The 56,074-nt window shown below is 59.4% G+C and carries 50 protein-coding genes, 1 tRNA gene and 1 CRISPR repeat array (2 of these 52 cut by a window edge); of the genes, 30 read left to right on the plus strand and 21 right to left on the minus strand.

The genetic code is table 11. The features are described 5' to 3' along the window. The 6 genes from csy1 to OJHNALOF_RS14805 form a co-directional block, all read left to right on the plus strand. Nucleotides 1-230, plus strand: partial view of a type I-F CRISPR-associated protein Csy1 gene (csy1, locus tag OJHNALOF_RS14780; protein ID WP_165662482.1) — the 3' portion only. 1,060 nt of this gene lie to the left of the window's left edge; 230 of the gene's 1,290 nt are visible here — the last part of the coding sequence; its start codon lies off the left edge, out of view; it ends in the stop codon at nucleotides 228-230. Next, complete coding sequence (gene csy2 / locus OJHNALOF_RS14785; protein ID WP_165662483.1) at nucleotides 223-1,182, plus strand: type I-F CRISPR-associated protein Csy2; 960 nt, start codon at nucleotides 223-225, stop codon at nucleotides 1,180-1,182. The genes csy1 and csy2 overlap by 8 nt, the downstream gene beginning before the upstream one ends. Before the next feature lie 2 nt (nucleotides 1,183-1,184). Beyond that, nucleotides 1,185-2,222, plus strand: coding sequence for a type I-F CRISPR-associated protein Csy3 (csy3, locus tag OJHNALOF_RS14790; protein WP_165662484.1), 1,038 nt, complete (start codon nucleotides 1,185-1,187; stop codon nucleotides 2,220-2,222). Nucleotide 2,223: 1 nt separating this feature from the next. Further along, nucleotides 2,224-2,787 carry a type I-F CRISPR-associated endoribonuclease Cas6/Csy4 gene (gene cas6f, locus OJHNALOF_RS14795; RefSeq protein ID WP_165662485.1) on the plus strand — a complete coding sequence of 188 codons (564 nt, stop codon included), beginning with the start codon at nucleotides 2,224-2,226 and terminating at the stop codon, nucleotides 2,785-2,787. Between the two features lie 129 nt (nucleotides 2,788-2,916). Beyond that, nucleotides 2,917-4,444: direct repeats of the CRISPR family, unit length 28 nt; unit sequence GTTCGCTGCCGCACAGGCAGCTCAGAAA. A 168-nt stretch (nucleotides 4,445-4,612) separates the two neighbouring features. Continuing rightward, a complete protein-coding gene (locus tag OJHNALOF_RS14800) occupies nucleotides 4,613-4,951 on the plus strand; it encodes a DUF4144 domain-containing protein (RefSeq protein WP_240919742.1) in 339 nt (112 codons plus the stop codon). A 19-nt stretch (nucleotides 4,952-4,970) separates the two neighbouring features. Continuing rightward, the gene (locus OJHNALOF_RS14805; RefSeq protein ID WP_165662486.1) at nucleotides 4,971-5,369 is read left to right on the plus strand and encodes a septal ring lytic transglycosylase RlpA family protein; all 399 of its coding nucleotides are present in this window, start codon (nucleotides 4,971-4,973) and stop codon (nucleotides 5,367-5,369) included. Here OJHNALOF_RS14805 and OJHNALOF_RS14810 read toward each other — a convergent pair. From OJHNALOF_RS14810 to cobT, 3 genes are read right to left on the minus strand one after another with little or no spacing between them, the layout of a single operon-like run. Continuing rightward, nucleotides 5,326-5,895, minus strand: a complete 570-nt coding sequence (locus OJHNALOF_RS14810) for a histidine phosphatase family protein (protein ID WP_165662487.1) — start codon at nucleotides 5,893-5,895, stop codon at nucleotides 5,326-5,328. The genes OJHNALOF_RS14805 and OJHNALOF_RS14810 overlap by 44 nt on opposite strands. Continuing rightward, nucleotides 5,892-6,656 carry an adenosylcobinamide-GDP ribazoletransferase gene (gene cobS, locus OJHNALOF_RS14815; protein ID WP_165662488.1) on the minus strand — a complete coding sequence of 255 codons (765 nt, stop codon included), beginning with the start codon at nucleotides 6,654-6,656 and terminating at the stop codon, nucleotides 5,892-5,894. Before cobS ends, OJHNALOF_RS14810 begins: the two co-directional genes overlap by 4 nt. Next, nucleotides 6,653-7,705, minus strand: coding sequence for a nicotinate-nucleotide--dimethylbenzimidazole phosphoribosyltransferase (cobT, locus tag OJHNALOF_RS14820; RefSeq protein WP_165662489.1), 1,053 nt, complete (start codon nucleotides 7,703-7,705; stop codon nucleotides 6,653-6,655). Before cobT ends, cobS begins: the two co-directional genes overlap by 4 nt. An 80-nt stretch (nucleotides 7,706-7,785) precedes the next feature. On the opposite strand from cobT, the gene OJHNALOF_RS14825 reads away from it, so the two are divergent. Then, on the plus strand, nucleotides 7,786-8,811 hold the full coding sequence (locus OJHNALOF_RS14825) for a metal-dependent hydrolase (RefSeq protein ID WP_165662490.1): 1,026 nt from the start codon (nucleotides 7,786-7,788) through the stop codon (nucleotides 8,809-8,811). 55 nt (nucleotides 8,812-8,866) lie between these two features. Here OJHNALOF_RS14825 and OJHNALOF_RS14830 read toward each other — a convergent pair whose 3' ends face one another. Next, a complete protein-coding gene (locus tag OJHNALOF_RS14830) occupies nucleotides 8,867-11,962 on the minus strand; it encodes a transglycosylase domain-containing protein (protein ID WP_165662607.1) in 3,096 nt (1,031 codons plus the stop codon). A gap of 228 nt (nucleotides 11,963-12,190) precedes the next feature. Between OJHNALOF_RS14830 and OJHNALOF_RS14835 the strand changes: the two genes are divergently transcribed. Next, the gene (locus OJHNALOF_RS14835) at nucleotides 12,191-12,763 is read left to right on the plus strand and encodes a peptide-methionine (S)-S-oxide reductase (protein ID WP_165662491.1); all 573 of its coding nucleotides are present in this window, start codon (nucleotides 12,191-12,193) and stop codon (nucleotides 12,761-12,763) included. On the opposite strand, the gene mobB is transcribed toward OJHNALOF_RS14835, so the two are convergent. Continuing rightward, a complete protein-coding gene (mobB, locus tag OJHNALOF_RS14840) occupies nucleotides 12,714-13,256 on the minus strand; it encodes a molybdopterin-guanine dinucleotide biosynthesis protein B (RefSeq protein ID WP_206063719.1) in 543 nt (180 codons plus the stop codon). The genes OJHNALOF_RS14835 and mobB overlap by 50 nt on opposite strands. 127 nt (nucleotides 13,257-13,383) lie before the next feature. Between mobB and OJHNALOF_RS14845 the strand changes: the two genes are divergently transcribed. The 3 genes from OJHNALOF_RS14845 (at nucleotide 13,384) to OJHNALOF_RS14855 (ending at nucleotide 20,774) form a co-directional block, all read left to right on the plus strand. After that, nucleotides 13,384-15,099 carry an autotransporter assembly complex family protein gene (locus OJHNALOF_RS14845; RefSeq protein ID WP_094199150.1) on the plus strand — a complete coding sequence of 572 codons (1,716 nt, stop codon included), beginning with the start codon at nucleotides 13,384-13,386 and terminating at the stop codon, nucleotides 15,097-15,099. Next, entirely contained in the window at nucleotides 15,096-18,788 is a 3,693-nt protein-coding gene (locus OJHNALOF_RS14850) for a translocation/assembly module TamB domain-containing protein (RefSeq protein WP_240919743.1), read from the plus strand. Before OJHNALOF_RS14845 ends, OJHNALOF_RS14850 begins: the two co-directional genes overlap by 4 nt. Before the next feature lie 171 nt (nucleotides 18,789-18,959). Beyond that, a complete protein-coding gene (locus OJHNALOF_RS14855; protein WP_165662492.1) occupies nucleotides 18,960-20,774 on the plus strand; it encodes a PglL family O-oligosaccharyltransferase in 1,815 nt (604 codons plus the stop codon). 108 nt (nucleotides 20,775-20,882) lie between these two features. Here the strand turns inward: OJHNALOF_RS14855 and OJHNALOF_RS14860 are convergent, their stop codons facing one another. Together OJHNALOF_RS14860 and OJHNALOF_RS14865 are read right to left on the minus strand one after the other, a co-directional pair. After that, a complete protein-coding gene (locus tag OJHNALOF_RS14860) occupies nucleotides 20,883-21,275 on the minus strand; it encodes a hypothetical protein (protein WP_094199153.1) in 393 nt (130 codons plus the stop codon). A gap of 233 nt (nucleotides 21,276-21,508) precedes the next feature. After that, a tRNA-Pro gene (locus OJHNALOF_RS14865) sits at nucleotides 21,509-21,585 on the minus strand. Between the two features lie 239 nt (nucleotides 21,586-21,824). Between OJHNALOF_RS14865 and hinT the strand changes: the two genes are divergently transcribed. The 9 genes from hinT (at nucleotide 21,825) to OJHNALOF_RS14910 (ending at nucleotide 30,625) form a co-directional block, all read left to right on the plus strand. After that, nucleotides 21,825-22,175: a purine nucleoside phosphoramidase gene (gene hinT, locus OJHNALOF_RS14870; RefSeq protein WP_094199154.1), complete on the plus strand. Its 351-nt coding sequence runs from the start codon at nucleotides 21,825-21,827 to the stop codon at nucleotides 22,173-22,175. 9 nt (nucleotides 22,176-22,184) lie between these two features. Then, on the plus strand, nucleotides 22,185-22,787 hold the full coding sequence (locus OJHNALOF_RS14875; RefSeq protein ID WP_165662493.1) for a penicillin-binding protein activator LpoB: 603 nt from the start codon (nucleotides 22,185-22,187) through the stop codon (nucleotides 22,785-22,787). Next, nucleotides 22,777-23,586, plus strand: a complete 810-nt coding sequence (locus OJHNALOF_RS14880) for a choline/ethanolamine kinase family protein (protein WP_094199156.1) — start codon at nucleotides 22,777-22,779, stop codon at nucleotides 23,584-23,586. Before OJHNALOF_RS14875 ends, OJHNALOF_RS14880 begins: the two co-directional genes overlap by 11 nt. Before the next feature lie 67 nt (nucleotides 23,587-23,653). Beyond that, nucleotides 23,654-24,664 carry a beta-N-acetylhexosaminidase gene (gene nagZ, locus OJHNALOF_RS14885; RefSeq protein WP_165662494.1) on the plus strand — a complete coding sequence of 337 codons (1,011 nt, stop codon included), beginning with the start codon at nucleotides 23,654-23,656 and terminating at the stop codon, nucleotides 24,662-24,664. A 152-nt stretch (nucleotides 24,665-24,816) separates the two neighbouring features. Next, on the plus strand, nucleotides 24,817-26,109 hold the full coding sequence (locus OJHNALOF_RS14890) for an NAD(P)/FAD-dependent oxidoreductase (RefSeq protein ID WP_165662495.1): 1,293 nt from the start codon (nucleotides 24,817-24,819) through the stop codon (nucleotides 26,107-26,109). A gap of 311 nt (nucleotides 26,110-26,420) precedes the next feature. Then, complete coding sequence (gene alr / locus OJHNALOF_RS14895) at nucleotides 26,421-27,653, plus strand: alanine racemase (RefSeq protein WP_165662496.1); 1,233 nt, start codon at nucleotides 26,421-26,423, stop codon at nucleotides 27,651-27,653. A gap of 107 nt (nucleotides 27,654-27,760) precedes the next feature. Continuing rightward, on the plus strand, nucleotides 27,761-29,314 hold the full coding sequence (locus OJHNALOF_RS14900) for a cobyric acid synthase (protein WP_165662497.1): 1,554 nt from the start codon (nucleotides 27,761-27,763) through the stop codon (nucleotides 29,312-29,314). Further along, a complete protein-coding gene (gene cobO, locus OJHNALOF_RS14905; RefSeq protein WP_165662498.1) occupies nucleotides 29,301-29,921 on the plus strand; it encodes a cob(I)yrinic acid a,c-diamide adenosyltransferase in 621 nt (206 codons plus the stop codon). Before OJHNALOF_RS14900 ends, cobO begins: the two co-directional genes overlap by 14 nt. Before the next feature lie 206 nt (nucleotides 29,922-30,127). Next, nucleotides 30,128-30,625, plus strand: a complete 498-nt coding sequence (locus OJHNALOF_RS14910; RefSeq protein ID WP_094199164.1) for a TIGR00645 family protein — start codon at nucleotides 30,128-30,130, stop codon at nucleotides 30,623-30,625. A 49-nt stretch (nucleotides 30,626-30,674) separates the two neighbouring features. Here the strand turns inward: OJHNALOF_RS14910 and OJHNALOF_RS14915 are convergent, their stop codons facing one another. Then, a complete protein-coding gene (locus tag OJHNALOF_RS14915) occupies nucleotides 30,675-31,544 on the minus strand; it encodes a LysR family transcriptional regulator (protein ID WP_094199165.1) in 870 nt (289 codons plus the stop codon). A gap of 95 nt (nucleotides 31,545-31,639) precedes the next feature. Between OJHNALOF_RS14915 and OJHNALOF_RS14920 the strand changes: the two genes are divergently transcribed. After that, on the plus strand, nucleotides 31,640-32,140 hold the full coding sequence (locus OJHNALOF_RS14920; protein WP_094199166.1) for a lactoylglutathione lyase family protein: 501 nt from the start codon (nucleotides 31,640-31,642) through the stop codon (nucleotides 32,138-32,140). Nucleotides 32,141-32,176: 36 nt separating this feature from the next. Here OJHNALOF_RS14920 and OJHNALOF_RS14925 read toward each other — a convergent pair whose 3' ends face one another. Continuing rightward, nucleotides 32,177-32,779 (minus strand): PepSY domain-containing protein, encoded by a 603-nt coding sequence (locus tag OJHNALOF_RS14925; protein WP_165662499.1) that lies wholly within the window; start codon nucleotides 32,777-32,779, stop codon nucleotides 32,177-32,179. A gap of 95 nt (nucleotides 32,780-32,874) precedes the next feature. Between OJHNALOF_RS14925 and OJHNALOF_RS14930 the strand changes: the two genes are divergently transcribed. The 3 genes from OJHNALOF_RS14930 (at nucleotide 32,875) to OJHNALOF_RS14940 (ending at nucleotide 33,957) form a co-directional block, all read left to right on the plus strand. After that, nucleotides 32,875-33,033: a hypothetical protein gene (locus OJHNALOF_RS14930; RefSeq protein WP_165662500.1), complete on the plus strand. Its 159-nt coding sequence runs from the start codon at nucleotides 32,875-32,877 to the stop codon at nucleotides 33,031-33,033. A 95-nt stretch (nucleotides 33,034-33,128) separates the two neighbouring features. Continuing rightward, the gene (locus OJHNALOF_RS14935) at nucleotides 33,129-33,575 is read left to right on the plus strand and encodes a DUF417 family protein (protein ID WP_094199168.1); all 447 of its coding nucleotides are present in this window, start codon (nucleotides 33,129-33,131) and stop codon (nucleotides 33,573-33,575) included. A gap of 67 nt (nucleotides 33,576-33,642) precedes the next feature. Next, entirely contained in the window at nucleotides 33,643-33,957 is a 315-nt protein-coding gene (locus OJHNALOF_RS14940; protein WP_165662501.1) for an NIPSNAP family protein, read from the plus strand. Between the two features lie 77 nt (nucleotides 33,958-34,034). Here the strand turns inward: OJHNALOF_RS14940 and OJHNALOF_RS14945 are convergent, their stop codons facing one another. Continuing rightward, nucleotides 34,035-34,694: a GntR family transcriptional regulator gene (locus OJHNALOF_RS14945; RefSeq protein ID WP_206063720.1), complete on the minus strand. Its 660-nt coding sequence runs from the start codon at nucleotides 34,692-34,694 to the stop codon at nucleotides 34,035-34,037. A 164-nt stretch (nucleotides 34,695-34,858) separates the two neighbouring features. On the opposite strand from OJHNALOF_RS14945, the gene OJHNALOF_RS14950 reads away from it, so the two are divergent. The 3 genes from OJHNALOF_RS14950 (at nucleotide 34,859) to OJHNALOF_RS14960 (ending at nucleotide 39,139) form a co-directional block, all read left to right on the plus strand. Continuing rightward, the gene (locus OJHNALOF_RS14950) at nucleotides 34,859-36,214 is read left to right on the plus strand and encodes an FAD-dependent oxidoreductase (RefSeq protein ID WP_165662502.1); all 1,356 of its coding nucleotides are present in this window, start codon (nucleotides 34,859-34,861) and stop codon (nucleotides 36,212-36,214) included. 14 nt (nucleotides 36,215-36,228) lie between these two features. After that, a complete protein-coding gene (locus OJHNALOF_RS14955) occupies nucleotides 36,229-37,353 on the plus strand; it encodes a mandelate racemase/muconate lactonizing enzyme family protein (protein WP_094199171.1) in 1,125 nt (374 codons plus the stop codon). Nucleotides 37,354-37,531: 178 nt separating this feature from the next. Then, nucleotides 37,532-39,139, plus strand: a complete 1,608-nt coding sequence (locus tag OJHNALOF_RS14960) for a BCCT family transporter (RefSeq protein ID WP_165662503.1) — start codon at nucleotides 37,532-37,534, stop codon at nucleotides 39,137-39,139. Nucleotides 39,140-39,214: 75 nt separating this feature from the next. On the opposite strand, the gene OJHNALOF_RS14965 is transcribed toward OJHNALOF_RS14960, so the two are convergent. The 3 genes from OJHNALOF_RS14965 to OJHNALOF_RS16960 all read right to left on the minus strand — a co-directional run bounded on the left by OJHNALOF_RS14965 (nucleotide 39,215) and on the right by OJHNALOF_RS16960 (nucleotide 41,320). After that, nucleotides 39,215-40,336, minus strand: a complete 1,122-nt coding sequence (locus tag OJHNALOF_RS14965) for a hypothetical protein (RefSeq protein WP_165662504.1) — start codon at nucleotides 40,334-40,336, stop codon at nucleotides 39,215-39,217. Between the two features lie 133 nt (nucleotides 40,337-40,469). Further along, a complete protein-coding gene (locus OJHNALOF_RS16955) occupies nucleotides 40,470-40,805 on the minus strand; it encodes a hypothetical protein (RefSeq protein WP_370462338.1) in 336 nt (111 codons plus the stop codon). Further along, complete coding sequence (locus OJHNALOF_RS16960) at nucleotides 40,802-41,320, minus strand: GNAT family N-acetyltransferase (RefSeq protein WP_206063721.1); 519 nt, start codon at nucleotides 41,318-41,320, stop codon at nucleotides 40,802-40,804. Before OJHNALOF_RS16960 ends, OJHNALOF_RS16955 begins: the two co-directional genes overlap by 4 nt. Before the next feature lie 239 nt (nucleotides 41,321-41,559). Between OJHNALOF_RS16960 and OJHNALOF_RS14975 the strand changes: the two genes are divergently transcribed. After that, nucleotides 41,560-42,198 carry an START domain-containing protein gene (locus tag OJHNALOF_RS14975; protein ID WP_165662505.1) on the plus strand — a complete coding sequence of 213 codons (639 nt, stop codon included), beginning with the start codon at nucleotides 41,560-41,562 and terminating at the stop codon, nucleotides 42,196-42,198. A 142-nt stretch (nucleotides 42,199-42,340) separates the two neighbouring features. Here the strand turns inward: OJHNALOF_RS14975 and OJHNALOF_RS14980 are convergent, their stop codons facing one another. The 8 genes from OJHNALOF_RS14980 to OJHNALOF_RS15015 all read right to left on the minus strand — a co-directional run bounded on the left by OJHNALOF_RS14980 (nucleotide 42,341) and on the right by OJHNALOF_RS15015 (nucleotide 54,358). Beyond that, nucleotides 42,341-43,057, minus strand: coding sequence for a nuclease-related domain-containing protein (locus tag OJHNALOF_RS14980; protein ID WP_240919744.1), 717 nt, complete (start codon nucleotides 43,055-43,057; stop codon nucleotides 42,341-42,343). Between the two features lie 269 nt (nucleotides 43,058-43,326). Beyond that, nucleotides 43,327-43,713, minus strand: a complete 387-nt coding sequence (locus OJHNALOF_RS14985; RefSeq protein WP_165662507.1) for a tautomerase family protein — start codon at nucleotides 43,711-43,713, stop codon at nucleotides 43,327-43,329. A gap of 71 nt (nucleotides 43,714-43,784) precedes the next feature. Further along, nucleotides 43,785-45,545 carry an ATP-dependent endonuclease gene (locus tag OJHNALOF_RS14990; protein WP_165662508.1) on the minus strand — a complete coding sequence of 587 codons (1,761 nt, stop codon included), beginning with the start codon at nucleotides 45,543-45,545 and terminating at the stop codon, nucleotides 43,785-43,787. Between the two features lie 119 nt (nucleotides 45,546-45,664). After that, on the minus strand, nucleotides 45,665-46,552 hold the full coding sequence (locus OJHNALOF_RS14995; RefSeq protein WP_165662509.1) for a hypothetical protein: 888 nt from the start codon (nucleotides 46,550-46,552) through the stop codon (nucleotides 45,665-45,667). Between the two features lie 700 nt (nucleotides 46,553-47,252). Continuing rightward, complete coding sequence (locus OJHNALOF_RS15000) at nucleotides 47,253-48,497, minus strand: DUF3422 family protein (RefSeq protein ID WP_165662510.1); 1,245 nt, start codon at nucleotides 48,495-48,497, stop codon at nucleotides 47,253-47,255. A 330-nt stretch (nucleotides 48,498-48,827) separates the two neighbouring features. Beyond that, nucleotides 48,828-50,273 (minus strand): FAD-dependent oxidoreductase, encoded by a 1,446-nt coding sequence (locus OJHNALOF_RS15005; protein ID WP_165662511.1) that lies wholly within the window; start codon nucleotides 50,271-50,273, stop codon nucleotides 48,828-48,830. Nucleotides 50,274-50,351: 78 nt separating this feature from the next. Further along, entirely contained in the window at nucleotides 50,352-53,789 is a 3,438-nt protein-coding gene (mfd, locus tag OJHNALOF_RS15010; RefSeq protein ID WP_165662512.1) for a transcription-repair coupling factor, read from the minus strand. Then, complete coding sequence (locus OJHNALOF_RS15015; RefSeq protein ID WP_165662513.1) at nucleotides 53,786-54,358, minus strand: PilZ domain-containing protein; 573 nt, start codon at nucleotides 54,356-54,358, stop codon at nucleotides 53,786-53,788. The genes mfd and OJHNALOF_RS15015 overlap by 4 nt, the downstream gene beginning before the upstream one ends. Nucleotides 54,359-54,450: 92 nt before the next feature. Between OJHNALOF_RS15015 and OJHNALOF_RS15020 the strand changes: the two genes are divergently transcribed. Beyond that, complete coding sequence (locus OJHNALOF_RS15020; RefSeq protein WP_165662514.1) at nucleotides 54,451-55,662, plus strand: lipoprotein-releasing ABC transporter permease subunit; 1,212 nt, start codon at nucleotides 54,451-54,453, stop codon at nucleotides 55,660-55,662. Further along, on the plus strand, nucleotides 55,655-56,074 hold the 5' portion of the coding sequence (gene lolD / locus OJHNALOF_RS15025) for a lipoprotein-releasing ABC transporter ATP-binding protein LolD (RefSeq protein WP_094199182.1). It continues 261 nt past the right edge of the window; the window shows 420 of its 681 coding nt (coding positions 1-420); the start codon lies at nucleotides 55,655-55,657; its stop codon lies beyond the right edge, outside the window. The genes OJHNALOF_RS15020 and lolD overlap by 8 nt, the downstream gene beginning before the upstream one ends.

The raw sequence follows: 56,074 nt of genomic DNA on the forward strand, positions 1-56,074 counted from the left end.
AGCTGGTGGAGGCCGAGCAACTCTGGCTTGACCCCATGCGTGCCGAACAGGATGAAGACTTTGCCGCTCGCCGAATGGCGGGGGAGTGGGTAAAAGAGGTACAGCATCGTTTTGCCAACCAGGTAAACAAGGCGCTGGGAAAATTGCCGGTAGGGGATGGTGAGCACAGCGAGTGGATGAGCCGTGTTAATAAAAAACTGAATGCACTGCGGGAGGTGCTTGATGACTGAACCAAATACCCTGCTTATTTTGCCGCGGTTGCGCATTCAAAATGCCAATGCCATTTCCGGCAACCTGACTTGGGGCTTTCCGGCCATGACGGCCTTTGCTGGTCTGAGCCATGCGCTTGAACGCAAATGTGCTGACGCCGGCCTGAAAGTAGCTTTTCCAGGCATTGGCGTGGTGTGCCATCACCATGAAGCGCAAGTTACTCAGGGAGGGTATCAGCGGGCGTTTCACCTTACGCGCAACCCTGTAGACAAAACCGGCAAAACCGCCGCCATTGTAGAGGAAGGGCGTATTCATCTGGAGATTAGCTTGATCCTGGAAGTGGATCTGCAGGATGAACCGATAAATGACCAAGCGGCGTTTGCTCAACAAGTGGCAGACTTGGTTGCAACCCTGCGTGTGGCCGGTGGCACAGTGCAACCAGCCTTGCCTGGCCAAAGGGTACATCAGCCCTGGCTGATTAACGTGGATGAAGCCGCAGACGTTCGTAAAAAGCAGCTGCGCCGTTTAACACGACAGCTGTTGCCCGGCTTTGCCCTGGTACTGCGGGATGATCTGTTACAGCAGCATCTTGAACTGAGGCAACAGCAGGATCCCAGTGCCGACTTGCTTGACGCCTGGCTGGATTTGTCTCGCCTGAATCATGAATACCGGCAAGTAGACGACAGTGTTGAATGGAGTATTCGGCGGGATCATCCGGGTTGGCTGGTGCCCATTCCCATCGGGTTTGCAGCATTATCGGAGCTGTATAACGCCGGACAAGTGGAAGCCGCCCGGGATCAGACTACCCCTTTCCGGTTTGTGGAAGGGCTGTACTCCATCGGGCAATGGCTCAGCCCTCATCGTTTTGAGCGCTTTAACGATTATCTCTGGTATGTGGACAATGGTCTTGATACCGGCACTTACCGTTTGAATAACGATTATTCTCTGAACCTGCAAGACAAGGAGTTTTGAACATGGCCAAGCAAGATACTTTGAAAACTGCATCCGTACTGGCGTTTGAGCGCAAGCTGGATGTGTCCGATGCGCTGATGTTTGCGGGCAACTGGGAAGAGCGACAGCAGGCGAACGACTGGCAGCCGGTGGAAGTACGTGAAAAGTCCGTACGCGGCACCATTTCCAACCGCTTGAAGACCAAAGATCAGGATCCGGCCAAGCTGGATGCGGCCATTGAAAACCCCAACCTTCAGACCGTGGATGTGGCGACTCTGCCCGCAAATGCTGACACCCTGATGGTGAAATTCACGCTGCGTGTATTGGCGGGAGCCGGTATTCCATCCGCCTGTAACAATGCAGATTATCAGCACAAGCTGACCGAGGTGATTAAGGAGTATGTGCAGCAACATGGTTTTGCGCCGCTGGCACAACGTTACGCCTGCAACCTCGCTAATGGCCGGTTTCTGTGGCGTAACCGGGTTGGAGCAGAACAGGTAGAAGTGCAAGTCGCCAGACTTAAACAGGGTAAGCATGAGCAGGTATGGAATTTTGATGCTCACAGTTACTCTCTGCGCAACTTTGATGAAGCAGGCAATAACCCCGCTGGTTTACAGCAGCTGGCGCAGCAGATTGAGCTGGGTCTGGCCAATGAGCAACATGTATTACTGGAAGTGACCGCTTTTTCCCGTCTGGGTGCCGGCCAGGAAGTGTTTCCGTCCCAGGAGCTGATCCTTGATAAAGGCAAGAGTGACAAAAGTCGTACTCTTTATCAGGTGCAAAGTATTGCCGGTATTCATTCCCAGAAAATCGGCAATGCGTTGCGTACCATCGACACCTGGTATCCGCAGGATGAAAATGTGCTGCTGGGCCCTATTGCCGTTGAACCTTATGGCTCGGTTACCACTCAAGGCAAAGCCTATCGTCAGCCCAAGGCCAAAGCCGACTTTTATAACCTGCTGGATAACTGGGTGCTGAAGGACAAGGTACCGGCAGAAGGTGATCAGCACTTTGTCATGGCCACTCTTATCCGTGGCGGGGTGTTCGGGGAGGCGGGTTAACATGGATACCTATCTTGAAATCAGGTTGCTGCCGGATCCTGAGTTTTCGCAGTATTTTTTGATGGGTGCCCTGTTTGGAAAGTTGCACCGTGCGTTGGCTGAACTGAAAGCCGATAACATCGGCCTCAGTTTTCCGGATTACAGTCTTGCTCCCCGAGGTCTGGGGGAGCGACTTCGGTTGCATGGTACAAAGCAGGCGCTGTCAGTTCTGATGGAGCAGCACTGGCTGAAAGGCATGAGCGATCATGTGCAATGCACGAAGATGTTACCTGTGCCGAATAATGCTCAGTTCCGAACCGTGTCACGGCGGCAGTTTAAAACCAGCAGTGAGCGTTTGCGCCGTCGCCGAATGAAACGCAAAGGTGAAACTTATGAGCAAGCAGCTGAGGCTATTCCCCGTCATGTAGAACGTTCACCGGAGCTACCTTATGTGCAATTGCGCAGCCAGAGTACCGGACAGAACTTTCACTTGTTTATTGAGCAGGGAAAGTTGTTGGCTCAGCCTCAAAAAGCAACCTTCAGCAGCTATGGGTTAAGCTCTAAGGCAACCGTGCCCTGGTTCTGACCCTTTTTTCTGGCTAAAAAACTAACTTAACTAAATCAATCACTTACTTTGCCCCAGAATAAAAGGGGCAAAGGGTGATTTATAGACCTTGTTCTTTAACAATCAGGACGTTACAGTTTTTAGTGTCTAGTTCGCTGCCGCACAGGCAGCTCAGAAAACCAGATCGTTAAAGCCGCCAGCGCGGTACTTGTTCGCTGCCGCACAGGCAGCTCAGAAAATTCCGGGTGATACTGCGGCAGCAATCAGCTCGTTCGCTGCCGCACAGGCAGCTCAGAAAGATAACCCGGCGTGGATTTTTTACGATCTGGTGTTCGCTGCCGCACAGGCAGCTCAGAAAACTTGTCCCGGATTCTGGCCCGGCGCATAACCGTTCGCTGCCGCACAGGCAGCTCAGAAAGGTGCCCAGCTGCTGCAGAACGCCGGTCGCGCGTTCGCTGCCGCACAGGCAGCTCAGAAACGCTCAATGTTGCGTAGGTACAGATCGGCGTCGTTCGCTGCCGCACAGGCAGCTCAGAAATGGTAATAGCAGATGCGTTCCAGCATGCGAGTGTTCGCTGCCGCACAGGCAGCTCAGAAATTGAAGTCGGTGCGGGTACGGCGCTCGGTGCCGTTCGCTGCCGCACAGGCAGCTCAGAAAAAGAAAGGAAAGCAGAAGCGGCTGACGGCCCTGTTCGCTGCCGCACAGGCAGCTCAGAAAAAGGCACTGCATATCCTGAGCACGAACAAAACGTTCGCTGCCGCACAGGCAGCTCAGAAAGTAGCAGTGACGGCAGCAACGACGCTCGATGCGTTCGCTGCCGCACAGGCAGCTCAGAAAGATACAGAGCTTTCTTCGCGTTCACCTTTCCAGTTCGCTGCCGCACAGGCAGCTCAGAAAACGGGCCGGGGAACCGGCCCCCAATGAAGGAAGTTCGCTGCCGCACAGGCAGCTCAGAAACGGAGCAGCCGGCGCCGGCCTATCGCATCACCGTTCGCTGCCGCACAGGCAGCTCAGAAATCACCGGAAAAGTCGTTGTCACGGGTCGATACGTTCGCTGCCGCACAGGCAGCTCAGAAATTGCCCCCGTGAACGATACTTGGCGACCCGCAGTTCGCTGCCGCACAGGCAGCTCAGAAATCGTTGGGGCGCTTGCCAGGGCAGCTCCACTTGTTCGCTGCCGCACAGGCAGCTCAGAAATTAACCCTAGTGCGATCACGAACATGCTTGTCGTTCGCTGCCGCACAGGCAGCTCAGAAATTGCCGTTCACCGGTACGGCCACCACGCCGAAGTTCGCTGCCGCACAGGCAGCTCAGAAATGACTGGTGAGGGCGCCGGTGTCGTCGTCTTCGTTCGCTGCCGCACAGGCAGCTCAGAAATTGCTCTTTTCGCCCTGTTCGGCGCCGTTGGTGTTCGCTGCCGCACAGGCAGCTCAGAAATGGTCACCCAGAAAGGCGCGGGGCCAGATGTCGTTCGCTGCCGCACAGGCAGCTCAGAAATATCGCGCCACCGGCGATCAACGCTACCTGGAGTTCGCTGCCGCACAGGCAGCTCAGAAAAACGTGGTGGGCGGTAAGTTCCGCTACCAGTCGTTCGCTGCCGCACAGGCAGCTCAGAAAAAGCCGGTGGGCGAAGGATTTCTCTTTGGTCTGTTCGCTGCCGCACAGCTAGTTTGTTGTGCTTAGCTCCAAGGGGTACAGTGAAGCCAGCCATGCCATAATTATTTAAGTTCGGTCGTCGTAATCGCTTACGAGCCCTTCGCTATTTAGCGATGATGAAGTCAAGCGGGGAGTGCGTCCACGTGGCCTGCCTTTTTCTGCACTTTCCTGCCTGATATAGTGTTTCTTTTGCTGCGTATCCTGCCCATGAACTGCTACTTTCCCGCCATTGCTCACTGCTCCGATACCCATGATTTTATTCACATTGCGGACGAAGGGGAGCTCGGTGAACATCACTGGCATGCCGGTGACCGGCTGATTGACGGCACCGGCCGAGTGCACGTTTTGTCGCAGGGCGAAGGTGAAGGGCTGTACTGGCGGCCGCTGCCAGGGCTAGTATGCCTGCCGGAACTCAACGCCAGCCTGCGCCACTTTGCCGCCGGGCTGGGTATTTGCTGCATTCCCAAACTGACGGTGCGCTCCGCCGAAGAGGCAGTGGCGCTGATCGCCTGGTTGGAAATGCAATAATCAACGTGGCGGAGTGGTCATGAGTGCATTAATGCGCTATTGCTGTTTTTTTGTCTTGTTTGGGCTATCGGCCTGTGGCTCGCGGCCCGATGTGAGTGTGCTGCCGGCACCGGAGCGGGAGACGGTGTTTCTGAACGAGGGGCAGGCGTCTTATTACGGCGCGCGGCATCACGGCCGGAAAACCGCCAGTGGCGAGCGTTTTAACAAGAACGCCCTGACCGCCGCCCACAAAACCCTGCCGTTCGGCTCCAAGGTGCGGGTCACCAACCTGCGCAACCAGCGCTCCGTGGTGGTGCGCATCAATGATCGCGGGCCTTATGCCAAGCGCCGGGTGATCGATCTGTCCGAGCAGGCGGCCCGGGAGATTGGCATGATCAGATCCGGCGTGGCGCCGGTTCGGCTGGAGCTGCTGAAATAACCACCCGCTGCCGGTAGCGCACCGCCGGTGGCCAGTCTTCGGCCTGAGTGGGCATGCCCCGGCCAGAGGCCAGCAGGCGCGCCGCGTTAATCCAGCCGGCGTGTCCCACCGCCAGCACCGGCTCCTCGGGCAGGGCGTTAAGCCACCTGTTTATCCGGGCAAAGAACGCCTGCAGGCTTTCGCCGCCGCCCGGGGCATAGCCGGTAAAGTCGGCGCACCAGGCGTCCATTTCTTCCCGGTCTATGCTTGCCCAGGGGCGACCGTCCCAGTGGCCAAAATCCATCTCCTGCAATTCGGCCACCACGCGCCATTGCCAGCCCCGTTTCGCCAGCAGCCGGCCCACTTCGGCCGAGCGTTGTAGCGGACTGGTGTGAATGACCTTTGGCAGCCGATGGCAACGGGCAAAGCCCTGAATCTGGTTGGCCAGCCGGCGCAGTTTGCGTGCATCCACCGGGGCATCGGTACGGCCCAGGCAAATGCCCTGCACCTTTATCGGTTTGGGATGGCGCCAGATGTAAAGGCTCATAACCGGGCCGCCAGCCCGGCATAAATGGCAATTTCTGCCAGCTGCTGGGTGGCGCCCAGGCCGTCACCGGTATACCCCTCCAGCCGGCGCTTCAGCAGCCGGTACATATGCCAGCTGGCCAGCCCCGCCAGCACCACGGCAAGCAGCCAGTGTCCGGGGCTGAACAGCGGCCACAGCAGCGCCACCGCTGGCAGCAACCACAGGCCGGCCAGCCACCACTGGCGGTGAGTAAGGCGCTGGGCCATGGGCTTGGCCTTGGCGTGTTCAATATCACCGCCATAGGGCAGCAGGGCGATCAGGCTGATGCAGGCCAGTCGCGAGCCACCGTGGGCCAGCACCAGCGCCGCCATGGCCGCCGCTGTGTCCAGGCTGGCCAGCAGGGAAATTTTCAGCAGCAGCGCCAGCGCCAGTCCCAGGGTGCCAAAGGTGCCCAGGCGTGAGTCTTTCATGATGGTCAGCGCCCGTTCTCTGCTCATGCCGCCGCCCAGGCCGTCACAGGTGTCGGCCAGGCCGTCTTCATGAAAGGCGCCGGTAATGTAAACGCCCAGCATTGTGGCCAGCACCGCCGCCGTCAGCGGACCAAAGGCGAGTTCACCCAGGCCAAAGGCAAGGGCGCACAGGCCACCCACCAGCAGCCCCACCGCGGGAAAGTGGCGGCTGCTCTGATGCAGCCAGTCCGGATCAAAGTGGCGCAGTGCTGGCAACGGCAAGCGGGTCAGAAACTGGGTGGCCACCAGCAGCAGGGTCAGCTCGTGCTTCATGCGCTGGCTCCGCTGACGCCGGCGTCGGCGAAGCTGGCCATCTCGCTGATGAAGGCGCAGGCCGACTGCAACAGCGGATAGGCCAGGGCCGCACCGCTGCCTTCACCCAGGCGCAGGTTCAGATCGAGCAGGGGGGCGGCGTCGAGCAGCCGCAGCAGGTGGCGGTGGCCGGGCTCGGCCGAGGCATGGCCAAACACCCCATACTCCCGAGTGCCCGGCGCCAGCCGCTCTGCCACCAGCAGGGCCACGCCGGCAATAAAGCCGTCCATCAGCAGAATGCGCCGTTCGCTGGCTCCCTGTATCAGGGCGCCGGCCATCATGGCAATTTCCAGCCCGCCCAGTGCCGCCAGGACGTCGAGCGGCGTTTGTGCATCGGCGTGGCGAGCCAGCACCGCCTGCAGCACGCGCGTCTTATGACTCAGGCCGTTGTCATCCAGCCCGGTGCCGCGGCCGGTGCACTCGGCCACCGGCAGTTCACCCAGCCGGGCCAGCAGCAGGCTGGCGGCGGAGGTGTTGCCAATGCCCATTTCCCCCAGCAGCAGCAGGTTGCCGGGCAATTCACGTACCAGCGCCATGCCCGCCTGCAGCGCTTGCTGGCATTCGGCCGGGGTCATGGCCGGCTCATGCAGGGCGTTGCGGGTACCCTTGCGCACCTTGCGGTCAATCAGGCTGGGGTGCGGGGTAAAATCGGCGTTCACGCCGGCGTCCACTACCCGCAGCGACAGGTTATGCTGGCGGGCAAACACATTGATGGCGGCGCCGCCTTGCAGAAAGTTGTGCACCATCTGGGGCGTGACTTCGGCGGGAAAGGCCGACACTCCTTCCGCCAGCAGGCCGTGATCGGCGGCAAATACCAGCACCTGAGGCTGGCTGATGCACGGTGTGGGGCTTTGCAGTATCAGCCCCAGTCGAATGGCGAGGGTTTCCAGTGCCCCCAGGGCGCCGGGGGGTTTGGTTTTGTTGTCCACCCGGTGTTGCAACTGCCGTTCAAGTTCGGGGTTGGCCAGGGGCGCAATGGCAGGCACTATTAAGCGGTTAATGGGTTGCATGGCGGTGAGGGCTGAAAAATCAAGGACTCACATGCTATCAGACTGTATGGTTATTGCTGAATTTTTTACCGTGAGGTGGCATGGACTCAGTTTCTCAACTGGCATTGGGGGCCGCTGTAGGGGTGGCGGTGATGGGGCGGCGGGTCGGCATTGTCAGGGCGGCGCTGGCCGGTGCGGTGTTTGGCACCCTGCCGGATCTGGATGTGATCATCGACTATGGCGATCCGATCAGCAACATGACCAAACACAGGGGGGCCAGTCATGGCCTGCTTTATCTCACGCTGTTTGCTCCTCTATTTGGCTGGCTGCTGGGGCGGCAGGCGCACTGGCGCCGCTGGACACTGGCCATCTGGTTGATTTTCATGACCCATGTGGGCATCGATTTCATGACCATCTACGGCACCCAGCTGGGCCAGCCCCTGACCGAATACCCCTTTGGGGTGGGCAGTGTGTTTATTATCGATCCGCTTTATACCCTGCCGCTGCTGATGGGGCTTTGGCTGGCGCTGCGGCGACGGGGAGAGCGCGGCATCAGGGCCAATCGGCTGGGGTTGTGGGTGAGTACCCTGTATCTGGGCTGGAGCCTGGTAGCCCAGTGGCAGGCGGGACTACGCGCGGAGCAGTTGCTGGTGCAGCAGGGCATTCACGCCGAGCGGTTGCTGGTGACCCCGGCGCCCCTCAATACCCTGTTATGGCGGGTGCTGGCGATCACGCCGAACGGCTATGTGGAAGGGCATTTGTCGCTGCTGGATCGGGAGCCCACGCCCTTCACGCGGCACGACGGCGGCCGTGCGCTGTACCGGCAATGGCAGGATCACCCTCATGTAGCGCGCATGGCCTGGTTTACCAAGGGGTTTTTCAGGATGCGCGAGCAAGGTAGTGAGCTGGTGATAACCGACCTGCGCATGGGCCAGGAGCCGGGCTATGTGTTCAACTTTGTGGTGGCGAAACGAGATGGGCAGGGCGAGTGGCAGCCCCTGGCGGTGCCGCGTCAGTTCAGTGAAGGCCATAACCGGGCGCAGTTTGGCTGGTTGTGGCGTCGCACCCTGGGCCAGCCGGTGATGCCACCGAACACGCCTTCGGGGGCGGCCGGCGGCAAGTCCTAAACATTTACGCCTTATACGCTTTACGTTTTACATCTAACCTCTGGCGTGTCAGCTATCACCCATCCTCCCGCACCGGCTCGGGTCGAGCGGCAAACTGCTGCTGGCAACGGCTGTGGCCGCCGGGTTGCAGGTAGGGGCGCAGCAGCGGCTCCATGCCTTTCAGCACCTGCACCGGCAGCGCCGAGGTAAAGCTGAAATGGTCAGACTGCTTGCCGGGCACATAGGCGGTGAGGGTGCCAAAGTGTCGCTCACCCAGAAAGAACACAAAGGTGGCGGTGCGGTTGCGGGCCTGCGATTTGATCACATGACCATAACGGGTCACGGTTTCAATACGGTTGTCGCCGGTGCCGGTTTTGCCCCCCAGCACCAGGGGGGTGCCGTCGGGCAGGGCAAAGCTGCCCTGCAGCCGGCGGGCGGTGCCGCCATCCACCACCTGTGACAGGGCTTCCCGAAGGGCCGCCGCCACTTCCTTCTCCATCACTCGCTGGGCCCGGCTGGCATTGCGCCCCAGGCGCACCTCATAGGGAGTCTGGCTGGCAAAGTGCAGTTGATCGATACGTACCACCGGCAGGCGGACTCCTTCGTTGAGAATAATGCCCACCAGCTCTGCCAGGGCGGCGGGCTGATCGCCCGAGCTGCCGATGGCGGTGGCCAGCGACGGCACCAGGTGGCCAAAGGGAAAGCCCAGTTGCTGCCAGCGCTGGTGCAGATCCGAGAACGCCTCCACTTCCAGCATGATGCGCAGCCGGTTGTCCCGAGCGCTGCGGTGGCGGGTTTTGAACAACCAGCCATACACTTCCTGGCGTTCGGCGGTGCTGGCATCGGCCACCTCGCCAAAACTGGCCTCGGGATGTTGGCGCAGGTAACCCAGCAGCCACAGTTCCAGCGGATGTACCCGCGCAATATAACCCTGATCTGGCAGGCTCCAGGCCCCCGGACCGTGCTGGTCATAAAGCGAGGCGATACGCTTGTTGCTCAGGCCACCGTCCAGAAACAGTCGGGTACGCAAAAACCGCGCAAACTCGTCGAGGCTGGCCTCGGGCAGCAGATAGCGGTGCGCCGCCGCCAGCCGACTGCGCATCGGGCGCAGGCCATCAAAGAAGGTGTTCAGCCGCGCTTCGTTGCTCATGCCCTGATACTTGCGCCAGAAGCGCAGTAAAAATACGCGGCCTTCCCGGTCGGCAAAGCGGCTCAGATATTCCCGGCGGCGCGGATCGTTGTCGTCGGCCAGCAGTTGAGCCCGGTTTTCGTTCTGGTAAATGCTGTAGCGCACCAGATCCTGCATCAGGCGAATAAAGGGCAGATTGATCGACTCCCGCAATGCCTCGGTGAGGGTGGGGCGACGGCCGTTGTCTTCCTTGCGAAAGTTGGCAAAGGTGTGCAGGCCGCTGCCGGTATAAAAGCGCTCATGGGGGCTGGCGGAATAGCGCCGATCCAGCGCCGCCCGCAACATGGTGGCCAGGCTGCGGTCCGGGCTCAGCATCAGGTGGTCAATGGCCCAGCGGCTCAGGGGATCGTTGCGCTCCGGGGTGAGCTGGCGCAACGCCTCGAGGGACATGCCGCCGTAGCGGTTGTGCAGTTCGGCCACCACCTCCAGGTAGGTGGCCAGTACCCGCAGCTTGGCGGTGGAGCCAAGCTCCAGCTTGCTGCTTTCGTTAATGTCAAAGGGCTGGCCGGTGTTGTCGGTCTGCACCCGCACGTCAAAACTGTTGGTGTTGCGTTCAAACAGGGTAAAGCTGTAGCGCACCTCGGCGGTTTTCTCCGGTGACAGCAAGCGTTCGCCAAACAGCCCGATTTCCTGCGCAAAGGCCGGATCCGCCAGCCGCTCCAGATAGGTGGTCACCTGCCGCTGCAGCTCGGCATTCAGGGTGGTGCTGGCCTGCAGGTCGAGCCGGTCCAGCTCATACAGGCTGACTCCCAGCAGGCCGGCCAGCCGGCCTCGAGACACGTGCAGCAGCTTGCTGCTCTCCACTCGCTGCAGCACAGGATCGGTGCCGAAATGGCGGAACTGCAGCCGTTGCGCCAGGGCTGCGTCGCGCAGGGCCGGGCTCAACAGGCCGGCCCCGGCCTGCAGCCGCAGGTGGCTGTCGGTCAGGGTCTCCAGCTGCTCACGGCCAGCGAACAGATACCAGGACGGCCGGCGCTGGGCAATCATCAGCGCCATAACCTGTCGCAGCGCCAGCCCCTGTTCGGCCAGGGGCTGGCCGCTGTTCAGGGCGGGGTCAAGCAGGAGGTTGACTCGCTCGGGATCGGCGCCAAACCAGATCCACAGGCCGTCGTTCAGGCCATGCACCTCGCCGTGGCCGGGGGCGGCGGCCAGGGGCACCGAGTTCAGGTAGGAAAGCGCTACCTGCTGGCGGGCGGTCAGGGTGTGCGGGCCCTGCTGATAGGCGCGCACGCTGGCGGAGATCATCTGCCGCAGCTTTTCGCCGGCCGACGGGGTCATGCCGCCGGGGGAGTGGCGGAACTTCTCAATCTGGGTGGCCAGGGTGCTGCCTCCCGCGGAGTCGTCCTGCAGCTCCAGGGCGCGGCCCACCTGAGACAGCGCGGCCTTGGCGAAGCGCGGCCAGTCCACCGCCGGGTTGGCCAGGGGCTGTTCGGTGCTGAGCAGATCCCGGTTTTCGATAAACAGCAAGGTGGCCACCACCAATGGCGGAATGTCGGCAAAGTTGCCGTAGTGACGGCGGGGGTAGCGGTAGTCATAAATGGGCTCGGCGCGGCAGTCGCTCAGCAGCAGTCCGGCCTGGGTCTTTTCGGCGTAGGGCACAAAAAAGCCGTGCCGGCTGTAGTTGACAAGGGCATGGGAGAACTGCACCTGCTGTTCAATTACGAAGTGATTCTGCTGCAGCCGGGTCAGTAATTCCGGCAGCCGAGTGTAGCCCAGGCGCTGATCAAAGGGACCATGGAAGGGGAAGTGCATGGCGGCGCTGGGGCCGGGCTCAAGCCGGTAGGTAAGGGTGGCGGCATAGCGGGACAGCTCCCGCGACTGCAGTCGCGAGGTGCGCATTTCGTAAAGCAGGGCGGCCAGAGCCACCGCCATGACCAGCCCCAGTAGCAGCCACAGCAACCAGCGCCAGCGTCTGCGCCGGCGGCGAGGCCGGGGCAACAGCAGATCGGCCGGCAGGCCGTGGTCAATGTGTTCGGAGTCCATCGCGCCCATAAAAACACCCTCTTGGCCTCTTTCTTGTGGTGAGGCTCCTGTTGTTAAAAGTTTAGCTTTTCACCGGTGCCTCATGGGGCCGGCATAAAAATAAACTCTTTGGCTGTACCAAAAACGGACAGTGGCACCCATCCTGGGCGCAAGGGGGTTTTCATCCGGTTTCAATCGGTTAGCATATTGGCTAATAAGAGAAACAACAATCCGGCGGAGGCACGGCGCATGTATCGGGTTTGGCTGTGGGCGACGCTGTGGTGGTTGCCGGCATGTTTGGCGCAAGGCGCTCAGCAGGCGGTGTTTGCCGGTGGCAGTTTCTGGGTGATGGAGGCCCTGTTCAGCGACCGCCCCGGCATTGAGCGGGTCGAAACCGGCTGGATGCAGTCCGGGCCGGGCACGGCGCGGCGGCAGGTGGTGCGGGTGCACTACAACGATGCCATGCTCACCTATGGTGATCTGCTCACCCTCTACTGGCAGGCGGTGGATATACACGACGGTGAAGGGCAATATTGCGACCGGGGCAGGGAATTTACCCCGGCGCTCTACGTGCGTAATGCCCTGCAGCTGAAATGGGCCCGGCAAAGCCGTGCCCGGCTGGCCCTGGCCGGCGAACGCACACCGGCGGTGCGTATTCTGCCCTCGGCGGAATTTGAGCCGGCGGCCTCACGGCATCAGGATTACCAGGCCCGGCATCCGCTGCTCTACTTTGCCTACCGGCGCATGTGCGGCTATCCCGATGGCGGCGCGTTCAGCCTGCACCCGTTGTTAACCGGCCGGTCTCCCGCCAGTGGGCAATAGCATCGGCAATGTCCTCGGGGCGGTTCAGATCCAGCAGCGGCACCGGCGCCGCCAGGCTGGCGTCATCGGTGGCGACCGCCAGCATGTGTGTATCATGCAGGCACAACAGCGGCCGGCCATGGGCGGGGCGGTGCACCTCCAGCTTGGGCAGGGGCTGATCGCGAAAGCCTTCCACCAGCACCAGATCGAGGGCCTGCGTGTTCAGCAGCGCCAGCGAGGCCCACAAATCGGGCTCGTGAGGCGAGTCATTCTCCAGGGTTACAATGCTGCGCCGAGGGCCGGCGAGCACGGTCTGCATTGCGCCGGCGTGACGCAGCTCATAACTGTCCTTGCCGGGGGTGTCCTGCTCCACGTCATGGTGGGTATGCTTGATCACACCCAGGCGCAAGCCGCGCCGGCGCAGCAGGGGAATAAGGGCGCGCAGCAGGGTGGTTTTGCCGCTGCCGCTGAAGCCGGCCACGCCCAGCAGGGCGCAGCAAGAGGAATCGACCATGGTGATCTCCTTTTGCGGAAAACCCGCAGTGTGCCACGGCGAGCGCCCGCTGCCGATGGCGCCGCGCAAAAAACGGTGCGGCCGGTACGGCGGGCGCAAGGCAACCTTTTCAACAGCGAGTAGCATCATGAGCAAGAGAATCTGTAGTGTCGTGGCGTTGATGCTGTTCAGCCTGAGTGTGCAGGCGGAAGACATCAGCCTGCAGCTGAGCGGGCTCGACGGTGAGCTCGAAGACAACACGCAAATTTATCTGGATCAGCTGCCTGCCATCGAGGTGGAACAACTGCCCCGGTTTCGCAAACAAATCATTTCGGCGGTGACCGACAGCCTGCAGGCGCTGGGCTATTACAACCCACAAATCGAGGTGACCCAGGACGAGGACGATTCCACCGAGGTCAGGGTACAGGTTACGCCGGGCGAGCCGGTGCGCATTCGTACCCTGGATCTGACGCTGTCGGGTGATGCCACCGCCGACCCTGCCTTTACCGAGCTGCAAACCAACTTTGGCATTCGTGAAGGCGAGGTGCTGCACCACGATGACTACGAAAAGGCCAAGGCCAGCCTGCTCAGCCTGGCGCTGCGGCGGGGCTATTTCGACGCCGGTTACGACAAGAGTCAGGTGCGGGTGCACCCCTGGGAAAAGGCCGCCGACGTCGAGCTGAACTTCAGCTCGGGTCCGCGCTATCGTTTTGGCGAGCTCAGGGTTGACTCGGATCGGCCGGTGGACCGGCTGCTGAACCCGCTGGTGGACATCAAGCCCGGCGATCCCTACCAGGCCGGCAAACTGGCGGAGCTGAGCCGTTCGCTGTCCTCCACCCGCTATTTCAAGCAGGTGGAGGTGCTGCCCCAGGTGGCGGAAGCCGACGACCAGCAACGGGTACCGCTGTCGGTGGTGCTGCGGGCCCGGGCCGACAACGAGGTGGAGCTGGGTGTGGGGGTGTCCACCGACGAAGGTCCGCGGGTCTCGGTCAACTGGGACAAGCCCTGGATCAACAGCCTGGGCCACAGTCTGACCACCAGCCTCAAGGTATCGGCCCCGTCCCAGGACGTGACCCTGGTTTACAAAATACCTCGCGGCCATCCACTGGAAGAGTATTACACCATACAGGGCGGTTATCAGCGGCTGGATCAGGACGACACCGAGAGTGATCGTCTGGTGGCCGGTGTGCACCGCTGGAAGGTGCAGGACAACGGCTGGACGCGGGATGTATTCCTGCGCAGCGAATACGAATCCTATACCCAGGGCGAGCAGGAAGACGACAGCTTCCTGCTGATCCCGGGGCTCAGTTACAGCCGCACCCGCGTGCGCGGCGGCCTGGATCCGCACTGGGGTGATGCACAGAACGTCAGCCTGGAGTTGTCGGAGCCCTGGTGGGGCTCCACCACCCGCTTTGTGCGGCTGTGGGGGCGCAGCAAGTGGCTGCGCACCCTGGCCGAGGATCACCGGTTGCTGGCCCGGGCCGAGCAGGGCGCGGTATGGGTGGATGACGTGGAAGATCTGCCGCCCTCGCTGCGTTTCTTTACCGGTGGTGACACCACGGTGCGCGGCTACAGCTACCAGTCCATTACACCGCTGGATGAAAACGGCGACCGTCTGGGCGCCAAGTTTGCCACCGCCCTCAGCCTGGAATACGACTACCGCTTTGCCCCCAAATGGCGGGTGGCCACCTTTGTGGACGGCGGTACCGCCACCAATGATTACCAGGACGACTGGAAACTGGGCACCGGCCTGGGTCTGCGCTGGCTGACGCCGGTGGGTCCGGTGCGCCTTGATCTGGCCTTTGCGGTGAGCGAAGAAGACACCCCCTGGCGCCTGCACTTTACCCTTGGACCCGAGTTATGATGCGAATGAAACGGCTGCTGTTGGCCATCCTGATCGGCCTGTGCCTGTTGCTCATGGTGCTGGCCACCCTGCTGCTGACCCACACCGGCAACCAGTGGCTGTGGGGCCTGGCCAAGCGGCAGGTGCCGGGGCTGGAAGGCAACCTGGTGTCGGGGCAGTTGCTGAGTGGCTGGACCTTTTCGGAGCTGGCCTACGAGCAGGACTCGCTCGCCTTTCGCGCCAACTCGGTCAGCCTGGACTGGCAGTTGGGCAAGCTGGTGGATGGTCGCTTCTGGTTGCGCCGGCTGGACGCCGCCGACATTGATGTGGAGATTCGCACCCTGCCCGAGGAGCAGGCACCAAAGGAAGAAAGCGAACCGCTCACCAGCCTGAGTCCGCCGTTACTGATTGATCTGGACGACATTCGTGCCGATCGGGTCAGCATCACCCTGCCCGGTCAGCGCATTGCCTGGCAACGCCTGCAGGTGGCCGCCCACTGGAATGACGACGGCATGGTGATCACCGGTCCGCAAATGAGTGGCCTGGTGATTGAACTGGAGCCGACCGAGGCCCCGGTTGTGGCGCCTGAGCCCGCGACTGAACCGCAGGCCATTACCCTTCCCGACATCGTGCTGCCGTTCCCCCTCAAGCTGGAGCAACTGGAGCTGACCGACAGCAAGCTGGTGCAAAGCGGCCAGTCTCAGGATCTGCATCGCCTGGCAGTGGCGCTGGCAGGCGAGGGCAGCCGAGTGCGTATTGACCGGCTGGAGTTGGCCCATGAACTGGCCGACGCCCATCTGAGCGGTGAGGTAACTCTGACCGGTGACTATCCGCTCAGTGCCAAGCTGGGTGCCACCCTGCATGAAGGCCTGATGGAGGGGCAGCTCAAGGGCCAGCAGCTGGCCCTTGAGCTGAATGACAGCCTGGCCAGCCTGGCCGCCGAGCTGCGGCTCAAGGGCCCGGTCACGGCCCGGGCGGACATCAAGACGCAACCGCTCCTTCCCGAGCTGCCCCTTGAGGTGGCGCTCAGCTGGAAAAAGCTGGGCTGGCCGCTGCGGGAGCCCCAGTGGACCCTGACCCAGGGCAAACTCAACCTCACCGGCGCGCTGCGTGACTATCGTCTGACCCTCAATACCGAGGCCGGCGGACCCGATTTGCCACCGGTGGGCATTGAGCTGGCGGCCAGCGGCAATCTGGAACAGGCCCGCATCGAGCCCCTGACCCTGGTGTTGCCTCAGGGCGAAACTCAACTCACCGGTGATATCGGCTGGGCCGACGGCGTGCGCTGGCAGGGCGAGTTGACCCTGAACGAAGTGGATCCCGGTGCCTTTGCCGAAGGCTTTGAAGGTCGCCTCAATGGCCGTATCGACAGCCGCTTTACCCTGAACGGTAACCAGTGGCGGCTGGAGGCCGGCCCCGAGGTCAAGGGTGTGCTGCGCAACCATCCGTTGTCGCTGACCGGCCAAATACGACTTGACCAGGATCTGGCCGGGCAGGTGGAGGATCTGGTGCTGACCAACGGCAACAATCGCTTGGCGGTGTCGGGGCGCATTGATGATCGCTGGGATCTCAATGGCCGGCTGACGGCACCGGATCTGGCGGTCTACGCCCCCGGCTTGTATGGGGACATTGCCGGCAACTTTGATGTGAGCGGGCCGCGGGCGGCCCCGGCGGTGCGGGCCAGCCTGGCCGGCGAGCGCGCCGGCTTCAACGACACTCAGGCCCGTGGCCTGAAGCTTAACACCAGGCTGACCCTGGGCGAGGCCCCCGCTGGCGAGCTGAGCCTGACCGTGGTCCGGCTGAATGCCGGCGGGATGCGCTTTGACGATCTGGCGCTCAACGCCGACGGCGACAAGGATGCCCACCGCCTGACCCTGACCGCCGATGGCGATCCCCTGGCGCTGGATCTGGCGCTGACCGGCGCCATGGGCAAGGACGGCTGGCGCGGCCGGCTGCAGCGGGGCGAGCTGAATACGCCGCTGGAAGCCTGGCAATTGCAGGAGCCGGTAGCCCTGGCCTGGCGTCAGCCCGAGGGCGTGTTTACCGCCGCCGCCCATTGCTGGCGTTCCAACGGCGCCGCCGTGTGCCTGGATGAGATCAGCGCCAGTGGTGAACGTGGCCGGGCCGGGCTCGATATTCGCGACTTCAACCTGGCCCGGCTCAAGCCGTTTCTGCCGGAAGACTTTGCCTGGGAGGCGGTGCTGGACGGCCGCCTGGATGCCAGCTGGAAGCAGGGCGAGGCCCCCAGGGTCAATGCCCGCATCGGCACCACGCCGGGCACCTTTGTCAGCGGCGACACTCGGCTGGGCTATGACCGGCTGCGTTTGCAGAGCGAGGTGGTCAACAATCGCCTGGTGGCGGAGCTGGAATTCGACTCTCAGCCCCTGGGCCGGCTGCGGCTGGATACCCGGGTGAGCGATCTGGCCGGCCGGCGGGCCCTGGGCGGCGAGCTGTCCATCGTTGGCCTGCGCCTCGACTGGCTGGCACCGCTGCTGCCCGAGGTCGCCCGGCTGCAGGGCACCCTGGCCGGACAGACCCGCCTGGACGGCACCCTGGCCAAGCCGCTGATGTATGGCGACATTACCCTGAGCGGTGGTGAGGTGGACACCAGCGCCGACATGGTGAAGGTGCGGGATCTCACCACCCGGCTGGCGGTGCAGGGTAACCGCGCCACCATAGATGGCAGCCTGCGGGTGGGTGACGGCCCGCTCAATATCAGCGGCGAGCTGGACTGGAGCCAGCTGCCGGTAAGCGGCGAAGTCAGGCTCAAGGGCAGCGAGCTGGAAGCCAGCTACCCCGGCCTCGGTCGGGTCAGGGTTAATCCGGATCTGCAGATCTCCCTGGGCGAGCAGGCGCGGGTGCGGGGGGAGATTCTGATCCCCTGGGCACGCATTGAGGTGCAGGAGCTGCCCGAAAGCGCGGTGAAGAAGTCCTCCGACGTGGTCATTATTCAGCCGTCCGGCATGGTGCCGGAAACCCGCACCGCCCTGCCCATGGACATTCGCGTACGGGTGCGGCTGGCGGAGGACGTGCGGCTCAAGGCGTTTGGCCTGAACACTCGGCTGGAAGGGCAGTTGCGCATTGTGCAGCCACCGGGACGCAGCATGCGTGCCAATGGTGAAATCCGCCTGGTGGACGGCCGCTTCAAGGCCTATGGCCAGAACCTGCTGATCCGCGAGGGCAGCATACTGTTCAGCGGCCCGCTGGATCAGCCCAACCTGAATGTGGAAGCCATTCGCAATCCTTCTGCCATGGCCGACAGCAGCATTACCGTCGGGGTGCGGGTCTCGGGTAGCGCCGCCCAGCCCGAGCTTGAGGTGTTCTCCGAGCCGGGCATGCCTCAGGCCGAGCAGCTGTCCTGGCTGTTGCGTGGCCGGGGCCTGGAAGGCGGCGACGGCACCGACGGCAACGCCCTGGTGCAGTCCATGCTGCTGGGCGCCGGTGTGGGCAAGGTGGGCGGCCTGGTGTCCGGTGTGGGCGAGGCCCTGGGCTTTCAGGACGTGGTGCTCGACACCAGCGGCTCGGGGGAAAGCACCGCGGTCAACATCAGTGCCTATGTGCTGCCCGGGCTGCAGATTGGTTACGGCGTGGGCGTGTTTTCTTCCATCGGCGAGCTGCGCCTGCGTTACGAGCTGTTGCCCCGGCTCTACCTGCAGGCCACCAGTGGCCTGAGCCAGGCCATCGATCTGTTCTACAAGTTCGAGTTCTAAGCTCAAGGGGCGGAGTCCATGCTTTAACAGGACTTCGCTCCCTTTTTGGCCGTGTTGTCCGTCGCGGCGAATTTTGCCCGCAGGCCGCACTCGTCCTCATGCTTTTTTACCCGGCCTTGGGTAAAGTAGGGGTTCTGTTACCGCCAAACGGCCCGCGAGTATTTACCCATCATGATGTCCGTGCAACTGCTGAAACAGGAGCGTCTGGCCCGCACCATGCTGGTGTGTGTGGCGGTCTACGCCCTGTTTGGCATGCATCTTTACCTTCCGCACCTGTTTGGCACCGGCCTGCAGCTGCCGTTCAATATCATCGGCTGGCTGTTTGTCGGGCTGATGACCACCCTGGGACTGTGGCACTGGCATCGCCGGCGGCTGCTGACCAGCCGTTTCTGGCTGGGGCTGGTGGCTGCCAGCGTGCTGCTGTGGCTGCCGTTTTTCTACTGGCACAACAACTCGGTGGCCGGTCAGGCCCTGCCGCGCATGCTGGGGCTGGCCGGTGGCCTGCTGTTCTACCTGGCCCTGCAGCAATGCCGGTTCAGCGATAGGGGCCGGCGCTATCTGCTTTACTGCCTGCTGCTGGCGGTGAGCGTGGAGATGCTGCTGGGGCTGGCCCAGTTCTTTGTGCTGGAGCCGGGCAATGTGTTTGGCTACAACACTCAGGTGCGTTCCCCTTACGGCATTTTTCAGCACCGCAACGTGATGGCGAGCTTTGTGGCCACCGGCATGGTGCTGGCGGTGTATTTGTGGCTGAACGAGGCCAAGTCGCCCTGGCGACCCTTTTTGCTGCGCTCATGCTGGTTTGCCGCCGTGCTTGGCGCCGGTGCCATGCTGGTGGTGCTGTTGCAGTCCCGGGCCGGGCAGTTGGGCCTGTTGCTGGGGTTGCTGATGTTGCTGCCGCTGCTGTGGCAAACCCTGGCCAAAAACCGATCCAAGCGCTTGCTGGCCAGCCTGGTGCTGATCCCCCTGGGGGTGGTCACCGGGGTGTTCGGACTGGATGTATTTGACATGAGCAAGCGCAGCCTCGACATCTATACCCAGGCCGATGGCCGCTTCGACATCTATGCGCACGGCCTGCGCATGTGGCTGGAAAAGCCCTGGACCGGTTACGGCTATGGCAGTTTTGAGTCGGCCTTTTACCGCACCTACGCCTTGTGGCGGGAGCAGACCCCCGGTGCCCAGCCGCTGTTCACGGAAATGGGCCACCCCCATAACGAGTTTCTTTATTGGGCCATCGAAGGCGGTCTGGCGCCGCTGATGGGGCTGGTGCTGATGGTGTGGCTGGTGCTCAGGCTGTTGCATCAGGTGCCGCTGACCCGGGCCATGGCCTGGGCCGGCATACTGATGCCGGTGTTTGTGCACAGCCAGACCGAATTTCCGGTCTATCATTCGCTGCCGCACTGGTTCATGGTACTGACGCTGCTGTTTGTGATTGACGCCGAGCACGGCCGTCGCGTGCTGTTGCCGGCGCCACCGTCCTGGAGCCGCTGGCCGGTGAGGGCCTGGGGCCTGGGGATGGTGCTGTTTATGGCCACCGGCCTGGTGGCCAGCCAGCAGATCACCGCCTTTGCCCGCCAGAGCGAGCGCAGCGGTGATCTGCAACGCGTGCTGAATCCGCTAATCTGGCACGATCGCGCCGCCTTTTACCGTCATCACAGCCAGCTGGAAGCGGCCCTGCTGAGGGGCGACAACGCCGCACTGCTGGATTATGTGAGCTGGGCGCGGCGGTTTTTACAGCACACCCCAAGGGCGGGCATTTATTACAACGCCTATCTGGCACTGGTGCGGGCCAATGAGGAAGCTCGGGCAGAGGCGTTGCTGGCGGAAGCCCGGCGGCTTTATCCGAACGTGGTGCTGCTGCGCAAGGCCAGCATAGGCCGGGCGCTCAACCACCTGGCGCAGGTGGATGACAGCATGAGCGCCGGCCGGCTCAACAACTTTGTTCCCCTGTATGACAATTTGCGCCCCGCCATTGGTGGGGCTTATTGAGACCTGGTGTTGCCGTGGGCGTGGTGGCGGCGGAAGTGGTCACCTTCGCCTTGGCAAAGGGCCAGGGCGAGGCCGGTGGTAATGGCCACGCCCGTACCTGCTCGAGGGTCAGCCCCGGGCGGGAGCCAGCTCAAGGCCGGTGAGGGCTGCGCCGTCCTGCAGTGAGGAGACGGTAATGTCCTGCTGGGTCCAGTCTACCTGCTTGCCGGTGGCGGCATACAGGGCCTGATTGATGTTGTCGGGGGTTAGCTCAGGGTGATGTTCGGCACGGCCGCCGGGCAGATAGATGGTGCCGTTGGAGAAGTCTACCGCAAAGGCGATCACCCCGGGCACCAGGAAAAACAACAGGCCCACGCCGTTGGCAATGGCCACCACGGGGTCGATGCGGCCGCTGCGCTGGCCCTTGCGCTCGGGGTAAAACACGGTGCCGCAGGCGGCAAGCTGAGTGGTCATCACGCCGGCCAGCGCCAGCGCCAGGGTCTTTTGTCTGATCCTCGCCATGATATGCCTCGTTTAAAGAAAACAACGCCCTGAGTGTATAGGATATTGGTGTGGCTTGAATCCATTCCTGCAAGGCAACGGACAAAGGCTGGCGAATGAATTCGGACTTGAGTGGCTAACGCCGAAAAGCAAAAAAGCATGGACGGGCTTTGGGCATGGCTCCCAAAGAAAGTAACAAGGCGTTAAATGCAAAAAGCCCACCGCAATATGCGGTGGGCTTTTTGAGGATGATTTGGTCGGCGTGAGAGGATTTGAACCTCCGACCCCTGACACCCCATGACAGTGCGCTACCAGGCTGCGCTACACGCCGAGAACGTCATTCGTGATGACGGGGCGCATAATAGAAAAGCCGGCCGGTGCTGTCAACACCGCAAATACCCAGCCGGGTTCAATCGCCGCTATTTTGTTCAGTCGAGGTTGTGGCGGCCATCGCGGTCGACGCCGATGAGGTTTTGCGATCAAGGGCTTACCCATTCACTTGGCGGCCCGGCAAGCTATAATAGCCGCGCCTGCCCATGCCGGCAGAGGATTCTTACAAGGAGACAGGTTATGGCAGAAGAGACCATTTTCAGCAAAATCATTCGCAAGGAAATTCCCGCCGACATCCTGTACCAGGACGAACTGGTCACCGCCTTTCGTGACATTTCCCCCAAGGCGCCCACCCATATTCTGATCATTCCCAATGTGGTCATTCCCACCGTCAACGAGGTGGAGGCCGAACACGAACAGGCACTGGGCCGGCTGTTTACCGTGGCCCGCAAGCTGGCCGCCGAGGCGGGCATTGCCGAAGACGGCTACCGCCTGATGGTGAACTGCAACCGCCATGGCGGTCAGGAGGTGTATCACATTCACATGCACCTGCTGGGCGGCCGTCCGCTGGGCCCCATGCTGGCGCAATAAGGAGCCGTGATGACACCGTTTCGCATTGCCACCCTGGCCTCGGCGGCGCTGGCGCTGAGCGCCTGTACCCTGCCCAATCCCTATTCGTCCCAACCGGCCCCGGTGACGCCGGTCACCCCGGAGCCGCAACCGCCCATGCTGCCGGCCCCCGCGCCTCAGCCCCCGGTGATTGAGCTGCCCGAGGCGCCGCCCGCGCCGCTGCCGGAAGCCAACAATGCCAGCATGGAACGCCTGGCCGACAGCCTGGCCGCCCGGCTCGCTGCCAGCGCCGTTATCAATGAGGTCAACGGCCCGGTGTTGCTGGACGACATTCGCAACCAGGCCGGCAGTCCGGTGGACACGCGCGGCCTGACCGAGCGGCTGCAGGCCCGGCTCAGCGGTTCGCTCAATTTTGTCAGCGGGCCTGAGGTGAACAGCCTGCGCCAGCAGCTGGCGTTTCAGAGTGGCCGGGCCGACATGGCCTCGCTGGTGCGCCTGGGCAAGCAGAGCGGGGCCGATTATCTGTTGTCCGGCAGCCTGCACCGGGCCGGCGGCGGCTTTAGCCTGCGCGCCCAGCTGATGGAGCTGGCCAGCGGCGAAGTGCTGTGGTCCGACAGCGTCAGTGGACGCTGACGTCCTTCACCACTTGCCACCCTGGTTGCACGGCAGCCTGACGCCCCTGAGCGGCGGGCTGACCAACCGTAGCTACCGGCTGACGACGGGGCAGGGGCGTTACTGGCTGCGATGGGGGTGTCCGCACCCGCAGGAGCTGGGTATTGACCGTCGCCATGAACGCATTGCCCATCAAGCGGCGGCCGAGGCCGGCCTGGCCCCGGCCATGCGCTATTGTGACCCGAAGCGGGGCATCCTGGTGCTGGACTGGCTCGACGAGCCGGACTGGCGGCAACGGCCGGGAACGCTGGCCAGCCTGATGCCCAGGGTGGCGCGGCTGCACCAACTGGTTCCGGCGGGCCTGCCGGTGCTCAATTTATTCGAACAGGCACGGCATTACCGCAGGCAACTGAGCGCAGCGCCATCCTGGCTGGCTCCCCTGCTGGCCCATTTTGATAACCCTGCGCTTTCCCCGGGCTTTGTGCCCGCCCTGTGCCATTGTGACCTGACCGCCGGCAACCTCATCGGCGCACGGCCCTGGCTGGTGGACTGGGAGTACGCCTGCCTGGCGGATCCGGCCTTTGAGCTGGCGGTGATCGCCGACGACAGGGGCCTGAATGAAGAAGGCTGCACCGAGCTGCTGGCCCGGTATCGGGCCGCCGGCGGTGATATGACGATGGCCCGGTTGCGCGCCCGTGTGCCCTGGGTGCAGCTGCTTACCCTGCTGTGGGCGCTGGTGCAGCATCAGCACAGCGGCGGGGCGGAATATCAGGTGTGGCTGGAACGGGCCCGGGCGCGGTTGCTTCTCTCCCTGGGGTAACCGTTCAGGTCTTCTTCATATGACTTTCACAATATCAACACGGCCGCATGGCGGCCCCGGAGCAAACATGGGTCCCTTTATTCTCGATGTACACGGCTGTGAGCTCGATGCGGAAGAGCGCGAGCTGCTGGCGCACCCGACGGTGGGCGGGGTGATATTTTTCGGCAGAAATTATCATGATCGCGACCAGCTCACCGCCCTGGTGCGCAGCATTCGAGCGGTTAAACCCGGCCTGCTGCTTACCGTGGATCACGAAGGCGGCCGGGTGCAGCGCTTTCGCAACGGGTTTTTCCCGCTGCCGGCGCCGAGCAAACTGGCCGCGCTGAGTCACCCCGAACGGCACGGCCTGTTGGCGGACGCCGGCTGGCTGATGGCCGCCGAATTGCTGGCCCACGACATTGATCTCAGCTTTGCCCCCGTGCTCGATCTGGAGCGGGGCAGCGAAGTCATTGGCGATCGCAGCTTTGGTACCGATCCGCAGCCCGTCATCGATCACGCCGGCGCCTTTATTACCGGCATGAAGGACGCCGGCATGGCGGCGGTGGCCAAGCATTTTCCCGGGCACGGCAGCGTGCGCGCCGACTCCCACAAGGAGAGCCCGGTGGACGAGCGCCCGCTTTCCGAGATTGAGCGGGCCGATTTGGTGCCGTTCAAGGCGTTGTTCGCACAGGGAGTCATTCAGGGCGTGATGCCCGCCCATGTGATTTACAACAAGGTGGACGAACGACCGGCGGGCTTTTCCGAATTCTGGCTGAAGGAGGTGCTGCGCCGCCGCTTGGGCTTTGACGGCCTTATCTTCAGTGACGATCTCACCATGGAGGGGGCCGCCGTGGCCGGCGGCTATGCCGAACGCGCGCGCCAGGCCCTGGCGGCGGGCTGTGATCTGTTGCTGGCCTGTAACCACCGGGCCGGGGCGGTAAGCATTATCGACAGCCTGCCTCACGATCTGCAGCGCGACCTGTCACCGTTGCGTAAAAAGGACAATGCCGGCCCGGCACACCTGTATGGCAGCCGCCGCTGGCGCGAGGCTGCCGACCGGCTGCGGCGCCTGGGTGTCGAGCACGGCTGGAATGATTAAGCCGACAGTTATTTTTATGTAAAAATAAAGTTGTGGAATTACTTGCAACTTTTACAATGGATGCCGCCTCCACCGAGGCGGCAACGCAAGAATCTGCCGCTATGGACAGGCCATAGCCGCAGGTTTTTTTCATTCTTAACGAGGTTAGAACAATGACACGCATCATCGTGGTCGGCGGTGGCGCCGGCGGTCTTGAGCTGGCAACCAAACTGGGTCGACAGCTGGGGCGCAAGGGCAAGGCCGAAGTGATTTTGGTGGATCGCAACCGAACCCACCTGTGGAAACCACTGTTGCACGAAGTGGCCACCGGCGCCATGGACACCGGCATCGACGGCCTGAGCTATCGCTCTCAGGCGCACAACCACGGCTTCAGCTTTCACCTGGGCACCCTGATTGACATCGACCGTGACAACAAGCAGATCAAACTGGCGCCGCTGGCCGATGACAACGGCAAGCAGGTGGTGGGCGAGCGCAGCCTGAGTTACGACATTCTGGTGATGGCCATTGGCTCGGTATCGAACGATTTCGGTACGCGAGGCGTGCGCGACCACTGCATTTTCCTCGACAGCCCCCAGCAGGCAGAACGCTTTCACGACGAGATGATGAACCGCTTTCTGCAATACGCCGAGAGCGATACCGTGGACGAAAAGGTGGACATCGCCATTGTGGGGGGCGGCGCCACCGGCGTGGAGCTCTCCGCCGAGCTATATAACGCCGTGGAGCACCTGGGCGCCTACGGCTTCAGGAAACTGACCCGCGACTGCCTGCGTCTGACCCTGGTGGAAGCCGGTCCGCGCATTCTGCCGGCCCTGCCCGAGCGTATTTCCGCCATGGCGCACAAGGAGCTGCGCGAGCTGGGGGTGGATGTGCGGGTGGGCACCATGGTGGTGGAAGCCACCGCCGAAGGCCTGAAAACCAAGGATGACGAGCTGATCCCCGCCAACCTCATGGTGTGGGCCGCCGGCATCAAGGCGCCCGACTTTATGAAAGACATTGCCGGGCTCGAGACCAACCGCATCAACCAGCTGGCGGTCAGGGACACCCTGCAGACCACCCGCGACGACAGCATTTTCGTGATCGGCGATTGCGCCTATTGCCTGCAGAGCGACGGCAAGGCGGTGCCGCCCCGGGCCCAATCGGCTCACCAAATGGCCAGCCTGGCCTATGACAACATTATTGCCAGCCTCAATGGCAAGGCGCTCAAGCCCTATGTGTACAAGGATCACGGCTCCCTGGTAAACCTGAGTCGCTACAGTACCGTAGGCTCCCTGATGGGCAACCTGATGCGTGGCTCCATGATGGTGGAAGGCCGCATCGCCCGTACCGTGTATGTGTCGTTGTATCGCATGCACCAGGTGGCGCTGCACGGCTATACCCGCACCGGCCTGATGATGCTGGTGGGTCGCATTAACCGCTTTTTGCGCCCGCGACTGAAACTGCACTGAGCCATGCCGGGGTTCGCCGTGTGCATTTTGACCTGTCGTCACGCCCACCGCGGCATACGCCGAGGGCAGGTTGAAATGAGCCGGCGAGCCCCACCGGCCCGGGGTCAGGCTCGCGCTGCAGGGCACCCTGAGGACACGGAAATCGGCAAGCGTGTGCGTAAATATTCCGAATCTTGTTATTTTTATGGTGGCTGACACTGACTTAAGATCGAACAGCCAAATTAAATTTTAACAAAAATGTAATTTTTGCTGTAAAGCTTCACTCGACTCCTTGTATAGTGGCGATTCATCACATAACAAGGAGTGACTTGATGAAAACAACCCCCACCGTGCTGGCCCTCACCCTGGCCGCCTGTCTCAGCCATACCGCCAGTGCCGCTCCCGAGTTGCCGGTGTCCGGTCTGAATACCAGCCATGCCATTCAGCAGACCACCAATGCCTGGATTGAGGTGGATCAGGCCGCGTTTGAGCACAATATTCGTACCCTGCAAACCCTGCTCAACGGTGAATCGCAGATTTGCGCCATCATGAAGGCCGATGCCTACGGCCACGGCATTGCCAACCTGATGCCTTCCGTCATTGCCGCCGGCATTCCCTGCGTGGGTATCACCAGCAATGAAGAGGCCCGAGTGGTGCGGGAAAGCGGCTATGAAGGGCGCATTCTGAGAGTGCGCAGCGGCACGCCGGCGGAGGTGCGCGACGGTCTGCAATATGACATGGAAGAGCTCTTTGGCGATGTGTCGGCGGCCCGGGAAGCGGCCGAGCTGGCCAGTGCCGCGGGCAAGACCCTGCGCTATCACCTGGGGCTGAACGCCGGTGGCATGAGTCGTAATGGCCTGGAGCTGGCCACCGAGGCCGGCAAGCAGGAGGCGCTGGATCTGCTGGCGGTACCCGATCTCGAGCTGGTGGGCATCATGACCCATTTTCAGTATGAAGAGGCCGACTTCGTGCGCGCCGGCCTGGCCAAATTCAACGAGCAGGCGGCCTGGCTGATTGAACACGGCGAGCTGGATCGCAGCAAGCTCACCCTGCATGCCGCCAACTCCTTTACCACCCTGGAAGTGCCGGAAGCCCGGCTCGACATGGTGCGCCCGGGTGGCATCATCTACGGCGACACCCTGCCCAGCTACACCGAATACAAAAAGGTGATGTCGTTCAAGACCCGGGTGGCTTCGGTGAATGATTATCCGGCGGGCAGCAAGGTCGGCTATGACGGCACCCTTACCCTGAAGCGCGACTCCCTGCTGGCCAACCTGCCCATGGGCTATTCCGATGGCTATCGCCGCGTGTTTACCAACAACGCCTATGTGGTGGTGAACGGCCATCGTGCCCCTGTGGTGGGCAAGGTGTCGATGAACACCACCATGATCGACGTGACCGACATTCCCGGTGTCAAACCCGGCGATGAAGTGGTGCTGTTCGGCAAGCAGGGCGAGGCGGAAGTGACTCAGTCCGAGCTGGAAGACGCCAATGGCGCCCTGCTGGCGGATCTCTATACCGTCTGGGGCAACTCCAACCCCAAGATCCTCAAGCCCGTGCAGTAATCGGTCATATCATGCCGGCCGTGAGGCCGGCATCGCGCTTCACACCTTAAGTGCCACTCCCATTCGTGCTAAGGTGCTCGCCAGTTTCAAACCAGCCCGTTCCAGCCATGCCCAGATCCCAACCCCCGGCTCTCACCCTGATGGTGCAGGGCACCGCCTCCGATGCCGGCAAAACCACCCTGGTGGCCGGACTGTGCCGCGTATTTGCCCGACGCGGCCTGCGTGTGGCGCCGTTCAAGCCCCAGAACATGGCGTTGAACAGCGCCGTTACTCAGGACGGCGGGGAAATTGGCCGGGCCCAGGCATTGCAGGCGGTGGCCTGCGGCGTGCCGGCCCATAGCGATTTCAACCCGGTACTGCTCAAGCCCCAGAGCGATACCAGTGCCCAGGTGGTCGTGCAGGGCAGGGCACTGTCGGTGGTGGAAGCGAAAGACTTTTTCGGCCCCGGCGCCCGTCACTACAAACAAAAGGTCATGACGGCGGTGCTCGACTCCTTTGAGCGGCTGCGGGCCGGCTACCAGCGGGTACTGGTGGAAGGCGCGGGCAGCCCGGCTGAGATTAACCTGCGCGACAACGACATTGCCAACATGGGCTTTGCCGAGGCCGCCGACTGCCCGGTGATCCTGGTGGCCGATATCGACAAGGGGGGTGTGTTTGCCCAGCTTTACGGCACCCTGATGCTGCTGAGCGAGGCGGAGAGGGCGCGAGTCAAGGGGCTGGTGATCAACCGGTTTCGCGGCGATATTCGCCTGCTGGAAAGTGGCCTGACCATGATCGAGGAGCTCACCAACAAGCCGGTGCTGGGCGTGGTGCCCTACCTCGACAACCTGGTGCTGGACGCCGAAGACGCCATTGTCCGGCACGCCTCGGCCGGCGGCGATGAGCGGCCGCTCAACGTGCTGGCGGTGGTGACCCCGCGCATCAGCAATCACACCGATCTTGACGCCCTGCGCCTGCACCCGCGGGTGCAGCTTACCCTGGTGCACGCCGGTTCAAAACCGGCACAGTGCCCACCGGCGGATCTGGTGATTTTGCCCGGCAGCAAGGCGGTGCGCGACGATTTGGCCACGCTGCTGGCCAATGGCTGGAAGCCGTGGCTGGATCGTCACCTGCGCTTCGGCGGCAAACTCATCGGCATCTGTGGCGGCTACCAGATGCTGGGAGAACGGATTGACGATCCGCTCGGGCTGGAAAGTGCCGCCGGCAGCAGCGCCGGCCTGGGCTACTTGCCCATGACCACGCGGCTCGAGGCCGGCAAGCAGCTGCGCAACGTGACCGGCACCCTGCACCTTGAAGGTGAGTCCTGCGCCGTGCACGGCTACGAAATTCATTGCGGCCGAAGCGAGGCACAGGCTGCGCACCGGGCGCCGTTCACCCTGATCGGCGAGGGTGACTCGCCCCGGCCGGATGGCATGATCTGTGCCGATAACCAGATTCTCGGCACCTACCTGCACGGCCTGTTTGACGGCGTGGAGGCCTGCAATCAGCTGCTGGCCTGGGCCGGCTTGAATCACAGCCGGCAGGCGGTGGCGCTGGAAACCGAGCGCGAAGCCAGCCTCAACCGGCTGGCCGATACCCTTGAGCAGCACCTCGATCTGTACTTACTTGAACAACTGATGCAACCGACGACGCAACAAGGAAACGATCATGAGCAACCATGACCAGGAACGCGAGCAGATAAAGGCCGAACGCCATCAGCAGCGCCAGCAGAAGGTAAAGGAAGCGGTAGACGCCAAGGTGGCTGCCGCCACCGAGGAGCGCGGTGTACTCATGGTGATCACCGGCAACGGCAAGGGCAAGAGCACCGCCGGCTTTGGCACGGTCACCCGGGCCGTGGGGCATGGCAAAAAGGCCGCCGTAGTGCAGTTTATCAAGGGCGGCTGGGACTGCGGCGAGCGCAACCTGCTGCAACAGGTGGGCGTGCCCTTTGTGGTGATGAACACCGGGTTTACCTGGGAAACCCAGAACCGGGAAAAAGACATGGCCGCCTGCGAGCAGACCTGGTTGCCGGCGGAAAAAATGCTGGCCGACCCCAGCATCGATCTGGTGTTGCTCGACGAGCTCACCTACATGGTGGCCTATCACTATCTGGATCTGGAGCGGGTGCTGACCGCCCTGAAAAAACGCCCGGCCCACCAGCATGTGTTGATCACCGGTCGCGGCTGCCACCGCGCCATTATTGAACTGGCCGACACCGTAAGTGAAGTGCAGTCGGTCAAGCACGCCTTTGAAGCCGGCGTAAAGGCCCAGGCAGGATTTGATTACTGAGGCCGCATATGGGGGCCGGCCCAGGGCGGGCTGTCCGCGCTCGGGCACTGCCATTGCCGGCACCTTTATGGTACTTTCGGCCATCGGCTGAGCCATTCAGACGATCAATACTCAGAAAAACAGCTCCTTAAGGAGCTGTTTTTGATGGTGTGCCGACCGCGCTGGCCAAAAACGAAAACAACAAGGCAAATACAGGTAAAACAACAATGGAAAGACTGATAGAAAAGCTGATGTATGCGTCCCGCTGGATCATGGCGCCCATTTACCTGGGGCTGAGCCTGGTATTGCTGGCACTGGGCATCAAGTTTTTTCAGGAAATTTTTCACATTCTGCCCAATGTGCTGCAGATGAAGGAAGTGGATCTGGTGCTGGTCACCCTGTCGCTGATCGACATTACCCTGGTGGGAGGCCTGATCATCATGGTGATGTTTTCGGGCTACGAGAATTTTGTTTCCCAGCTGGATGTGGATGAGGACGACGACAAACTGGGCTGGCTGGGCAAGCTGGATGCCGGCTCGCTCAAGAACAAGGTGGCGGCGTCCATTGTGGCCATTTCGTCCATTCACCTGCTGAAGGTGTTTATGAACACCGAGAATATCGCCAACGAGAAGATCCTGTGGTATTTGCTGATCCACATTACCTTTGTGCTTTCGGCCTTTGCCATGGGGTATCTCGACAAGTTGACCAGAGGCAAGGACAAGTAAGCCCACAGCCAGTGGTGCCTGCGGCCGTGGCTCTCAAGGAATAAACCGGCTACAGCTGCTTGCCGGCCAGGGCCAGCACCGTGCCCACCCGGTTGGGCATGGGCCGGTGGCGGTGAGTGGCGGCATAGATGGTTTCGCTCACCGGATGGGGCAGGGCATGGGCTTGGATCAACGCCGGTTGTGCAAAGGCCGACACCGCGTGTGCCGGCAGCACGGTAAAGCCCAGCCCCAGGCTGACCGGCGCCAGAATAAGCCCAATCTGGTTGGAGAAGCCGGTTTTGGCGAACTGGCCCACATGTTCAAATTCGGGATAGTTGGCCCCGAGTAACAGGCCGGCATGGTGGGCGCCGTCCGGATGATCGATAAAGCCAAGTGCCAGCAGGCTGGACCAGTCCGGCGTGGTCATACCGGCCGGGGTCACCAGCAGCAATGCTTCTTCGGCCATGGCCCGGCACTGCACCGCCTCATGGTTTGAAGGGCGGGTCATCAGCCCCAGATCCACGCTGTGACCGGCCACCGCCTGCTCCACACTGGCATTGGGGGCAAAACGATAGTCGATCACCAGTCTGGGGTGCCGGCGTTGCAATGCCAGCAGCTGAGGGTAAAGTTTCAGGCCCACGCTGCCCGGCGACATGACGCGCACCAGCCCCTCAAAGGCCGGATCCTGCCCCACATGCTGCTCCAGCCCCGATACCGACTGCAAAATTTCCCCGGCCCGCTCATACAGCCGCTCGCCGGCGTGGGTCAGGGTAAACCCCTTGCCCTGGCGTACCAGCAGCGCCACCCCCAGATGCTCTTCCAGTTTGCGTACATGCTGGCTGACCCCCGACTGGGTCATGTGCAACCGCTCGGCGGTGCGGGTGAAATGCCCCACCTCCACCAGGGTGCAAAAACTGCGCAGCCACACCAGATTAATCATCACAAAATATACTCATAATGATAAAAAACGATAATTTTTAATGATTAAATCACCGGCGTAAGCTTATCTCAACCACAACGAGCGAGGTGAGCGCAATGAGCAAGGTATATCCAAGAAACTTTTCCCACATCGGCATTTCGGTGCCGGATCTCGATAAGGCGGTGGAGTTTTACACTCAGGTGATGGGCTGGTACCTGATCATGAAGCCCACCGAGATAACGGAAGACGACAGCGCCATCGGCGAAATGTGCACCGACGTGTTCGGCCCGGGCTGGGGCAGCTTTCGCATCGCCCACCTGTCTACCGGTGACCGCGTGGGCGTGGAGCTGTTCCAGTTCCGCGATCAGCAAAACCCCGAGAACAACTTTGAATACTGGAAAACCGGCGTGTTCCATTTCTGTGTGCAGGACCCGGACGTGGAAGGCCTGGCCGAGCGCATCGTGGCCGCCGGTGGCAAGGCGCGCATGGAAAAACCGCGCTATTACTACCCGGGCAAAAAGCCCTACCGCATGATTTATATGGAAGACCCGTTCGGCAACATTGTGGAAATCTACAGCCACAGCTATGAATTGATCTATAGCGAAGGGGCTTATTGAAGCCACAACAGGGGCCATCCGGCCCCTGTTTTTGTGTTAGGGCGATCGCCGCCAGCACAGCCGCAGCCCCAGCAATGCCATCAGCAACAACAACAGCAGCCCCAACATGCCCAGTCCTTGGTTCAGTTCCTTCGATGGCAGCCATTGCAGGTAATGGACTCGATATAACCCATTGATAAGCCGAGTGTCCCTGCCTTCCTGCCGCAGGGTGAGGGTGTTCCAGTTCAGGCTGATGTTCACTCCGGTGCTGGTACGGGCATCGGTACCATTCAGCTCAACTATCTGGCCGTAGCGGGCCGGATTGGCCGCCATGGCATCCTGCAGCAGCAACCGGATGCCGGCCTCATCGGGCAACGCAAAAGGGGCATGGCTAGTTGGCCGCAGGTGCAGCCACCGGCCTTCGTGCTGCACCAGCATGTGCCGGCCCAGCACCGTTCTTACCAGCTTCACCTGTTGCCAGTCCGCCTCGGGCAAGAGGGTCGTGCCTTGCTGCAGCGGGTAGGTTCTCACCGCGAGCTGTTCATAGGCGTCCTGGTATCCGGGTTTGATAAAAAACACCATGCCGGTCAGTGCCCAGCCAAACAGCGGTAGCAACAACAGCCAGCCCAGCAGGCGATGAAGTTTTCTTGTGCTTGTCATTCAGATCCTCTGGCCGATGGCGATCAGCGCCACGGCGCCTATGTTATGTCGACGGCGGCACAGGTTACCCCATTACCGCCGACCGGGGTTGCCTGATGTTCATTGCTCGTGGCTTTATTGCGCGGCAGGGCGCGCATCTACTGGGCCGGCTTTGCCTGCCGATCCATGCAGCCACATTTTTCTGTAATAAACCTCGCATCGTGCGCGACAAACTCCCGCGCCATGTTTCAACAAAGCAAAATGGCGCATTTTAAAATCACCCTGAATGCCTTGTGAGAAATTCTTACGCACACGTCTTTCGCAAGCTGTTTCGGTCTGAACCGACCATTCAACGTATTGGAGTATTAGCATGCACGCTCAAACTGCTGGTTTAAAACAAGGTAACATCGGGTACTGTCTGGGGGTTGTTGGTGTGGCGCTGGTGCTCGCCTGGATAGGCATATACAAATTCACCCCCACCGAGGCCAAACTCATCGAGCCGCTGGTGGTCAACCACCCTGCCATGGGCTGGCTTTATGAGCTGTTTTCCGTTCAGGCGGTGTCGAACCTGATTGGTGCCGCGGAGATCGTGGTCGCCATTGGCCTGATTGCGGGGTTTAAAAACACCAAATTGGCGTATTATTCGGGCATTGCGGCCGCGGCAATCTTTGTGACCACGCTGAGCTTCCTGCTCACCACGCCGAATACCTGGAAGCTGTCTGACGGTATTTTGATCACGAACTTTTTCCTGGTGAAAGACATTCTGTTTCTGGCAATATCCATTACCGTGATTGAACGTAACCGGCCCGGAAAATGAGCACCGGTATGACAGCCTGGCTCATTCCACCAGCCGACAGGCCCGGCAACACCCAGTGGAGAGCAAGTTGAAAATTGTTGAACTGCGTGAGTACCGCATCAAGAAGGGCAAGACAGAACAGTGGCTGAACTGGATGCGTGACGAACTGCTGCCTTACCAGCGTTCAAAAGGCATGGTCATTCTTGACACCTATGTGCACCGAGGCTCAGATGAGCGGGATTACTTTGTGTGGCTTAGGGAGTTTGACGACGAGGCGTCGCGGCAGCGTATGCACAAGGAAACCTACAACGAATGGTGGGTGAGTGAGATTCGACCCAGGGTGTTTGAGCTGATCGATGAAGACGCTATCAAGGTGAGGCTGCTGAACAGGCTTGATATGTAATCGGGCATCATTAATCAAAACAGGCCGGGGTGGTTCACCCCGGCCTGTTTTTTGTGCCTGGCTCGGGCAAGGCCCCACTATTTCCTGGCCGTCAGGCTGCGGTAGGCCATGTCGGTCAGATAGTCGTTCAGCCGGTGGGAGGCGGCCACGGCCTCCTTGGCATCGGTATGGCTAACGGCCCTGAGTATGGCCGCATGCAGTGCCGAGGCTTGTGCCAGATCCGAGTGGTCATTTTTATAGGCAAACCAGAACCGGCGTGAAAGGCCCTGCAACGGGGCCATGGCAAGCTGCAGGTATTCGTTGTTTGCCGCCTTGACCAGCAGGCTGTGAATTTGCTTGAGCAGGCTGGAAAAGGTGAGATCGTCCTGGTGTTGTGCACAGGCTTCCAGGTTCGACGCCAGTTCAAGCATTTGTTGCTTTTCCTGCACCGTTGCACGGGATGCCGCATAGCTGACACACAGTGCCTCAATATCCCGGCGTACTTCCAGGATCTTGAGCTGGCTTTCCACCGAAATGGCCGGAATCTGAATGCCGCGACGAGGGTGAATTTCCGCCATTCGTTCATAAGACAGCCGCTGCAGCGCTTCCCGCACCGGTGTTCTGCCAAGCCCCAGGCTTTCGGCGAGCTGCTTTTCACTGACCATGCTGCCCGGCTCCAGCTCGCGAAAAATAATCATGCGTTCCAACAGGTTGTAGGCGGCCTCTGTCTTGTTAACCGACACCGGTGTCATTGCCATCTCGTTCTCCCAGGAAAATGTGGGTAAGCGCGCTCCCCGCGAGCAAGGGATGCCACATCATATCACAATGCGTTAACTGTTGCGCTACAGAAAGATCCTGTATATATTGTGATCATATCACTGATATATCAGTTGGTGACCACAAGTCTATCAGAGGGATCGTCATGAAAGATTGGAAAATTGTTCAGCGGTTTGAAGCGGTGCCGGATCTGCCGGTCCTGGCGGAAGTGGATGTGCTGGTGATCGGTGGGGGGGCCGCCGGCGTGGCGGCGTCGGAAACCGCAAGCCGCATGGGCAAGCGCACTTGGCTTATTGAGAAATACGGCTTTTGTGGCGGCGCCGCCGTGGCCGGGCTGTCGGGCACCATTTGCGGCATGTTTATGGCTAGTGACAACCCCGATGCACAGCCGGAACAGGTGGTATTTGGCTTTACCGAGCGTTTTCGCCAGGCGCTGGCCGACAAAGGAGGAGTGACCGGGCCCCAGCGCTACGGCAAGACCTATACCGTGACCCATGATCCCCTGATGTGGCGTGAGGTGGCCGACAACTTTCTGGAGCAGGCCGGTGTAACCACCCTGTTTCACACCGCGGTGACCGGAGTGATCATGAATGGGGATGCCTTTAAGGGCGTGGTGATCGAGTCCAACGCCGGCCAGAGCGTGATCCTCGCCAAGATGATAGTGGATGCATCGGGCGACGCCGCCCTGATCGCCCGAGCGGGCATGGACTATTACTTTGGCGACAACGGCCGCATTCAGAACCCGACCATGTTCTTTCGCATTGCCGGTGTCGATATGGAGAAATACCTCGCCTATTACGGTGAAGACACCATCTGTCCGCCCAAGGTTACCGAGAACATCGTGGCGGCCAACCAGACCGACGACTATGACCTGCCGCGCCATAAAATCTGGATGTTTCCGACCACCCGGCCCGGAGAGTTGATGGTCAATGCCACGCGGCTGGCCGGACAGGATGGCCGCATGCTGAACGTGATTGATCCCAAGGACTTTACCGAAGCCGAAGTATTCGGCCGCCGCCAGGTTCGCAGCTATGCCAAATTCCTCAACCACTATGTGCCCGGCTGTGAAAACGCCTATGTGGTGGATACCGGCGTTGAGGTTGGCATTCGCCAGACCCGCTCCATTGTGGGGGTGGAAACACTGAGCAACGACGATGTGGTGAATTGCCGCAAGCGGGAAGACAGCATCTGCCGCACGCCCTGGCCCATTGAACTGCATTCCGGTGACAAGCCAAAACTGCACTGGTTGCTCAATGATTACTATGACGTTCCCTTCAACACCCTGGTTCCGGTGGTGGGAGAGAACATCATTGTGGCCGGCCGCTGCCTGAGTGCCGAGCACGAGGCACTTGCCTCCGCGCGTGTGACGGCCCAATGTTTTGAGTATGGGCATGCGGCGGGCATTGCCGTGGTAAAGGCCATCGACGAGGGCATCCGCATTCGGGAACTCCCCGTTGATGAAATCCGCAATGTCATGATTGCCAACGGCAGCAAACTGTAAAACGAGGAATGGTTATGAAAGAGTCCATTATCAAGCGCGTCGAGATATATGCCGTTGCGGATCGCAATGCCGCCCATTTGCCCTGGGCCGATAACCAGGAGCCGCTGATCTACACCAACAACCTGGTGCGGCTGATCACCGAAGATGGCACCGAAGGGGTGGGGGCCACCATCAGCTACACGGAAAATGACTTTGACCGCTGTATTCTCGAGGCCATGCGCACCATAGTGCCCGGGCTTATCGGGAAAAATGCCCTGATGACCGAAGCGCTTCATGGCTGGCTGATGAACCGCTGCTCCTGGGGCGGACTGGTCGCCAAGTCACCGATTGATATTGCCGCCTGGGATATCAAGGGCAAAAAAGCCGGCATGCCCCTGTATATGATGCTGGGCGGCGCCCGTAACAAAATGCTCTCTTATGCGTCCACCCCCATGTTTGATACGGTGGAAGAATACTTCCCGTTTATCGACGGCTGCATTGAACACGGCTTTAAGGCCATCAAACTGCATTGCTACTGCGTATATGAAAAAGATCTGAAACTGGTCAAGGCGGTACAGGCCCGATACAAGGATGCCGGCATTGCCCTGATGCTGGACACGGCGACCTTCTATAACCAGCAGGAGGCCATAAAAATGGCCCGCCTGCTGGATGAATACGGCTGGGCATGGTTTGAGGCACCGGTTTCCGATTATGACTACGCCACCTATCAGCGTCTGGTTAAAGACACCAACCTGGAAATTTCCAGCCATGGCAACTGCCTGCTGACCCTGCAGGAAGTGGCCTATGCCCTGGCCAATAATATGTGGTCCGACGTGCGCCAGGACGCCACCGTGTGCGGTGGCATCACGCCGCTCAACAAGTGTTTTGCCCTGGCCGAGGCCCACGGCAAAAACCTGGAGATACAAAGCTGGGGCTATACCGTGACCCAGGCGGCCAATCTGCATGTGGCACTGGCCCATAACAACTGCCGGTTCTTTGAGCAGGCCTACCCCTATGAAAACTTCGAGCTGGGCTCCAAAGACGTGATTCGTACCGACAAGGAAGGATTCGTTCATGCACCAACGAAACCAGGCCTGGGCATTGAGATGGACTGGGACATTGTTCGGGAAAACGCGATAGGACATTATGCTTTCGAGTAATAAGCGTCGTATCTTGGGTAAATAATGGAACGCTCCCGCAACAATGTGGAAGTGGTTTTTATTAACCCGTCTTGAGCCCGGCATGTAACCGGCAAGTATCAATCTGTTCAAATGATATTGCCATTCGGGGTTGTTGGGCGGGTTAATGATAAATGGGACAAAGATAATGAAAGCTACAATGGGAAAAAGTAACTTCGACCGGGTTACTATTGCTATCTCGCTGGTTATTGTTTCTGCAATATCCATGTTCTTTCTGACCAATCCGGAACAGGCCATCAAGGTTGCCGGAGACATATTTACACTGATTGCCTATAACTTTGGCACACCGATTCTCTGGTTTGCCTTTGGGCTGGTTATTCTGGCGGCCTTTTTTGTTTTCAGCAAATATGGCCATATTCGAATGGGTAACGAAAAACCCGAGTTTTCAACCTTCTCCTATATCGCCATGATGGCGCTGGCGGGAGTGGGCTCGGGCACCATCTATTGGGCCTTTCTGGAATGGTCTTATTATATCAAGACGCCCCCGTTTGCCATTGAGGCCGGATCGGTAACGGCGTCCGAATGGGCGGTTACCTACAGCCTGCATCACTGGGGCGTGATTGCCTGGGCGATCTATGCCATTACCGCCATTCCGGTGATGTATTCCTTCTATATTCGCAAGAACGGCTCGCTCAAAATCAGCGACATTGTCATGTCGATGATAAAAAACAAAACCACCGCCAGGGTTATGGGCCGGCTGATTGAGGTGATGTATCCCATCGCACTGATCTTTGGCCTGCTGATCGTGCTGTCACTCGGGGTGCCGATCATTTCGGCCGCGGTGTCACTGCTGTTTGGTGTTGAGAATACCCTGTTCCTGAAGCTGCTGATGCTCGCCATTGTGGCCGTGCTTCTGGTGACCAGCTCGTTCTTTGGCATTGAAAAAGGCATGCAGAAGATAAGCGAAAATGGCACCTATTTTGTTGTCGCCCTGGTTCTGTATGTGCTGCTGCTGGGGCCGACCCAGTTCATTGTTGAAAACACCAGCTCGTCCATTGCCCTGTGGGCGCAGAATTTCATCATGATGAGCCTGTATACCGATGCCATCAACGAAGCCAAGTTTCCCCAGTCCTGGACGGCCTATTTCTGGGCATATTGGATGATCTTCATTCCGCTGATGTGTGTGTTTGTTACCAAGGTATCCAGGGGGCGCACCATTCGTGAGGTGATTGTGTGCATGATTGGGGGAGGCACCGCCGGCATTGCAACCCTGTTCTCGGTGGTTGGCTCCTTTATGATGAAAACGGAGCTCGACGGCAAGGTCAATATCAGCCAGATGGTGACCGACGGGCAGGCCAGCGAAGCGATTGTCAGTGCGCTGGAGACCTTGCCGCTGTCTTCGGTGATCCTGGTGGTGTTTATTATTGCCACCTTCCTGCTGCTGGTCACCACCCTGGACGGCTCGGTATTTACCGTGTCTTGCAATACTCAGGACAGGCTGGACGAGAATAACAACCCGTCGACCTACCTGAAGATGTTCTGGTGCCTGGTGATTGTGGCGCTGCCGGCCATTTTCATTATCGTGGATGCCCCGGTGCAGTCGATGCAGTCGGCGATCCTGATCTTTGCATTGCCCATTCTGCTGCTGACGTCTTATATGCTGTATAAAACCATCGGCTATATGCGCAAGGATTACGCGCACCTCAGTGCGGCGGAGATACAGACGATGCACAGCATTGCGGCAAGCACCGATCAGGTTAACAGGGTGAGTGTGCCGCTAGTAAAGCCGGTGCCGGAACAGGCGTGACCGCCGCCACCATGCAGTAAACAGATTGAAACTAGCGTTAATAATGCCCAACCCCGCTGATGGCGGGGTTGGGCATTATTCATACGAATAGCCGCGAGCGGCGCGCCGGCGCCTGCCAAGGCGCAGCAGCCAGCGCCAGGGCGGGCAGAACAGCAGGGCCGGCACCATCATCAGTCCCAGCAGCCAGGGCGGCAGGCGAAACAGCGATTGAGCCAGCAGGCGCAGCAGCTCGCCCTTGTAGACCATCTTGGCGCTGCGGCTGGCAATTTTGGTGAACCTGACCGCGCCAACCCGGTTCAGCAGCCTGAGCCCGCCCTTGCCAAAGGTGGCCGCCAGCTTGATGGTCTGTTTGCCGGTGGTGGCGGCCAGGCTCACGGCCAGATCGCCACCCAGCCGGTAAAGGGGCCGGCTGTGGTGGCCAAAGGTGCGGGCGAAGCGGGCCATGGTGGCCAGTTCGTCGGCATTGCGGGTGCTGGCCAGCAGCCGAAAGCCACCACGAGTGCGCGCCAGGGTGGAGACATGGGAAAACACGTCTCCCAGCCTGCTTACACTTTTGGACTGCCTGGCCGTTCTGGCCGCCCGCACCAGGGTTTTGCCCAGCCAGGGAGGCAGGCTGCCCAGCCGGCGGGCGGTTTTTAGCGCGACGATACCGCTTTTGGCCACGGTGGCCCCCGCGGTGGCAGGGGCGGCGGCACCGGCCGTGGCCAGGGTGCCGGCACCACTTGCCAGCTGGGCCGTGGTGGCCAGCAGCCCCAGGGTAGAGAGTGCCACCAGTACTTCGTCCACTTCTTCGCCCCTGGCGAGGTGAATGCCCTGATGGGTGAGATCCCGAATATCTCCGATCACCAGAAAGTCGGTGGCCACCGCCGCCGCCATGCCGATGGTCTCGTCGCTGGTGCCCAGCACCAGCCCCTCGCTCAGTTTTTCAAACCGATAACGCCAGCTCTCCCGCTGGCGGGCAATCTCGTTATGCAGCGCTCGAGCCTGGGGGTTTGAGCTCACATAGTCGTATTCCATAAAAAAGCCGAGATAATCCGCCGCCTCGGCGTAACGGGCCTCGGCCACCAGCTGCTGAGTGTGGGGCAGGGGATCGACGCGGGTGAGTGCCAGCGCCGACAGCGTGGTCTGCTGCACCAGTGCCCCGGCGCACACACAGGCCAGCAGCAACAACGCCAGTTTTGTAAAAAGCTTGAGCATGATCTTACCCGGGGTAATGAAGCATCCATCACCATTTTACGCTGTTGTTGCAGCTGTTCCCATTAACCAGAGCAGCTTCACGCCCGGCAACGATGCCGCCCTGTAGCCTTGTTGGATAGTCGCGCTGCTTCGATCATCCGATTTCAAAAGAGGTCACACCAAAAAGCCGATGCAAAGGTATATCGGGAATGGCGCCGGTATACATTCTGGCGGTTTCGAACGACACCTTCATGCCATGCTTCTCGGCCAATGTAACCGCCGCCTGATTGGTTTCTGGCACATCGAGGTAAATGTGTTCTGACGAAGCAGTATGGGCTTTTAAAGCGAGGAAAAGTGATTCTGCCAGTTCGGGGCTGTTCGCCATTAGGGGGCCTATTTTGTAGCCATCTCGGCATTTTCTTATCACACCGTAGCCAGAGAGTGTGCCATTCTGCATGATGCCAAGGGCATGACAATCCGGCTGGCTTATCCAGGCGCGCGTGAACTGCGCCCTGTTGGCAGGGAAAAAGGCTGGTCATAGGCCTCAATCATGTCGAAAGGCAGGGTAGACAGTTCAACAACTCCCGAGTGCCGGGGCTGATCACCACCCCCAACGCCTTGGTAGCGGATGTTGCGATAGGCCAGTTTGAAACCGGATTTCCTGTAGTTTTCCTGCTGTTCAACCACACCGTCCAGGCCGATGTTCAGGTCCTGAAGGTAGTTAATGCCTGCCTTCCAAATCTCAATGCCATGACCTTTTCCCCGGTATTCGGGCTTGACGATATAAAAGCCAAGAAAGCCAAATGAGTCGTCATATTTAATCACCGATAGGGTGGCAATGGGCTCATCGTCCAGCAGGCCGATGAGAAAACCATGAGGGTCGGCCGAAAAATAGCACTGGGCATCGTGAAGGCCGGGGTTCCAGCCTTCCTCTGCGGCCCATTCGATCGCAAGGTTGACCTCTTCCCGGTTCATGACCCTGATTCTGTAGCGATGATGATTCATGGTTTCCTCTACGAAAAATGAAAGCACCTTGGAAGCTTAGAAGCGTGCTTAGCAGCAAGCCCGAATTGTATGCTGAATGCCTCAGCCCATGATACTCATTCCGGGCTGCCCAAATTGGTTTGAAGCCGCTGCCACCGCATCATCTTATTCAAAGCGGTTACTCGGCCCGTTTTCACCCTAAGCTAAGCAGAGACAGGGCCGCTAACCGGCCCAGAGGTGATAAGTGATAAGGGGCAAGCATGCTGGCACGCTGGCTACTGACGCTTTCTTTGGTCGCGGTTTTTTCTGGCGCCGCAGACGACTCACAGCCCCAGCGCTGGGAAATGGCCAAAAATCAGGACGGCATTACCATTCACACCCGGCACCATCGGGATGGTCTGGTGGAGATCCGTGCTCAAATGTTTGTAACTACCCGTTACGGTGCCTTTATGGCACTGCTGGAAGACAGCGCAAATATTCCCAACTGGATAGACAACGTCTCCTCAAGCCGGGTACTTGAACAGATTTCGCCCAATGAGAACATTGTTTATACCCGCTTTCGGGCCCCCTGGCCGGTGCAGGACCGGGATATGGTCACCTATTCAAGGTTTGACCAACCGCCGGGTGCCCTGGTGTTGACCATTGAGGGCGCCTCCCATGCCTATCCACGGCAACCAGGTTACATTCGAATAAAAGCCGTGAAAGCCACCTGGACACTGGCAAAACTGACCAATGGGCTGACCCATATCGAATATATTGCGTTTGCCGATCCCGGCGGCAATTTACCTGACTGGATGACCAACAAGCTCTCGGTGACCAGTGCATTCAACACCTTTCGAGGATTAAGAGCGCAGTTGCCCGAGTATCAGAGCAGGACACATCCCGAAGTGAGCGACTGAGCAAAAACGGTATATGGCAAAACAATCCGATTCGGAGGCTTCATCACCGTTATTACAGTGTTCAGTGATAATTCACCGCCAATCTTTTAATACACTTTTCACCAGCACGTTTCGGGGAGAAGAAAAGGGGGAAATGAGTATGCTATCGGGTTGGTTTTACCACCGCCCGGCATTTGGGAAACTGCGAACAACCCCAGAACGGTTCACCGGCATTGGCGCCCCGCTTGCTTTCCCGCAGCAGCATACCGGCACCACAGCGCGGGCAGGCCGGTTCGGCGGCCTTGCCGGCCACAATGTCCCTTACATGTTTTTTGTGTTTGAGCGCGGTCGCCAGGCCGGGTTTGAGCTTGATTTCTTCCAACAGGGCAATTGCCTCCATGACGTCCTGCCTGCTCAACACCCGTTGGGTGAACGAGCGAATAAAGTCGAGGCCTCCCCGGCAATAGGTAACATTGGGCGGCATCTCGGTCTTGAAGGTGCTGTCGCCGACAAACACGATCAGCGAATGAATATGCTCCGGGGACATATTCAGCACCGACTCCAGGGTTTTGGTGTGTTTGTAGTTCTGATGCAGCGGATTCTGAAATTTGGAGGTATGGCGGTAAATTTTCTGAGTCCATTGCTTTTGCTGGGTCGAACCGAAAATCCAGCCTTTCATGTTCTTGGTTTCCACCACGAAAATGCCAAACTCGGACACCAGCACATGATCGATCTGGGTGGTACCATCCTCGGTGGGCAGGGTGATATTTTTTAGCAGGGTATATTCATTGCCGGGCAGACGGGACAGCATGCGGTTAACAAAAAACTCGCCGAATGCGCCCTTGAACCAGGGGCCTTTAAAGAAAGTTACCAGTAACAATACCGGAAGGACATACCAGACGTGTGTCATATAACTTGAAAAAATGCTAATAAAATCCACTTCAATTCCTTTTTTATTTTATGGCTTGGCGAATGACGGAGTGGTAAATGTGATCTGATAACTTTGCGGCACCGGTTCCTTAAGTGTCGGGTACGGCGGTCTCCAAGTGAAGCTTGCACTTCCTTATTAAGGTGTGTCCGTTGGGATAGGTGAATTTCAGAATTTTCCTTAAACGCCTTGTTATATGTCATGACCTTCGATACTTTAACTTACACCTTGACCTTGTAGGTTAAGTCTTTGACATCATCGCCTGTCATGCCACGAAAGCCCCAGCAATGTGGTGGTTGCTCCTTGATGGTAATCTCGATATCTACCGGTGAGATACCAACTGTTGATTCAATATTTGCGAATAGTGCTTTGATTAGGGCTTTTTTAGTTTCAATCTTGCGCCCTTCCATTATGTTAATTTCAATTGCCGTGTAAGCATCTGTTCGGTCATCTGGATAATAGAAGTCGGATTTATCAAGAGGAATAATCCGATGGGCACGTTTGCTCTCTGGTAAATTCAAAACTTGAGACATAGACTGCTGAATTACATCGGATAACTGAGCTTTTATTGGGTTTAATCGTTCTTTAATTCCATATATTAACATCATTGTTCCTCCTTAAATTGTATAACGCCGCAAGCAGCGGTGCGAAACATCCGACTGCCTTGCTTTGTTAAGTGTCAATTGCGCAACCATTCAACAAGATCTAATAAGCTTTGATGGTCACTGCATGTTTGAGACAAACCGTTTGTCATAACATCGCTTTTAAATTGTGCCCACGCACTTTCTGTTTTATTCGGAGTGCCGATATGAGCTTCAATAGCGCCTTTTTTCCACACCCATATATTTTGAGCTTTCATTTTTGTATGTAGAGACTCAATTAATGGAATTGCGGCTTGGTCATTAGCTAAGACTTCATAAGCTCCCGCAGCAGTAATGGTATTATTACTCTTAGGTAAACCATTACCATTAAGGGTAACTCCATGAGATTGAACTAAGCTTGGAAGTAGTGCTTTTAAGCTCAACAAATCTTGGTCTGTAGACAGCAGGAAACCATCTCTCACTGCACCATTAAAACAATAATCTAAATCACAAATCGCTTTCGATGGCAAATCCATTGCAGTTAAGATTTCCAATGATTTTTTAGTATCATTGACCCCACTTTGTGCTACGAGAGCATGCTTCTCTTGCCCCATTGTTAAACTTGCTATGTTTTTAAATAGGAAGGGCAACAAACGCAACTCCGTTTTCCCCTCGGTTAAAACTACATTTTCAGCAAACAATAGCTGGCTTGAATGCGCTAAATTAAATAACTGTTCCATTTGATGAGTCGAATTAGGTACTACAGATTGGATAGCGTCAGCTAGCCTTAGTCTTGAATGTGTACCTAATACATCACTTTTTCTTATTAACAAAGTGTGTTCAGCTAACTCAGGAGTTATCATTTGAGCCGAATGGGTAGATATTAAAACTTGATAACCACTTAAAGATAAAGCTACCAATGCCTCTCTAACCTGTTCGATAGCAAATGGGTGTAGGTATAATTCAGGCTCGTCAATAAGAAGTAGCGTAGTTGAAGCAGTGCTATTATTGCTTCTCTTTATTTCAGCAAGATACTGAACTAAAGCCATCTGGATTGAGCGTTGCGCCCCATGACCATATGAAGAAAAATCTCGGCCATTGCCAGCGCCCTCAAATACTTTCAATGTGCCAGCTTTGATCAAGTCATCAATCTTTGGTGTATCAAAATGTAACTTAACACTCATTCCAGGAAATAAATCATTAACTCTTGAGTTCACGTTTTGATCAATAATTGATAACTCAGAAAATCTCATATCACCATCTGACGATATTCTTCTACCTACTTCGTTTAGATGTTGGTTTAAGTCTGCTTCATGAGCTGTTTTGACAGGAGTTAAAAACTCACCGAGCAACTTGCCTATTGTTGTAGAGGTTTTTGCTTTGGACGCATCTTCCGCTGCATTTTCCATTGCTCCTATTCTTATAGGTTCAGGAAGCAATACACTTAAAGCATTATCTAGGCCTGTTGGATTTACAGCCCAGTCATTCGCGGAGTCATCCCAAACTGAAATTCTAATTTCGGCAACCTTTGCATTAGGAGTTTCTTGGACTCGTCTTATTTTTAAGGTTTCGTTCTGAACATAGTTTTGGATTGAGCTTTTTTGTCTAGGGGGCATTAAATCGAGAAGTGCTTGGGAAACACCATTTATTGTAGCTATTACTTCAACGGGCTGTGAAGAATCAAAAAATTCTTTATCAGACAAACTGGATTTTTTTAATATCCATTGAATTGCGGACAAGCAATTGGATTTACCAGCATTGTTATAGCCAACGAGGGGAGTAAAACTAGATAATTTTAATTCGGCATTAACTATAGATTTATAATTCTTTATTTCTACAATTGAAATTTTATGTGACATAAATCCTCCATGATGTGCCGGATTACCCTTTGACACTTAACGCCTCAATAACCGGCAGCGTTGTGGCGAAGCCACGCTTTTAGCTGTCCGGCGCCGAAGGCGCGAAGTTGATTGACTTGTTAAGTGCTTTCTTTCGACTTACTTCTCAGCGATGTTTTTATAGCATCAGGAAGCACAACATCGCCTTCTATTACAGCTATCGCACATTCCAACCACTTAACTTCATCATCTTTGTATTGTTCAAGTTCTCTGTAAGTATCACGGGATAAAATCGTGCATAGCTGTTCTTTTACTGTGCCTGATTTTTCGTATATAGGATATGAATCTATAAAATTATTAATAGCTTTGATGCGTTCTTCCTGATAATACCTATCAACGATCAAAAGATCTTGACTGTGAAGCTCCTGCTGCCTAGCTCTTACCCACTGATAGAACTCTGTAACTTGGGTATGGTAGCTATCAATCACCTTCCTTACATTGATGTCACCATCTTGTTCTCTGATGAATTTTTTTGCCTGTGATTTAATACTGCTAGATTTGAGCAGTTCAGAAGAACTAGCAGTAACGGTAAAGATAAATCCTTCATCAGAATGAGAGTCAAAACTCATAGAGGAGCCAATAGATGGTAGCTTTTCATGCTGGCAATAGGTTCTTAGAAACTCAACAAACTTACTTAAAGAGTTCTCCTCAAAGCGTGCCTTTACTTCTGCTTCATAATCGTCAAACTTAGGAGCTTTTTCCGTATAAACACGCCGATACAGTACTCTGGAGTGATCAACTAAAGATTTTGCGGCACAAACGTAATTGTGAAGTTTAAACCCAAGGTGAGTTAACACCTCATCCAATTTCCAACGATTTATCACTGCAAACAACTCAAGTCCTACTCTTTCATCAGTCATGATGTTTATTACAGAGATAAGCTCTTGGTAATTGCTCTCAAAGAGCCTTAACGAATAATCAAAATGATTTAGAAGATCAATTCTATTCTTTGCTTCATTCAGACTCATGAATTCTCCTTGCGCTTAACATTATAATAATGCGCACGCTCATATATGTTAATGTGCAGATTTTGAGTGATTCACTATAACTTTATCTTTATCAATAAGTTATGGCATGCGTCGGCAGTAAGTGGCAGGGAAATAACGTGCATGCGCATATATGTTCCTGAACGTGCGCACTACCAACGACATGTGTTTGCTAACGTATTGAGTTCAACAGGTTTTATTTTTAGCATATGCGGAATAACGTGCATCGCTTTTGTTGATACTGTGCCTTTTCAGCCTGCTGCGCAGGCTCTGCCGGCTAAAGCAGCAGCTACCAGAGCTGTTCTTGCTGGTGTTCACCCACGCTACCGCCGGTGGGTGCAAGGCCACCAAGCTTACCAACACAGTTTTCAAACGCGTCTATTCTGGCTGCTGGAAGTCGGTAGGGCAATTGCAAAAAGGTTTAAGTGAGATGCAAACTGCCTAAGTGGTGGTTTTGTGAGCGGTTGGGGTTGTATGTGAAGTGTGGTCGGCGCCTACAGGCGATCTAGCTGTCAGCTGAGGAGGGCAGAGTAAGCCGCTCCAGCGTACCCTCTGCGCCATGGATGGCGCAGCGGAGCCTCCAGGGAGGGATTCACGGCGTGTCGCTGGAGTGGTTACGGTGCCCGACGATTTTGCACGGATTGTCAGACACCTTGCTGTGCTTCAGGTTACGGCGTGGTAATCAGTCTTCCCCCACGCCACGCAGCAGGCGGCGTATATAGAGCCAGAGCAGCAGGGCGATAAAGGGCACCGAGATGCTTAACCCTGCTTCCATCAGGTGGCGGTATTCTTCGTTTTCCACCAGGTTGCGCAGGGTGCGGTCGAGCAGGTCAAAGGCGTAGTAGGTCACCACGATAATGGAGAAGCTTTCCAGTTTGGCCTGAAGCCGCAGTTGTTCACCGGCGCGTTTGCTCAGGCTGCTGAGCATGTCGCGGTTTTGCTGCTCCACCGACAGATCCACCTGGGAGCGCACCAATTGAGTGGTGCGGGCCAGCCGGCGGGAAAGCTGCTCAATGCGCTGGCCGGCGGCGCGGCAGGTGCGGGTGGCCGGGTCGAGCCGCCTGTCCATAAACTGCTCCACGGTCTGGCGGCCTTCTATGCGGGTTTCCCGCAGCTCGGCAATGCGCTTGTTGACCAGGGTAAAGTAGGCCTCCGCCGCCGAGAAACGGTTGGAGGTCTGGGCCGAGAGCGCTTCCAGCCGCTCGGCCAGATCCATGAGCTGGTGCAGCAGTTTTGAAGGCTCTTCCGTTGCCACTCGGGTAGAGAGCTCCACCAGCTCGTTTTCCAGCTGGTTGATCACCGGCACCACCTTGTTGGCCAGAGGCAGGGCCAGCAGGGCAATATGGCGGTAGGTTTCTATTTCGTAAATGCGTTGCAGCAGGCGGCCGGCCTGGCGCAGTTGCAGGCCCCGGTCTTCCACCAGCACCCGCACCAGGCCGCTGTCTTCCCGTGGGTAGAAGTCGGTCCAGATCTGGCCCACCTTCGACATCACCAGCGAGCTGTTGACCTGGTGCTCGCCAAAATGCTGTTCCAGCCAGGCCTGCTCGTTTGCCTCGCTTTGGTGATCGCGAAACAGAATTTCGGCGCCACACAAAAAGCTGCCCGGCGCGGAATCCAGCCAGTCTTGCGGCAGTTGCGGCAGCTCCAGCCGGTTAAGGGCGGTCAGGGTAAGGGTATAGAACTCGTGGTGGGCCTCAAAACGCAGGGTCAGCTGGTCGTTCTCGCCCTGCCAGAAGCGCGATTTGCCGGTGGTTTCCCGCAGTTGCAGCAGGTCGCTCAGCCGGGCCACGCTGGCTTTTATTTCGCTCAGCGGAACGTCATCGTAGGTAACCGCAATATGGCGCATGCCCAGCGGGCCCTGCAGTTCCTGAAAGGGCCGGGCGTGCACCTCGGCAATAATTTGCTCCCGCAACGGGTGACTGCGCATTGATACTCCTTTTCGTGCTGTCAGTCAGGGGCGGGTAATTTAGCAGATTTTGTGACGGGGCTCTTGTTTTTTGGGCGGAAGGAGGCGGCGCTGTAATGTCGGAACTCGCTGCGCTCATTCCAACCTACGTTCTGCCCTGGGCTCCCGCCATTGCGGGAGCGACGATTGAAGGGGTGGGTAAGCAGGGGTAGGTTGCCGATGAGCGAAGCGAATCGCAACACGCAGGAGGCGGTGGAATGTTGGAATTCGCTGCGCTCATTCCAGCCTACGTTCTGCCCTGGGCTCCCGCCTTCGCGGGAGTGACGGAGAAAAGGCGGGAGCGACGGTGGGTTACCAGCCGTTTTCGGCCAGCTCTCTGGGGTAGCCGCGGGCCTCGGCAAGCCTGATGGCGATGCTTTCCACCTCGGCGGCGCTTTGTCGTTGGCTCAGCGCCAGATCCGGGCTAAGCGGGCCCTGGCTTGTGAGCCAGCCCAGCTCGGTGAGCTTGGCCACAATGCGGTCGGCGGCGGTGAGGGCGGAGCTGGCCTTCACAATTTCCACCCGGGCGTAGTGGTGTCCCTCAAAAGAGACATCGGCGGCGCGCAGTTTGGGATCGCTGCCCGGAATTTGTTGGGCGCCAAACAATGGCTTGCCGGCCGGGGTGGCGCGGGCAAAATCCGGCAGCAGCCGGGCCAAGTGATCGATGGCGCGCCGAGTGCGGGCCTCGGTGTCGTTCAGGCTCCAGCCATTATCCAGCTGGTGGCGATAGGCGTCGGGCAGGCGCGGCTGGGCACTGTGCTCGGGGCTGGCCACCAGGCCGTTTTTGAACAGGGTGATGCTGTCGGTCATGCCGTGCAGCTGAAACAGGCCACCGGGGTAGGGGGTGAGCTGGGCCATGCCCTGGGGGGTGCCGCGCTCGCCGTGAAAAATCACCTCGGGCCAGTCGGCGGCGCCGGGCCAGCGAGCCAGGTAGGCGGCCTTGTATTCCACCAACCGCTCGCGCCGGTAGCCGGCCATGTCGTCCACCAGGCCGGTGCGAAAGCCGCAGGCGTTCACCAGAAAGTCCACTTCATCCACCCGCTCGCCGCCGGGGCCCACGCTCTGCACGTGCCAGCTGCATTCGTGCTGCTCAAGGCGAGTGGCCCGCGTGTTCAGGCGCAGGTCGCACAGGGGCGATTCGCTTAAGGCCAGGGTAGCGGTGGCGGCCATGCGAAACAGGCTCCAGCCGTATTCCTGCACCAGGATCAGCGGAAACTTGAGCTGGCTGGCATCCAGCTGCCGTGCCAGCGGAATCATCCAGTCGTCGTGAGTCTGTGCCCGATCCGGCAGCGGCCGGCTGGCCAGGGCTTCGAACTCTTCCCGGTGATAACAGCGGTAGTAATCGTCCGGCTCGCCCAGCACGCGGTTGGCGGGATCTTCGTTCACCAGCAATTGATATTCCCGTGTCACCTGGCGCAGCCGGGGCAGCAGGGCCTCGGGATCACCCGCATCGGTCACCGGCACCGCAATCACGGTCGGGCGGCGGTTAATGCTGTGGGGGTAGGCCCGCACCGAGGCAATGGACTGGCGCAGCAGGGTCAGGCACTGCTCGTCGCTGATTTCCCGGTAGAGGTTGCCTCCGGCATGCAGGTGGCAGATGGGGGGGCCGTTTACCAGGCCGGTGCCGCTTTCCAGCAGCAGGGTGTGAATGCCCATGTCGGTCAGTCGCAGTGCTACTGTGGCGCCGGCAATGCCGCCTCCCAGAATGCCAACCCTCAGCGGGCGCTGGGCAAAAGCGGCGCAAGATGTTGTATTCATTACGTCTCGGTCAGGATGATGGTTTGGCGCCGGCGTGGCCGGCGCTGTTATGTTGAGTCCCGTCCGTGGGAGCGCGCATCAGGCCTGATGCGCGGCAAATTCATTGAGCATGTCGCCCACCAGGGCCAGCCGGGCCTTGGCATCATGGCTTGGAATGGCAAAGCGCAGTTTGCTCGGCCCCTCCATTTTGTAGATGCGAGGCTGGCTTTGCAACAGGCCTACCAGATAGCCGGGGTCGACCCTGGCGTCCTGGCCAAAGCTGATGGTGCCCCCTTGAGGGCCGGCGTCAATTTTCTCAATGCCAAGGCCGCTGGCCTTTGCCTTGAGGGCGGAGAGGGCAATCAGATTCTTGCCCGGCTCGGGCAGCAGGCCAAAGCGGTCTATCAGCTCCACCTGCAGCTCGCGCAGGGCAGCGTCGTGTTCGGCGGCGGCAATGCGCTTGTACATGGAAAGACGCATGTTCACGTCGGGAATGTAGTCGTCCGGCAGCAGGGCGGGCAGGCGCAGTTCAATTTCGGTCTGGCTGCCCAGCAGCTGATCCAGCGCCGGCTCCTTGCCCGACTGCAGCGCCTTCACCGCCTGCTCCAGCATCTCCATGTAAAGGCTGAAGCCAATGGCGGTGATCTGGCCGCTTTGCTCGTCGCCCAGCAGCTCGCCGGCGCCACGAATTTCCAGGTCATGGGTGGCCAGGGCAAAACCGGCGCCCAGATCTTCCAGCGCGGCAATGGCCTCGAGCCGCTTTTTGGCGTCCGTGGTCATGCGCTTGGGGTGGGGGGTGAGCAAATAGGCATAGGCCTGGTGGTGGGAGCGTCCCACCCGGCCGCGCAGTTGGTGCAGCTGGGCCAGGCCCAGCTTGTCGGCCCGGTCCATGATAATGGTGTTGGCGCTGGGCACGTCGATGCCGGTTTCAATAATGGTGGAGCACAGCAGCACGTTAAAGCGCTGGTGGTAGAAGTCCGACATCACCTTTTCCAGCTCGCGCTCGCGCATCTGGCCGTGGGCGATGCCAATGCGGGCCTCGGGCACCAGGGTGCGCAGGGCGTCCAGGCTGTTTTCGATGGTCTGCACCTCGTTGTGCAGGTAATAGACCTGACCACCCCGCTTGAGCTCCCGCAAAATGGCCTCGCGGATCACGGTGGCGTCCGACTCGCGCACAAAGGTCTTTACCGCCAGCCGTTTGGCCGGCGGGGTGGCGATAATGGACAAGTCGCGCATGCCGCCCATGGCCATGTTCAGGGTGCGGGGAATGGGGGTGGCGGTGAGCGTTAAAATGTCCACGTCGGCGCGCAGGGCCTTGATCTTGTCTTTCTGGCGCACGCCAAAGCGGTGCTCTTCGTCCACGATCAGCAGGCCGAGGTCTTTAAAGCGCACGTCCTGGCTCAGCAGCTTGTGGGTGCCAATGACAATGTCGATGCTGCCGTCCGCCATTCCTTCCAGGGCCTTGTCTTGCTCCTTGCCGGTCTTGAAGCGGCTGATAAGCTCCACCTTGACCGGCCAGTTGGCAAAGCGGTCGCGAAAGTTGTCGTAATGCTGTTGCGCCAGCAGGGTGGTGGGCACCAGCACCGACACCTGCTTGCCGCCGTGCACCGCCACAAAGGCGGCGCGCATGGCCACTTCGGTCTTGCCAAAGCCCACGTCGCCGCACACCAGCCGGTCCATGGCCTTGGGTTGGGTCATGTCGGTGAGCACGGCATTAATGGCTTTGAGTTGATCGTCGGTTTCCTCAAAGGGAAAGGCGTCGCAGAACTGGCGGTAGGCGCTTTTGTCGTGGGCAATGGCCTGGCCCGGTTTGGCGGCCCGCCGGGCGTACACATCGAGCAGCTCGGCAGCCACGTCGCGCACCTTTTCGGCGGCCTTGCGCTTGGCCTTGGCCCAGGCGTCGTTACCCAGACGGTTCAGGGTGGGGTCGTCGGCGCCACTATAGCGGCCCACCAGGTGCAGGGCGGTGACCGGCACATAGAGCTTGTCGCCGCCGGCATATTCCAGGGTCAGGTATTCCGACTTCATGCCGCCGGCGTTCAAGGTCTGCAGGCCCATATAGCGGCCCACGCCGTGATCCAGGTGCACCACCGGCTGGCCGATGGAGAGCTCCGCCAGGTTGCGGATCAGGGTGTCCGGGCTCAGGCTGGCGGATTTTTCCCGCCGCCGGCGCTGAATGACCCGGCCGCCGAGCAGATCGCCCTCGCAGATCAGCGCAAATTCCTCATTCAGCACAAAGCCCTGGGCCAGCGGCCCCACCACCAGGCCAATCTTTTCTTTACCGCGGGCAAAGTCGTTCAGGCTGTCGACCGGCGTGAACTTCAGCGGTGAGCCCGCCAGCAGTTCGGTCAGGGCCTCACGGCGACCGGCGCTTTCCACCGAGAACAGAACGCGCCCGGCAAACTGCTGGCAAAAGCCAAGCAGTCGCGCCAGGGGCTCGGTTTTCTGGTGCTCTACCTCCAGCTCGGGCAGCACCCGCACCGGCGCATTGACCCGATCGCCTTTTTCCAGCACCGGCTCCTGGCTCAGTTGCAGCCGGGGCCAGCGATTGAGCTGGTGCATCAGGGCATCGGGCTTTAAATAGAGCTCGTCGGGGGCCAGCAGCGGCCGCAGCAGATCGTGGCGGCGGTCTTCATAACGCTCGTTTACATCCCGCCAGAAATCCTGGGCGGCCGGCTCCATGTCGCCCACCGCCAGCACCTGCATGGTCTCGGGCAGGGCGTCGAACAGGGTCTGGGTCTGTTCAAAAAACAGCGGGAAATAATATTCAATGCCCGGCGGCAGCTGGCCCTGGCTCACGCGGTGATAAAGCGACTCCGGCTCGTTGCGCAGGGCAAAGCGCTCTCTATACTGGCCGCGAAAGCGCTCAATGGCGGCGCTGTCGGTGGGGAACTCCCGGGCCGGCAGCAGCCGCACTTCCTGCACCTTGTCGCGGGAGCGCTGGGTGTCGGGATCAAAGGGGCGCAGAGTGTCGATTTCATCATCAAAAAAGTCGATGCGCACCGGCTCCTCGGCGCCCATGGGGAACAGGTCGAGCAGGGCGCCGCGGGCGGCGAATTCACCGTGCTCCAGCACCTGCTCCACGGCGCGGTAGCCGGCCTGCTCCAGGCGCTGGCGCAAATGATGCAAATCGAGCCGGTCGCCCACCTTCAGCAGCAGGCTGTTCTGCTCCAGCCAGTCTCGCGGCGGGGTGCGCAGCATCAGGGTGGTGACCGGCACAATCAGCAGGCCCCGGCTCAACGCCGGCAGGCCGTAGAGGGTTTCCAGCCGCTGAGAGATAATGTCCTGGTGCGGCGAGAACTGATCAAAGGGCAGGGTTTCCCAGTCGGGCAGCAGCTGCACCGGCAGGCTGGCATCGTTCAGCAGGTGGCGTACTTCCTGCTCCAGGCGCAGGGCGGTGGGGGTGTCGGGCACCACCAGCAACACGCGCTGGGATTGCCGTTTAACCTGGCCGGCAATGGCCAGGGCCAGGCTACTGCCGATCAGGCCGCCCAGGCTGGCCCTGGGCTTGGGAGTGGGGCTGGAAATGTCAATCATGAGGCGGGCTTGTCGTTCTGTTGGGCGCGCTGCTCGGCGCGGGCTTTAAGTTGTTTGGCCTGTTGTTGCAGGCTGGCGCGGATCAGGGCGTCTCTGTCCTGCTCGCGGATCACGGTAAAGTCGCAGCGATAGTGGCCGCGCTGTTCCTCCGCATGCACCTCGCCGTAGGCATACACCGCCACCGAGTGTTCGGGCAGGAACAGTTTTACCCGCACCGTCTGGCCGTCGGTCATGGGGTGTCGCGATTCAAACCGAAAGCCACCGCCGCCGAGGGTGAGGGTGCGGTAGCGGCAGTCCGGGTCATCCTGGCCTGCCAGCACATGGCTCAGCACCAGATCGATTTTGCGGGACTGCTGGTTGATGATCTCCACCAGCTCGCTGGCGTGTTCGTCGAGGTTGCGTAGCAGCCGTGCCTGGTTGGTGTCGATGCGGGTGACTTCGCTGATCAGCCGAAACGGTGCCGGAATGTCGGCCTCGAGATCGACCACCTCGGGCACGGTGTCGCCCTGCTGTAGAGGGATCAGGTTCACCTGGGCACTGTATTCCACGCTGAAATAAGGGTTCGCCATGCTTCGCTGCTCTTGTTGCGCCTGTCACAAGCCTTTATTATTCCGCAACTTGCGGGTGACGTAAAACCCTTTGAAAAACGGATGATTATGCCATGTTTCAACCCCTGACGCTGATGCTGGGCCTGCGCTATGCCGGGGCCCGGGGGCGGCGCAGCTTTGCCTCCTTTGTTTCCGGCTTTTCCACCATCGGCATTTTGCTGGGGGTGGCGGCGCTGATGCTGGTGTCCTCGGTGATGAACGGCTTTGAGCAGCAGCTGAAAAGCAACCTGCTGGGGGTCATTCCCCACGCCCTGGTGACCAATGATGCCCGCCGCCTGAACGATCCCGAGTCGCAGGCGGCGCGCTTTGCCGCCGTGCCCGAAGTGGTGGCGACCAGTCCCTTTATCAGCGCCGAAGCCATGGTGCAGGGGCCGGGGGCGCTGACCGGCGCCGAGCTTTATGGGGTGGATCCCGCCAACGAGGCGGATCGCCTGTTGGGCGCGCTGGACAAGCAGACGCTCGGCTATTTTCGTGATTTGCCCTACAGCCTGGTGCTGGGGGCGGGGCTGGCCCGGGAGCTGAAAGTAGGCCCCGGCGACAAGGTGCGGGTCACGGTGACCGAGGGCAGTCGCTTTACCCCCCTTGGGCGCGTGCCCAGTCAGCGGTTGTTTACCGTGGTGGGCACCTTTGTCACCGGGCACGACGTGGATCGCCAGGTGGCCCTGGCCCGCATCGAAGACGCCGGCCGGCTGCTGCGTTACCAGCCTGAGCAGGCCTCGGGGCTCAGACTGTGGCTGAACGATCCCTTTGAGCTGGCCGCGTTGCCAGCGCTTGATGGCACGCTTAAATATGAAACCTGGCAGCACAGCCGGGGCGAGCTGTTTCAGGCGGTGGCCATGGAAAAACGGCTGATGAGCCTGATGCTGGCGCTGATCATTCTGGTGGCGGCCTTTAACATTCTTTCCGCCATGGTGATGGTGGTGACCGACAAGGAAGCCGAAATCGCCATGCTGCAAACCCTGGGCCTGAGCCGCCAACGTGTGATGGCGGTGTTCATGATTCAGGGGGGCTTTAGCGGCGTGTTGGGCAGCCTGCTGGGCTTTGGCCTGGGGTTGCTGCTGACCCTGAATCTGGATGCGGTGCTCAATGTGCTTGGCATCAACTTCTATTCGTCCGCCGGTGGCAGCCAGCTGCCGGTGCTGCTGCTGCCTGCCCAGCTCGTCACCATTTTGTTTTCCACCCTTGCCCTGTGTGTGCTGGCCAGCCTGTATCCGGCCTGGCGGGCGTCCCGGGTGCAACCTGCCGAGGCCCTGCGCTATGAGTAATCCGTTGTTGACGGTAGAGAACCTGACCAAAACCCATCGTGACGGCGAGCGCTCGGTCAGCATATTGCACGGGGTGAGCCTGGCGCTGAACGCCGGGGAAAGCCTGGCGGTGGTGGGCAGCTCGGGCTCGGGCAAGAGCACCCTGCTGCACCTGCTGGGCAGCCTTGATTCGCCCACCACTGGCCGAGTGCTGGTGGAAGGGGAAGACCTGCATCAGTTGCCGGCGCGGGCCCAGGCCCGTTTTCGCAATCAGAAGCTGGGCTTCGTGTACCAGTTTCACCATCTGCTGGGGGAGTTCAGCGCCCTGGAAAATGCCGCCATGCCGCTGCTGATTGCCGGTTGTCCGGTGGCCGAGGCCAAGGCTCGGGCCGAACAGCTGCTGGGCCGAGTGGGGCTGGCGCACCGGCTTGAG

Origin of the sequence: Oceanimonas sp. MB9 (assembly GCF_011319775.1) — a bacterium.
Taxonomy (GTDB): Bacteria; Pseudomonadota; Gammaproteobacteria; order Enterobacterales; family Aeromonadaceae; genus Oceanimonas; species Oceanimonas doudoroffii.

Coding starts and splice junctions, on each gene's coding strand:
- OJHNALOF_RS14990 (WP_165662508.1), bottom strand. CDS start 45,545: ATGTCACATAAAATTTCAATTGTAGAAATAAAGAATTATAAATCTATA.
- OJHNALOF_RS14945 (WP_206063720.1), bottom strand. CDS start 34,694: ATGGCAATGACACCGGTGTCGGTTAACAAGACAGAGGCCGCCTACAAC.
- OJHNALOF_RS14910 (WP_094199164.1), top strand. CDS start 30,128: ATGGAAAGACTGATAGAAAAGCTGATGTATGCGTCCCGCTGGATCATG.
- csy3 (WP_165662484.1), top strand. CDS start 1,185: ATGGCCAAGCAAGATACTTTGAAAACTGCATCCGTACTGGCGTTTGAG.
- OJHNALOF_RS15000 (WP_165662510.1), bottom strand. CDS start 48,497: ATGCGCAGTCACCCGTTGCGGGAGCAAATTATTGCCGAGGTGCACGCC.
- OJHNALOF_RS16960 (WP_206063721.1), bottom strand. CDS start 41,320: ATGAATCATCATCGCTACAGAATCAGGGTCATGAACCGGGAAGAGGTC.
- OJHNALOF_RS14925 (WP_165662499.1), bottom strand. CDS start 32,779: ATGACAAGCACAAGAAAACTTCATCGCCTGCTGGGCTGGCTGTTGTTG.
- OJHNALOF_RS14845 (WP_094199150.1), top strand. CDS start 13,384: ATGAGCAAGAGAATCTGTAGTGTCGTGGCGTTGATGCTGTTCAGCCTG.
- nagZ (WP_165662494.1), top strand. CDS start 23,654: ATGGGTCCCTTTATTCTCGATGTACACGGCTGTGAGCTCGATGCGGAA.
- OJHNALOF_RS14960 (WP_165662503.1), top strand. CDS start 37,532: ATGGGAAAAAGTAACTTCGACCGGGTTACTATTGCTATCTCGCTGGTT.
- OJHNALOF_RS14995 (WP_165662509.1), bottom strand. CDS start 46,552: ATGAGTCTGAATGAAGCAAAGAATAGAATTGATCTTCTAAATCATTTT.
- OJHNALOF_RS14830 (WP_165662607.1), bottom strand. CDS start 11,962: ATGGACTCCGAACACATTGACCACGGCCTGCCGGCCGATCTGCTGTTG.
- OJHNALOF_RS14810 (WP_165662487.1), bottom strand. CDS start 5,895: ATGAGCCTTTACATCTGGCGCCATCCCAAACCGATAAAGGTGCAGGGC.
- OJHNALOF_RS14915 (WP_094199165.1), bottom strand. CDS start 31,544: ATGATTAATCTGGTGTGGCTGCGCAGTTTTTGCACCCTGGTGGAGGTG.
- OJHNALOF_RS14955 (WP_094199171.1), top strand. CDS start 36,229: ATGAAAGAGTCCATTATCAAGCGCGTCGAGATATATGCCGTTGCGGAT.
- OJHNALOF_RS14805 (WP_165662486.1), top strand. CDS start 4,971: ATGAGTGCATTAATGCGCTATTGCTGTTTTTTTGTCTTGTTTGGGCTA.
- OJHNALOF_RS14920 (WP_094199166.1), top strand. CDS start 31,640: ATGAGCAAGGTATATCCAAGAAACTTTTCCCACATCGGCATTTCGGTG.
- OJHNALOF_RS14930 (WP_165662500.1), top strand. CDS start 32,875: ATGTTCATTGCTCGTGGCTTTATTGCGCGGCAGGGCGCGCATCTACTG.
- cobT (WP_165662489.1), bottom strand. CDS start 7,705: ATGCAACCCATTAACCGCTTAATAGTGCCTGCCATTGCGCCCCTGGCC.
- OJHNALOF_RS15020 (WP_165662514.1), top strand. CDS start 54,451: ATGTTTCAACCCCTGACGCTGATGCTGGGCCTGCGCTATGCCGGGGCC.
- hinT (WP_094199154.1), top strand. CDS start 21,825: ATGGCAGAAGAGACCATTTTCAGCAAAATCATTCGCAAGGAAATTCCC.
- cas6f (WP_165662485.1), top strand. CDS start 2,224: ATGGATACCTATCTTGAAATCAGGTTGCTGCCGGATCCTGAGTTTTCG.
- OJHNALOF_RS14860 (WP_094199153.1), bottom strand. CDS start 21,275: ATGGCGAGGATCAGACAAAAGACCCTGGCGCTGGCGCTGGCCGGCGTG.
- mfd (WP_165662512.1), bottom strand. CDS start 53,789: ATGATTGACATTTCCAGCCCCACTCCCAAGCCCAGGGCCAGCCTGGGC.
- OJHNALOF_RS14875 (WP_165662493.1), top strand. CDS start 22,185: ATGACACCGTTTCGCATTGCCACCCTGGCCTCGGCGGCGCTGGCGCTG.
- alr (WP_165662496.1), top strand. CDS start 26,421: ATGAAAACAACCCCCACCGTGCTGGCCCTCACCCTGGCCGCCTGTCTC.
- OJHNALOF_RS14835 (WP_165662491.1), top strand. CDS start 12,191: ATGTATCGGGTTTGGCTGTGGGCGACGCTGTGGTGGTTGCCGGCATGT.
- OJHNALOF_RS15005 (WP_165662511.1), bottom strand. CDS start 50,273: ATGAATACAACATCTTGCGCCGCTTTTGCCCAGCGCCCGCTGAGGGTT.
- mobB (WP_206063719.1), bottom strand. CDS start 13,256: ATGGTCGATTCCTCTTGCTGCGCCCTGCTGGGCGTGGCCGGCTTCAGC.
- cobO (WP_165662498.1), top strand. CDS start 29,301: ATGAGCAACCATGACCAGGAACGCGAGCAGATAAAGGCCGAACGCCAT.
- OJHNALOF_RS14950 (WP_165662502.1), top strand. CDS start 34,859: ATGAAAGATTGGAAAATTGTTCAGCGGTTTGAAGCGGTGCCGGATCTG.
- OJHNALOF_RS14935 (WP_094199168.1), top strand. CDS start 33,129: ATGCACGCTCAAACTGCTGGTTTAAAACAAGGTAACATCGGGTACTGT.
- OJHNALOF_RS14850 (WP_240919743.1), top strand. CDS start 15,096: ATGATGCGAATGAAACGGCTGCTGTTGGCCATCCTGATCGGCCTGTGC.
- OJHNALOF_RS14900 (WP_165662497.1), top strand. CDS start 27,761: ATGCCCAGATCCCAACCCCCGGCTCTCACCCTGATGGTGCAGGGCACC.
- OJHNALOF_RS14890 (WP_165662495.1), top strand. CDS start 24,817: ATGACACGCATCATCGTGGTCGGCGGTGGCGCCGGCGGTCTTGAGCTG.
- cobS (WP_165662488.1), bottom strand. CDS start 6,656: ATGAAGCACGAGCTGACCCTGCTGCTGGTGGCCACCCAGTTTCTGACC.
- OJHNALOF_RS14855 (WP_165662492.1), top strand. CDS start 18,960: ATGATGTCCGTGCAACTGCTGAAACAGGAGCGTCTGGCCCGCACCATG.
- OJHNALOF_RS14975 (WP_165662505.1), top strand. CDS start 41,560: ATGCTGGCACGCTGGCTACTGACGCTTTCTTTGGTCGCGGTTTTTTCT.
- OJHNALOF_RS14825 (WP_165662490.1), top strand. CDS start 7,786: ATGGACTCAGTTTCTCAACTGGCATTGGGGGCCGCTGTAGGGGTGGCG.
- OJHNALOF_RS14965 (WP_165662504.1), bottom strand. CDS start 40,336: ATGCTCAAGCTTTTTACAAAACTGGCGTTGTTGCTGCTGGCCTGTGTG.
- csy2 (WP_165662483.1), top strand. CDS start 223: ATGACTGAACCAAATACCCTGCTTATTTTGCCGCGGTTGCGCATTCAA.
- OJHNALOF_RS14985 (WP_165662507.1), bottom strand. CDS start 43,713: ATGATGTTAATATATGGAATTAAAGAACGATTAAACCCAATAAAAGCT.
- OJHNALOF_RS15015 (WP_165662513.1), bottom strand. CDS start 54,358: ATGGCGAACCCTTATTTCAGCGTGGAATACAGTGCCCAGGTGAACCTG.